50 protein-coding genes, 6 tRNA genes and 3 pseudogenes (1 of these 59 running past the window's edge) are annotated in these 57,671 nt (G+C 40.1%); 31 read left to right on the top strand and 28 right to left on the bottom strand.

Annotated features, from left to right (window positions below; genetic code table 11):
• The 10 genes from rsxG to I6E78_RS15795 all read right to left on the bottom strand — a co-directional run.
• On the bottom strand, positions 1–576 hold the 5' portion of the coding sequence (gene rsxG / locus I6E78_RS15840) for an electron transport complex subunit RsxG (RefSeq protein ID WP_011327787.1). 66 nt of this gene lie to the left of the window's left edge; only the first 576 of its 642 coding nucleotides appear in the window; it begins with the start codon at positions 574–576; the stop codon falls past the left edge of the window.
• Positions 573–1,631: an electron transport complex subunit RsxD gene (rsxD, locus tag I6E78_RS15835; RefSeq protein ID WP_041454387.1), complete on the bottom strand. Its 1,059-nt coding sequence runs from the start codon at positions 1,629–1,631 to the stop codon at positions 573–575. The genes rsxG and rsxD overlap by 4 nt, the downstream gene beginning before the upstream one ends.
• Entirely contained in the window at positions 1,628–4,171 is a 2,544-nt protein-coding gene (rsxC, locus tag I6E78_RS15830) for an electron transport complex subunit RsxC (RefSeq protein ID WP_197182867.1), read from the bottom strand. The genes rsxD and rsxC overlap by 4 nt, the downstream gene beginning before the upstream one ends.
• A gap of 8 nt (positions 4,172–4,179) precedes the next feature.
• Positions 4,180–4,734: an electron transport complex subunit RsxB gene (gene rsxB, locus I6E78_RS15825; protein ID WP_011327790.1), complete on the bottom strand. Its 555-nt coding sequence runs from the start codon at positions 4,732–4,734 to the stop codon at positions 4,180–4,182.
• A 1-nt stretch (position 4,735) separates the two neighbouring features.
• The gene (gene rsxA, locus I6E78_RS15820) at positions 4,736–5,317 is read right to left on the bottom strand and encodes an electron transport complex subunit RsxA (protein ID WP_197182866.1); all 582 of its coding nucleotides are present in this window, start codon (positions 5,315–5,317) and stop codon (positions 4,736–4,738) included.
• 263 nt (positions 5,318–5,580) lie between these two features.
• On the bottom strand, positions 5,581–7,524 hold the full coding sequence (locus I6E78_RS15815; protein ID WP_197182865.1) for an EAL domain-containing protein: 1,944 nt from the start codon (positions 7,522–7,524) through the stop codon (positions 5,581–5,583).
• A gap of 150 nt (positions 7,525–7,674) precedes the next feature.
• Positions 7,675–7,751: transfer RNA gene (locus I6E78_RS15810), tRNA-Asn, on the bottom strand.
• Between the two features lie 25 nt (positions 7,752–7,776).
• Positions 7,777–7,853 (bottom strand) — tRNA-Asn (locus I6E78_RS15805).
• A 22-nt stretch (positions 7,854–7,875) separates the two neighbouring features.
• Positions 7,876–7,952: transfer RNA gene (locus I6E78_RS15800), tRNA-Asn, on the bottom strand.
• A 21-nt stretch (positions 7,953–7,973) separates the two neighbouring features.
• Positions 7,974–8,050, bottom strand: a tRNA-Asn gene (locus tag I6E78_RS15795).
• 1,049 nt (positions 8,051–9,099) lie between these two features.
• Between I6E78_RS15795 and I6E78_RS15790 the strand changes: the two genes are divergently transcribed.
• From I6E78_RS15790 to I6E78_RS15775, 4 genes are all read left to right on the top strand, one after another.
• A complete protein-coding gene (locus I6E78_RS15790; protein WP_011327795.1) occupies positions 9,100–10,476 on the top strand; it encodes an MATE family efflux transporter in 1,377 nt (458 codons plus the stop codon).
• Complete coding sequence (gene uvrB / locus I6E78_RS15785) at positions 10,473–12,467, top strand: excinuclease ABC subunit UvrB (protein WP_197182864.1); 1,995 nt, start codon at positions 10,473–10,475, stop codon at positions 12,465–12,467. The genes I6E78_RS15790 and uvrB overlap by 4 nt, the downstream gene beginning before the upstream one ends.
• Positions 12,468–12,469: 2 nt before the next feature.
• Positions 12,470–13,408, top strand: a complete 939-nt coding sequence (locus I6E78_RS15780) for a class I SAM-dependent methyltransferase (RefSeq protein ID WP_011327797.1) — start codon at positions 12,470–12,472, stop codon at positions 13,406–13,408.
• Between the two features lie 309 nt (positions 13,409–13,717).
• Positions 13,718–14,764 carry a hypothetical protein gene (locus I6E78_RS15775; protein ID WP_182676861.1) on the top strand — a complete coding sequence of 349 codons (1,047 nt, stop codon included), beginning with the start codon at positions 13,718–13,720 and terminating at the stop codon, positions 14,762–14,764.
• Here I6E78_RS15775 and I6E78_RS15770 read toward each other — a convergent pair.
• Positions 14,759–15,001, bottom strand: a complete 243-nt coding sequence (locus I6E78_RS15770; RefSeq protein ID WP_011327800.1) for a hypothetical protein — start codon at positions 14,999–15,001, stop codon at positions 14,759–14,761. The two genes, I6E78_RS15775 and I6E78_RS15770, sit on opposite strands and share 6 nt — an antisense overlap.
• A 185-nt stretch (positions 15,002–15,186) precedes the next feature.
• Between I6E78_RS15770 and I6E78_RS15765 the strand changes: the two genes are divergently transcribed.
• Positions 15,187–15,636 (top strand): methyltransferase family protein, encoded by a 450-nt coding sequence (locus tag I6E78_RS15765; RefSeq protein ID WP_011327801.1) that lies wholly within the window; start codon positions 15,187–15,189, stop codon positions 15,634–15,636.
• Positions 15,637–15,683: 47 nt separating this feature from the next.
• Here I6E78_RS15765 and queC read toward each other — a convergent pair whose 3' ends face one another.
• A complete protein-coding gene (gene queC, locus I6E78_RS15760) occupies positions 15,684–16,340 on the bottom strand; it encodes a 7-cyano-7-deazaguanine synthase QueC (RefSeq protein ID WP_011327802.1) in 657 nt (218 codons plus the stop codon).
• A 146-nt stretch (positions 16,341–16,486) separates the two neighbouring features.
• Between queC and queE the strand changes: the two genes are divergently transcribed.
• The 5 genes and pseudogenes from queE to I6E78_RS15740 all read left to right on the top strand — a co-directional run bounded on the left by queE (position 16,487) and on the right by I6E78_RS15740 (position 19,706).
• Positions 16,487–17,152, top strand: coding sequence for a 7-carboxy-7-deazaguanine synthase QueE (gene queE, locus I6E78_RS15755; protein ID WP_041454388.1), 666 nt, complete (start codon positions 16,487–16,489; stop codon positions 17,150–17,152).
• 195 nt (positions 17,153–17,347) lie between these two features.
• A complete protein-coding gene (locus I6E78_RS15750; protein WP_197182863.1) occupies positions 17,348–18,091 on the top strand; it encodes a class I SAM-dependent DNA methyltransferase in 744 nt (247 codons plus the stop codon).
• A gap of 227 nt (positions 18,092–18,318) precedes the next feature.
• Positions 18,319–18,447: pseudogene (locus I6E78_RS18715) on the top strand (SAM-dependent methyltransferase); the annotation flags it as partial.
• Between the two features lie 451 nt (positions 18,448–18,898).
• On the top strand, positions 18,899–19,360 hold the full coding sequence (locus I6E78_RS15745; protein ID WP_197182862.1) for a flavodoxin family protein: 462 nt from the start codon (positions 18,899–18,901) through the stop codon (positions 19,358–19,360).
• A 103-nt stretch (positions 19,361–19,463) separates the two neighbouring features.
• A complete protein-coding gene (locus tag I6E78_RS15740; protein ID WP_011327807.1) occupies positions 19,464–19,706 on the top strand; it encodes a DUF2789 domain-containing protein in 243 nt (80 codons plus the stop codon).
• A gap of 254 nt (positions 19,707–19,960) precedes the next feature.
• Here I6E78_RS15740 and bcp (I6E78_RS15735) read toward each other — a convergent pair.
• The 3 genes and pseudogenes from bcp (I6E78_RS15735) to I6E78_RS15725 form a co-directional block, all read right to left on the bottom strand.
• Positions 19,961–20,272, bottom strand: a pseudogene (bcp, locus tag I6E78_RS15735) (thioredoxin-dependent thiol peroxidase); the annotation flags it as partial.
• Between the two features lie 181 nt (positions 20,273–20,453).
• Positions 20,454–20,933, bottom strand: a complete 480-nt coding sequence (bcp, locus tag I6E78_RS15730) for a thioredoxin-dependent thiol peroxidase (RefSeq protein WP_058373011.1) — start codon at positions 20,931–20,933, stop codon at positions 20,454–20,456.
• Positions 20,934–20,947: 14 nt separating this feature from the next.
• Positions 20,948–21,484 (bottom strand): glycine cleavage system protein R, encoded by a 537-nt coding sequence (locus I6E78_RS15725; RefSeq protein WP_011327809.1) that lies wholly within the window; start codon positions 21,482–21,484, stop codon positions 20,948–20,950.
• 353 nt (positions 21,485–21,837) lie between these two features.
• On the opposite strand from I6E78_RS15725, the gene bamC reads away from it, so the two are divergent.
• Both bamC and I6E78_RS15715 read left to right on the top strand, forming a co-directional pair.
• Complete coding sequence (bamC, locus tag I6E78_RS15720) at positions 21,838–22,896, top strand: outer membrane protein assembly factor BamC (protein WP_197182861.1); 1,059 nt, start codon at positions 21,838–21,840, stop codon at positions 22,894–22,896.
• Positions 22,897–22,961: 65 nt separating this feature from the next.
• Positions 22,962–24,377, top strand: a complete 1,416-nt coding sequence (locus I6E78_RS15715; RefSeq protein ID WP_011327812.1) for a YjiH family protein — start codon at positions 22,962–22,964, stop codon at positions 24,375–24,377.
• Between the two features lie 37 nt (positions 24,378–24,414).
• On the opposite strand, the gene I6E78_RS15710 is transcribed toward I6E78_RS15715, so the two are convergent.
• Together I6E78_RS15710 and I6E78_RS15705 are read right to left on the bottom strand one after the other, a co-directional pair.
• Positions 24,415–24,561 (bottom strand): DUF2897 family protein, encoded by a 147-nt coding sequence (locus I6E78_RS15710; protein ID WP_011327813.1) that lies wholly within the window; start codon positions 24,559–24,561, stop codon positions 24,415–24,417.
• A gap of 94 nt (positions 24,562–24,655) precedes the next feature.
• Positions 24,656–25,183, bottom strand: coding sequence for an acyloxyacyl hydrolase (locus tag I6E78_RS15705; protein WP_011327814.1), 528 nt, complete (start codon positions 25,181–25,183; stop codon positions 24,656–24,658).
• A gap of 245 nt (positions 25,184–25,428) precedes the next feature.
• Between I6E78_RS15705 and I6E78_RS15700 the strand changes: the two genes are divergently transcribed.
• Together I6E78_RS15700 and I6E78_RS15695 are read left to right on the top strand one after the other, a co-directional pair.
• Positions 25,429–26,022, top strand: a complete 594-nt coding sequence (locus I6E78_RS15700) for an MlaC/ttg2D family ABC transporter substrate-binding protein (protein WP_011327815.1) — start codon at positions 25,429–25,431, stop codon at positions 26,020–26,022.
• A gap of 221 nt (positions 26,023–26,243) precedes the next feature.
• Positions 26,244–27,581 carry an ankyrin repeat domain-containing protein gene (locus tag I6E78_RS15695; RefSeq protein WP_089368009.1) on the top strand — a complete coding sequence of 446 codons (1,338 nt, stop codon included), beginning with the start codon at positions 26,244–26,246 and terminating at the stop codon, positions 27,579–27,581.
• Positions 27,582–27,745: 164 nt separating this feature from the next.
• On the opposite strand, the gene I6E78_RS15690 is transcribed toward I6E78_RS15695, so the two are convergent.
• The 5 genes from I6E78_RS15690 to I6E78_RS15670 are packed head-to-tail and all read right to left on the bottom strand — an operon-like array spanning position 27,746 to position 31,271.
• The gene (locus tag I6E78_RS15690; RefSeq protein ID WP_011327817.1) at positions 27,746–28,195 is read right to left on the bottom strand and encodes a DUF2069 domain-containing protein; all 450 of its coding nucleotides are present in this window, start codon (positions 28,193–28,195) and stop codon (positions 27,746–27,748) included.
• Positions 28,192–28,746: an NAD(P)H:quinone oxidoreductase gene (wrbA, locus tag I6E78_RS15685; RefSeq protein WP_011327818.1), complete on the bottom strand. Its 555-nt coding sequence runs from the start codon at positions 28,744–28,746 to the stop codon at positions 28,192–28,194. The genes I6E78_RS15690 and wrbA overlap by 4 nt, the downstream gene beginning before the upstream one ends.
• Positions 28,746–29,093, bottom strand: a complete 348-nt coding sequence (gene arsC / locus I6E78_RS15680; RefSeq protein ID WP_011327819.1) for an arsenate reductase (glutaredoxin) — start codon at positions 29,091–29,093, stop codon at positions 28,746–28,748. Before arsC ends, wrbA begins: the two co-directional genes overlap by 1 nt.
• A 53-nt stretch (positions 29,094–29,146) precedes the next feature.
• Positions 29,147–30,604: a M48 family metalloprotease gene (locus I6E78_RS15675; protein WP_011327820.1), complete on the bottom strand. Its 1,458-nt coding sequence runs from the start codon at positions 30,602–30,604 to the stop codon at positions 29,147–29,149.
• A 1-nt stretch (position 30,605) separates the two neighbouring features.
• Complete coding sequence (locus I6E78_RS15670) at positions 30,606–31,271, bottom strand: hypothetical protein (RefSeq protein ID WP_089368010.1); 666 nt, start codon at positions 31,269–31,271, stop codon at positions 30,606–30,608.
• A 146-nt stretch (positions 31,272–31,417) separates the two neighbouring features.
• Here I6E78_RS15670 and I6E78_RS15665 point away from each other — a divergent pair, with 146 nt between their 5' ends.
• The 11 genes from I6E78_RS15665 (at position 31,418) to I6E78_RS15615 (ending at position 46,478) form a co-directional block, all read left to right on the top strand.
• Positions 31,418–31,636 (top strand): hypothetical protein, encoded by a 219-nt coding sequence (locus I6E78_RS15665; RefSeq protein ID WP_011327822.1) that lies wholly within the window; start codon positions 31,418–31,420, stop codon positions 31,634–31,636.
• The gene (locus tag I6E78_RS15660; RefSeq protein ID WP_011327823.1) at positions 31,629–32,702 is read left to right on the top strand and encodes an AI-2E family transporter; all 1,074 of its coding nucleotides are present in this window, start codon (positions 31,629–31,631) and stop codon (positions 32,700–32,702) included. The genes I6E78_RS15665 and I6E78_RS15660 overlap by 8 nt, the downstream gene beginning before the upstream one ends.
• A gap of 133 nt (positions 32,703–32,835) precedes the next feature.
• Positions 32,836–35,094, top strand: coding sequence for an aminotransferase class V-fold PLP-dependent enzyme (locus I6E78_RS15655; RefSeq protein ID WP_197182860.1), 2,259 nt, complete (start codon positions 32,836–32,838; stop codon positions 35,092–35,094).
• A gap of 272 nt (positions 35,095–35,366) precedes the next feature.
• Positions 35,367–37,013: a glucose-6-phosphate isomerase gene (pgi, locus tag I6E78_RS15650; RefSeq protein WP_197182859.1), complete on the top strand. Its 1,647-nt coding sequence runs from the start codon at positions 35,367–35,369 to the stop codon at positions 37,011–37,013.
• A 299-nt stretch (positions 37,014–37,312) separates the two neighbouring features.
• Positions 37,313–38,788, top strand: a complete 1,476-nt coding sequence (gene zwf / locus I6E78_RS15645; RefSeq protein WP_011327826.1) for a glucose-6-phosphate dehydrogenase — start codon at positions 37,313–37,315, stop codon at positions 38,786–38,788.
• Entirely contained in the window at positions 38,788–39,498 is a 711-nt protein-coding gene (pgl, locus tag I6E78_RS15640; protein WP_197182858.1) for a 6-phosphogluconolactonase, read from the top strand. Before zwf ends, pgl begins: the two co-directional genes overlap by 1 nt.
• A gap of 341 nt (positions 39,499–39,839) precedes the next feature.
• Positions 39,840–40,544, top strand: coding sequence for a SapC family protein (locus I6E78_RS15635; RefSeq protein WP_011327828.1), 705 nt, complete (start codon positions 39,840–39,842; stop codon positions 40,542–40,544).
• Between the two features lie 122 nt (positions 40,545–40,666).
• A complete protein-coding gene (locus tag I6E78_RS15630) occupies positions 40,667–41,701 on the top strand; it encodes an isoaspartyl peptidase/L-asparaginase family protein (protein ID WP_197182857.1) in 1,035 nt (344 codons plus the stop codon).
• Positions 41,702–41,828: 127 nt separating this feature from the next.
• A complete protein-coding gene (hrpA, locus tag I6E78_RS15625; RefSeq protein ID WP_197182856.1) occupies positions 41,829–45,716 on the top strand; it encodes an ATP-dependent RNA helicase HrpA in 3,888 nt (1,295 codons plus the stop codon).
• Between the two features lie 76 nt (positions 45,717–45,792).
• Positions 45,793–46,173: a response regulator gene (locus I6E78_RS15620; RefSeq protein ID WP_058373030.1), complete on the top strand. Its 381-nt coding sequence runs from the start codon at positions 45,793–45,795 to the stop codon at positions 46,171–46,173.
• A gap of 8 nt (positions 46,174–46,181) precedes the next feature.
• Positions 46,182–46,478: a PilZ domain-containing protein gene (locus I6E78_RS15615; protein ID WP_086998101.1), complete on the top strand. Its 297-nt coding sequence runs from the start codon at positions 46,182–46,184 to the stop codon at positions 46,476–46,478.
• A gap of 336 nt (positions 46,479–46,814) precedes the next feature.
• Here I6E78_RS15615 and I6E78_RS15610 read toward each other — a convergent pair whose 3' ends face one another.
• The gene (locus I6E78_RS15610; protein WP_011327833.1) at positions 46,815–48,005 is read right to left on the bottom strand and encodes a class I SAM-dependent methyltransferase; all 1,191 of its coding nucleotides are present in this window, start codon (positions 48,003–48,005) and stop codon (positions 46,815–46,817) included.
• 152 nt (positions 48,006–48,157) lie between these two features.
• On the opposite strand from I6E78_RS15610, the gene I6E78_RS15605 reads away from it, so the two are divergent.
• The gene (locus I6E78_RS15605) at positions 48,158–48,817 is read left to right on the top strand and encodes an HD domain-containing protein (protein ID WP_011327834.1); all 660 of its coding nucleotides are present in this window, start codon (positions 48,158–48,160) and stop codon (positions 48,815–48,817) included.
• Complete coding sequence (locus tag I6E78_RS15600) at positions 48,804–49,235, top strand: VOC family protein (RefSeq protein ID WP_086993303.1); 432 nt, start codon at positions 48,804–48,806, stop codon at positions 49,233–49,235. The genes I6E78_RS15605 and I6E78_RS15600 overlap by 14 nt, the downstream gene beginning before the upstream one ends.
• A gap of 1 nt (position 49,236) precedes the next feature.
• Here I6E78_RS15600 and I6E78_RS15595 read toward each other — a convergent pair whose 3' ends face one another.
• Together I6E78_RS15595 and I6E78_RS15590 are read right to left on the bottom strand one after the other, a co-directional pair.
• Positions 49,237–50,232 carry a response regulator gene (locus I6E78_RS15595; protein ID WP_011327836.1) on the bottom strand — a complete coding sequence of 332 codons (996 nt, stop codon included), beginning with the start codon at positions 50,230–50,232 and terminating at the stop codon, positions 49,237–49,239.
• Between the two features lie 3 nt (positions 50,233–50,235).
• Positions 50,236–53,559 (bottom strand): MHYT domain-containing protein, encoded by a 3,324-nt coding sequence (locus I6E78_RS15590; RefSeq protein ID WP_197182855.1) that lies wholly within the window; start codon positions 53,557–53,559, stop codon positions 50,236–50,238.
• Between the two features lie 162 nt (positions 53,560–53,721).
• On the opposite strand from I6E78_RS15590, the gene I6E78_RS15585 reads away from it, so the two are divergent.
• The gene (locus tag I6E78_RS15585) at positions 53,722–54,408 is read left to right on the top strand and encodes a M48 family metallopeptidase (RefSeq protein ID WP_197182854.1); all 687 of its coding nucleotides are present in this window, start codon (positions 53,722–53,724) and stop codon (positions 54,406–54,408) included.
• Between the two features lie 76 nt (positions 54,409–54,484).
• Here I6E78_RS15585 and I6E78_RS15580 read toward each other — a convergent pair.
• Both I6E78_RS15580 and I6E78_RS15575 read right to left on the bottom strand, forming a co-directional pair.
• Positions 54,485–54,569 (bottom strand) — tRNA-Tyr (locus I6E78_RS15580).
• Between the two features lie 49 nt (positions 54,570–54,618).
• Positions 54,619–54,703, bottom strand: a tRNA-Tyr gene (locus I6E78_RS15575).
• A 112-nt stretch (positions 54,704–54,815) separates the two neighbouring features.
• On the opposite strand from I6E78_RS15575, the gene I6E78_RS15570 reads away from it, so the two are divergent.
• From I6E78_RS15570 to I6E78_RS15560, 3 genes are all read left to right on the top strand, one after another.
• The gene (locus I6E78_RS15570) at positions 54,816–55,343 is read left to right on the top strand and encodes a VC2046/SO_2500 family protein (protein ID WP_011327839.1); all 528 of its coding nucleotides are present in this window, start codon (positions 54,816–54,818) and stop codon (positions 55,341–55,343) included.
• 288 nt (positions 55,344–55,631) lie between these two features.
• Entirely contained in the window at positions 55,632–55,934 is a 303-nt protein-coding gene (locus I6E78_RS15565; protein WP_011327840.1) for a DUF6172 family protein, read from the top strand.
• Between the two features lie 306 nt (positions 55,935–56,240).
• Positions 56,241–57,161 (top strand): GGDEF domain-containing response regulator, encoded by a 921-nt coding sequence (locus tag I6E78_RS15560; protein WP_011327842.1) that lies wholly within the window; start codon positions 56,241–56,243, stop codon positions 57,159–57,161.
• 211 nt (positions 57,162–57,372) lie between these two features.
• On the opposite strand, the pseudogene I6E78_RS15555 reads toward I6E78_RS15560, so the two are convergent.
• Positions 57,373–57,552 (bottom strand): annotated as a pseudogene (locus I6E78_RS15555) (SEC-C metal-binding domain-containing protein); the annotation flags it as partial.
• Positions 57,553–57,671 lie beyond the last annotated feature (119 nt).

Below are 57,671 nucleotides of genomic sequence, written 5' to 3'. Positions count from 1 at the left end.
AAATAATACGGCATTTTTTACCGAGCCAACCACAGCGCGAGGTGTAATAGTTGCACCGGTAAATTGATCAAACTGGCCACCGTCTTTTTTAACCGCCCAACGTGCATCGCTACTGCTTTGTACAGTTAACGTTTTAAAGCTAGTGATCCACGGTGATTTTTTAACTTCTACTTTATCGCCTAGGCCTGGAGTTTCTTCGTGCTTAGTGGTACGCACACCGGCAATACTACCATCACTTAAAACCGCGGTTAGTAAGTTAATATCACCACTGTAACCACTTGGCGTTACGTGCCTTACAATAAGGGCTACAGGTTCATTGTTTTTACGGGCACGGTAAACTATTTGATTAGCGTAAGGGCCTAGTCGTTCATCTGAAATAATAACGCAATCTGTTGTTAGCTCGTTGTCGTAAGTACTAGGGTCGAGCACTTCTTGTAATTGTGAAGTAAGGTGCAATAGCTCTTGCTCTGCTATTTTATCGGCGGTAAGCATATTAATAGAGGCAACCAGCCCTGTAGTCACTAATGCAAAAGCAGTTAAAATAGCGCCGTTTTTAGCCATAGAGGATAGTATCATTTTGCTGCTCCGTGGCCATAAGTGCGCGGCTGTGTGTAGTAGTCAATTAAGGGAACAGCAATATTGAGCAGTAATACACTAAAAGCAACAGCATCAGGGAAGCCACCAAAGGTGCGAATTAAATACACTAATAAGCCAATAGCTGCGCCATAAATTAAGCGCCCTTTATTGGTGGTGGCAGCCGACACCGGATCGGTAGCAATAAAAAATGCAGCCATCATAGTGGCACCACTTAATAGATGAAATATTATACCAGGCTCTGTACCGGGCGCTGCTATATAACCTATGCCACTGCACAGTGCTAAGCTTGCAATAAAACTTACTGGGATATGCCAGTTAATTATTTTTTCTTTTAAAAGGTATAAACCACCGGCTAAAAAGCCTAAGTTAACCCACACCCATCCATGTCCAGCCCACTCATTAAATATCGGCTTTTGCATGCTTTCGGTTACGGTTAAACCATGGGCAATATCTGTTTTAATAGTGTCCAGTGGGGTTGCCATAGTAATGCCATCTATACCTGCACGTACTTGATCTAAACTAAAACCGGTGGCAGTAAAGTCGGTAAAAACAACCCTAAGCTGCTCGGTAAAACCAATCGGAGTATTTAATAACTCGGTAATTGGCATCCACGCGGTCATTTGTACCGGAAACGAAATTAATAATAATACATAAGCGGCCATAGCAGGGTTAAATAAATTAAACCCTAAACCACCATAGAGCTGCTTAACTATAACGATGGCAAATAAACAGCCAATAATAACTATCCACCAAGGGGCTAATGGCGGAATGCTCAATGCAAGTAGTACTGCGCTAAGCCACGCGCTGCCATCACTTAACGCAGGCCAAACGGGGCGTTTGCGAAGTAGCATTACTGCAGCTTCAAATACACTTACAGCAATCAGCGCTAATATGAGCTGAATAAGCACACCTGTACCAAAAAAGATGATCTGAGCAATTAGCCCAGGAATACACGCAGCAATAACGCAAAGCATTAATCGGGTTAACGATTTATGGCTATGGCTGTGAGGCGAACTGGCCATGGTTAATTTCACGACTGATCATTTCCTTCTTTTTGAGACTTTTTGGCTTTTGCTCGAGCAATAGCAGCAGCTACTGCGGCTTTTTTCTTGTCATCGTTCGCTTTAGGCTCGTCGGCTTTAGTACTAGATGCGGCGTCGTTATTCTCAACAGCGCTCGTTACTTGCGCATCATCAGTTGTACTTTCAGCATCGGCTAATGCTTTTGCGGCCTTTTTCGCTTTGGCGCGAGCAATGGCTGCGGCTACAGCGGCTTTTTTGTCATCAACGGGTACATCGTTTTGCGGTGTATCGTCAGTTGTACTTTCAGCATCGGCTAATGCTTTTGCGGCCTTTTTCGCTTTGGCGCGAGCAATGGCTGCGGCTACAGCAGCTTTTTTGTCATCAACGGGGGCCTCGTTTTGCAGTGCATCATCAGTTGTACTTTCAGCATCGGCTAACGCTTTAGCGGCTTTTTTCGCTTTAGCGCGAGCTATGGCAGCGGCTACAGCAGCTTTTTTGTCATCAACGGGGGCCTCGTTTTGCAGCGCATCATCAGTTGTACTTTCAGCATCGGCTAACGCTTTAGCGGCTTTTTTCGCTTTGGCGCGAGCAATGGCAGCGGCTACAGCAGCTTTTTTGTCATCAACGGGGGCCTCGTTTTGCAGCGCATCATCAGTTGTACTTTCAGCATCGGCTAACGCTTTAGCGGCTTTTTTCGCTTTGGCGCGAGCAATGGCAGCGGCTACAGCAGCTTTTTTGTCATCAACGGGGGCCTCGTTTTGCGGTGCATCGTCAGTTGTACTTTCAGCGTTTGCTAGTTGTGCGGCCTTTTTAGCTTTAGCGCGAGCTATGGCTGCGGCTACAGCTGATTTTTTATCATCAGGGCTTGCTGGCTCATCACTTTGTGCTTTTTGCTCTTTATATTGTCGAGCTTGTTCTTTACGCAATGCGCGTTCTTTTGCTACTTCGCTATTATCAGGTTCAAGTGCATCGCCTTGTTGCTTTTTAGCTTTAGCACGGGCAATAGCAGCGGCTACGGCTGATTTTTCATCGCTATTAGCTGATTTACTTTTAACTCTTGCTAAAGCATCGGCTACTTTTTGTTTTTCGTCTGGTGTTTTAACTGCAGGCTTACGTTTATGGCGATTTTGTCGCTCAGCTTGTTCGCGATCAAGGCGCTCTTTTCGCGCATCAAAACGCTCTTTAGCACGATCTGCTTTAATTTTTTCTGCCTGCTGCTCTTTTATTTCTACCTTGGCTACCCGGTAGTACTGCACTAGCGGTATTTCACTTGGGCAAACGTAGGCACACGCGCCGCATTCTATGCAGTCAAACAAATTGTGTTCTTGTAGTTTGTCGTATTCTTTTGACTTAGCAAACCATTGTAATTGCTGAGGTAATAAAGAAGCAGGGCAAGCATCCGCACAGGCACTACAGCGTATACAGGCTTTTTCTGGGCCGGGCTCTGCAAGCTCTTTATGATCGGGCGCGAGTATACAGTTAGTGGTTTTTACCACGCCAATACGAATTGTTGGTAGGGTAAAGCCCATCATTGGGCCGCCCATAATTACTTGTTGCTGTGGTACCGGCGAAAAACCTTGGCAATCGAGTAAGTGCTTTATTTCGCTGCCTAATAAAGCCCATACATTTCCGGGTTTATGAATAGTATTACCCGTTACTGTGACTACGCGCTCAATTAAGGGTTTACCTTCATAAACAGCTTGTTGTATAGCAAATAAAGTACCGGTGTTATGTACCAGTATACCAACATCTGCCGGAATGCCATTATTAGGTACTTCGCGATTAGTAAGCAGTTTAATAAGCTGTTTTTCGCCACCAGAGGGATAAATAGTGGGCACTTTTTGCACCAATATTAAGCTATTATGCTCCGCTGCTTGTATCATTGCAGCAATTGCTTCTGGCTTGTTGTCCTCTATACCCACAATGCATAACGTAGGATTGAGCAGTTGTTGCATTAGCTCAATACCTTGCACTATTTGCTTGGCATGCTCGCGCATTAGCATGTCATCAGCTGTTATATAAGGTTCGCACTCAACCGCATTAATAATTAAAAACTCGATAGGTTGCTTAGTATCGGCTTTAACATAAGTTGGAAAACCAGCGCCTCCCATACCACTAATGCCCGCTTGATGAATAATATTAACAAGTTCATCGTGGCTTAGCGTTGCTGGGTTTTTAATTGGGTTAAGCTCGCACCATAAATCTTTACCATCGGGCTCAATTATTACACTAAGTTCAGGTAGGGCCGAAGGGTGCGCCGAAGGCATTAACTTTATGTCGGCTATTGTGCCTGAGGTTGGCGCATGCATAGGCACCGACCAGTTAGCTTTAGGTATGGTTAAAGCTTGGCCTTTTAAAACGTGCTGACCTTTCTCAACAATAAGTTTACCGTTAGCACCTATGTGTTGTTTAAGTGCAACTACGAGTTTGTCGGGTAATGGCAAGCGAGTAATACTGGCACTATTAGAGAGTGATTTTTGTTGTGGTGGGTGAACGCCGCCAGGGAATGGCCAAACGACCCCTTTTTTTATTTGTTCAAGTAACTTATCCACTCAAACCTCTAATCTATTTGTGTAACGGGAATTGCATTTAACTGCCATTTCCAGTTTTGTTTAGTTTCGGCTACAGGGAGCATATCAATGCAATCTACAGGGCAGGGCTCTACGCATAAATCGCAGCCAGTACATTCGTCAATTAATACAGTATGCATTTGTCGAGTTGCACCAACAATGGCGTCAACTGGGCATGCTTGTATACACTTGGTACAGCCAATGCATTCGTCTTCGCGAATATATGCCACAGTTTTAATTGGTTCAGCTTGCTCTCCGCCAGCTAAGGGCTTGGGATCAACGCCCATTAATTCGGCGAGCTTTTTCATAGTAGCTTCGCCGCCAGGTGGGCATTTGTTTATTTCGTCGCCATTGGCAATCGCTTCGGCGTATGGCCTACAGCCAGGGTAGCCACATTGGCCGCATTGAGTTTGCGGTAAAATGGTATCAATTTGCTCAACAATAGGGTTACTTTCTACCCGAAAGCGGATAGCGGCAAATCCTAAAATTAGGCCAAAAACTAATGCCAGTGAGCCTAGTGCTATTAATGCATAAAACAAGGTCATATTAAAACTTCACTAATCCGGTAAACCCCATAAATGCCATCGACATTAAGCCTGCGGTAATTAAGGCAATAGAGGCACCTTTAAAGGGGGTAGGAACATCGGCCGCTGCAAGGCGCTCTCGCAGGGCAGCAAACAATACAAGTACTAACGAAAAACCAACTGCGGCACCAAAGCCATAAACCGCCGACTGTAAAAAGGAGTGATCTTCTTTAATGTTAAGTAATGCAACGCCTAGCACAGCACAGTTTGTGGTTATAAGGGGTAAAAAAATACCCAGCAAGCGATATAAAGTAGGGCTTGTTTTACGTACTACCATTTCGGTAAATTGTACTACTACAGCAATCACTAAAATAAAGCTCATGGTGCGTAAATAGATAATATCCAACGGTATTAAAATATATTGGTTAACTAAGTAGCTGGTTACAGAGGCAAGGGTAAGCACAAAAGTGGTAGCCAAAGACATACCTATAGCCGTGTCTAGTTTACTCGACACGCCCATAAACGGACACAAGCCTAAAAATTGTACTAATACAAAGTTATTAACCAGAACAGTGCCAATCAATAACAATACATATTCTGTCATGTGTGCCTCGCGCTATTAAAATCCAATGCATTATCCTTTTTTCTGCCGAGATAAACAACATGTGGAGTAGTTATCAGTCAAATAAATAAGGTAAAATAATTAACGCATAATGAAGATGTAAAATTACTGTAATTTGTTTGTAGAGTTTATTTAACGTTATGGTTTTAGTATGGGTGACAGTACTGAAAATAAAGCAAAAAAGAGCAACAAGTGCTCTTTTTATTAATTAAATAACCTGAACTTGGGTTAACTACGCCCTTATATCAAATGTCTTTAGGTTTTTCTATGTAGTAACCTTGTACACCATCTAAGCACAGGGTTTCTATAATGTGCTTTTCTTCTTGGCTTTCGACCCCTTCAGCAAAAACACTTACACCAATCCTGTGTGCTAAATCGACCATTAAGCGCATAAAATATTGATTGTTTTTATCATCTTCTAGGCCGCGGGTATAACTGGCATCCATTTTAATAAAGTCTGGTTTTAAATCGCGGAAAAACTTAAACGATGTTAAGCCAACACCAAAACGCTCAACTGTTATGCGAGCACCCACGCGATGAATCATGTCAATAAAGCGTTTACTCGCTTTAATGTTTTGTTGTAGCCCAAATTCACTTACTTCAAAAACAAGTTTTGATGCAATATGGGTATCTTTTAATAATCGGCGTTCTAACCAAATTACAAACTGGTCGTTGTGCGCACTTGAAGGCGTAACATTTAAACCAAAAAACTTTTCTGAAAGATTTCGGCTTTTTATTTTCTCAAGTGATGAGTCAATAATTAGCCTGTCGATTTCTATAGCCATATCAAGTTTTTCGGCCATGGCTAAAAATGAGGCTGTAGGTAGCATTTGATTATCTTCGGTTTTAAATCGCACCTGAATCTCAGCATACGCTTTAATATTTTTGCCCAAAGGCATAATATTTTGCATTACTAAATGCACACGTTTTGCTTCAATTACTTCATTTATAACTTTGCGCCAATTTTGATTACCAAATCCAGCACTTACATTATTAATTAAATCGCTTTCGCGCTGTACATGCCAAGCGTTAGCATGTTTTGATTGCGCCATACTCATGGCGTTATCTACTACCGAAAGTAACTCACCAAGTGGTTTTGCTTTTTCGTAACCCACAATACCAGTATTAGCTACTGAGCTGAGCTCTTGGGTTTGTTGATACTGAGTAAAGCGAGATTGTAAGTTTTCACCAAAACGTTCGGCTTCTTTTAGCGGTATATTAGGTAATACAGCTACAAAATCAGAACTATTAAGTCTAAATACTTGGCTGCCAGTGTAGGTGCCACTAATGTGCTTAATAATATCAGCCACACCTTTAATGTATTCATCACCTTTTTGATAACCGCGGGTTTGGTTAATAGATTGCAGTTCACTACACCTAATTAAAGCGAGTGTACCAAAAGTGCTTTTTTCGCTGTTTTCTATATTTTTTTCATAATACTCAACAAACATATTCCGATTGCCTAAATCGGTTACACCATCTTTATAGGCTTGGTGTTTTATTGTGAGTGCTGCGTTTTGCAGATCTTCATTTTTACTTTTCAAAAAGTGCGATAAACGATTAAAGCTAGGAACTAAGCTCTTTCCTTGGCTTTTGAGCCTGCTTGTATCAAGGCTGACTTCTAGGTCATGATCTAACTGGTTTTGATTTATATAAACATCAATAACATCAGCCACGTCCATACTAATTCTTTTATTTACTCTATGAGAAAGGGTCTTCATTAACGCCACAGGAATAATAATTAAAAAAGTACTAACAAGCACAATAATAAAAAACGCGCTTTGTAATAAGTGTGCAAAACGTTGCACATTAAGTGTAAATTCTACTTTTATATCAGTATTACTACCGCTTACAAACTGGGGACGTACCGAGTTAAAATTTGTTTGTACAAATTCGGCAATAAAAGGCAGTGCAGGGGAGTGCGTTACTTTAAATACTTCAGCTCCTTGATTGTCTCTGAGGATGAAGTTTGCAAAAGTATCGTTATTAGTAATAGCGCGTTTAAAATTGTTTGTTGATATATCAGATAAAGTTAAACCATCTATATAATTTTGGACTGTAGCTTGTGCATTTTTTTGCGCTTCGTTAACTGTGTAATTAAAGCTAATAGCTATAAAATAACTACCAACGGCAACACATGCTAACCAAGAGAGTATTTGTATTAATATGAGTTTTTTAAAGCCTGCCATTTTTTCAATCTTTTAATTGTCAGAAAGGGAAGGAATCAAATCCTTGATTTATAAACTAATCGTAACACGAAAATTGAGTGAATATACTTTAGTTATTAATCAGAAAGGGTAGTAGATATTGAGAGGAATGTCTATGGAATTATTAGCAATTGGCTCCCCCTCCCCGACTCGAACGGGGGACCTGCGGATTAACAGTCCGTCGCTCTAACCAACTGAGCTAAGGGGGAACTAAAGTAGTGCTATTTTATGATTTGGCTCCCCCTCCCCGACTCGAACGGGGGACCTGCGGATTAACAGTCCGTCGCTCTAACCAACTGAGCTAAGGGGGAACTACTATCATAAACATAAACTTGGCTCCCCCTCCCCGACTCGAACGGGGGACCTGCGGATTAACAGTCCGTCGCTCTAACCAACTGAGCTAAGGGGGAATCGTTTATGGTTGAAAAACTTGGCTCCCCCTCCCCGACTCGAACGGGGGACCTGCGGATTAACAGTCCGTCGCTCTAACCAACTGAGCTAAGGGGGAAGCGTCTTGCCTTTCAACGGGGCGAAATATTAATGATCCAGCCGCAAAGTGTCAACACATAAAAGATCATAAATACAAAAAAGAACTCTATTCGTTGTTTTTGTGTTCGATCTGCACGTTTTATAGCACAAATGCCAAAATTAAAGCGCGTCATTTTTATGAAAAAGTACTTTTGTTTTTAAAAATTATTAAATTAAAGGGCGTATTTACTTAATTTAAAATATAAAAAACAGCCATTACACCTAAAAATAGCGCTCAATATTACAAAAACATTGCCGTAAAGAGCTTACACAGGCAGAGTGGTTTTTAAAATTTAACGCTTAAAATCGATTTAATACTTAAATTCCATAAAAAACGAATACGGCAAAAACTAAAAATATCTTTATTTAATTACTTATTAGTTAATAATTAGCCAATCGCAAAGGTTTGTACAAAAACAACACAATCAATAGCTTAAATAATTTTATTTACACCTTTAGGTTGCTCAATAAGGTGGTGATTGCAGCTAACAGCAAGCTTTACATTAAAGCCCAAGAAAGTTTTCATATTGGTAACGTGGATAAGTTTAATACGGCATTTTATTTGATCCGCTGTAACCCCTTTATAAATGCGGCTTTGAATGAGTTATCCACGGTTTCTGTGGATAACTCTGTTTATTAAACTTTATGAACTTCAGTACCCCCAGTATTTTAGGGGGCTGCAACGATTTCAAGTCTTTAAGAATGTTTTTTTAAATCATTAAAAAACAGTGTGTTACGAATTGATGCTGAAAGCGACTCTAACGATAAGTAAAACTTTTCGTGACGATAAAGTAAAAAAATATGTTGTGTGATAATGCACCATTTATGAAGCGTTAAATGTTATAAAAGTAATTTAAATGATCTATATTTGTTTTTTGGCGCTCTCAAGGTGAATTTATACGCTAAGGCTTGAAAACAAAGCTTTACTCCTTAGTTAGGTATTTAGCCCTCTATACTCAATAAAGCATGGCTTGAATTGCCCAGATGCTTTAAAATGTTTAGCTCAGTAAAAAGAGGCCAACTTATTCTATGCGCGTAATTTCAGAAAAACATACTCGCCCTGATTTACTCAATGATCCTATCTCGCCAACACTAAAAAAAATGACCATTCCAATGATATTTGGCTTGGTGTCGTTGATGATGTTTAACATTGTTGATACGTTTTTTATTAGCTTATTAGGAACAGAGCCATTAGCAGCCGTGAGCTTTACATTTCCGGTTACTTTTATGGTAATAAGCTTAGCCATTGGTTTGGGCATAGGCACTTCTGCGGTTATTGCAAAAGCCTTGGGCAGCCACAAAGTAAATGAAGCGCGTTTTGATGCCAGTATTTCTTTATTGGTGGCTGTGATTTTGGTACTTATATTATCTTTTTTTGGTTATGTGTTTATTGACCCTATATTTACTTTACTAGGGGCTGGTGAAAACGTATTACCGCTAATACATCAGTATATGAATGTATGGTTTTTAGGCAGCGTGTGTTTAATAACACCTATGATTGGCAACTCGGTATTACGTGCCAGCGGCGACACCAAAACGCCTAGCTTTGTGATGGGCGGGGCAGGGCTAATAAATGCCATTTGCGATCCTATACTTATTTTTGGCTTTGGACCTATTCCGGCATTAGGTATTGAAGGCGCTGCTATTTCCAGTGTTATTGCCTGGTCAGTAGCGGTAGTGGTTATTTTATATATATTACTAAAAAAACGTTTATTGAGTTTAAAAGCAGGCAAACAAACGGTTATTGGCTCTATTAGTAAAATATTAAAAATTGGTTTGCCTGCGGCAGGGGCAAATATGCTTACGCCAGTTGCAATGGCGGTAATGACCGCATTAGTGGCTCACCATGGACCCGAAGCGGTTGCTGCATTTGGGGTAGGGAGTAAAATAGAATCTATTGCCAGCTTGTTAGTATTAGCGCTTTCGATGACATTACCCCCATTTATAAGCCAAAACTTTGGTGCTAGTAAATTATCAAGAGTGAAAGACGCCTACACCGGCACCTTAAAATTTGTAATGGTTTGGCAGTTTATTATTTATATATTACTAATTGCTAGTGCAGGCGTGTTAAGCCAGTTATTTGGCAAAGAACAAGCCGTTATTGATGTTATAAAACTATTTATTTACACCATTCCATTAAGCTACGGCTTGCAAGGGGTGATCATATTATCAAACTCATCGTTTAATGCTTTACATAAACCGATGAACGCATTGTTTTTAAGTATTATTCGTTTATTTATTTTTTATTTACCCTTTGCGTATATAGGCAACGAACTTGCTGGCTTATTGGGGTTATTTATTGGCGCTGCTGTGGGTAACTTGTTTACCGCTTTGGTGGCCTATAAATGGTTTATGAAAGAGCTTGAAACATTAAGTAACCAATCGTTACAGGAGTGCAGTCATTGAGCGATCATTTTCAACTAAAGTCACACTTTAAGCCTGCGGGAGATCAGCCCACCGCGATTGCGCAGTTATGCGAAGGACTTGAGGCCGGGCTTGCTCATCAAACCTTGCTAGGTGCTACCGGCACAGGTAAAACCTTTACCATGGCTAACATTATTAACGACTTAAACCGTCCAACGATAATAATGGCACATAACAAAACCTTAGCCGCGCAACTTTACGGGGAAATGAAAGAGTTTTTTCCTAAAAACGCAGTTGAATATTTTGTTTCTTATTACGATTATTACCAGCCAGAAGCCTATGTGGTTTCTAGTGATACGTTTATAGAAAAAGACGCATCTATTAACGAACACATTGAGCAAATGCGCTTAAGTGCTACAAAGGCACTGCTTGAGCGCCGCGATACTATAATTGTAGCCTCAGTGTCGGCCATTTATGGTTTGGGCGATCCAAAATCATACATGAAAATGATGCTACTTTTAAAAGTGGGCGAAAAAGTGGATCAGCGCGATATGCTACGCCGCTTAGCCGAAATACAATATACCCGTAATGATGTAGACTTTAGCCGCGGCACGTACCGAGTACGTGGCGAAGTGGTTGATATATTTCCTGCAGAATCAAGCACATTTGCGATACGTGTAGAAATGTTTGATGACGAAATAGAACGCTTAAGTATTTTTGACCCCCTCACAGGCGCAATTGAAAAACACATAGTGCGCACCAGTATTTACCCTAAAACACACTATGTAACCCCGCGTGAAAAAATTCTTGGTGCTATCGAAAAAATACAAGAAGAGCTAAAAGATCGCCGAGCACAGCTATTAAGTGCCAATAAATTGGTAGAAGAGCAGCGCGTAACACAGCGTACGCAGTACGACATTGAAATGATGCGCGAGCTTGGCTATTGCTCGGGCATAGAAAACTACAGCCGTTACTTATCGGGGCGTACACCGGGCGATCCGCCGCCAACTTTACTTGACTATTTACCCGACGATGCATTAATGATTATTGATGAATCGCATGTAACAGTGTCGCAAATTGGCGCTATGTACAAAGGCGACAGAAGCCGCAAAGAAAACCTGGTTGAATATGGTTTTAGAATGCCATCGGCTATGGATAACCGCCCACTGCGCTTTGAAGAATTTGAAGCTATTTCGCCACAAACAATTTATGTATCGGCAACCCCAGGCGATTTTGAATTAGATCGCTGCGTAGGCGCAATTGCAGAGCAAGTAATTCGACCAACAGGACTGCTTGATCCACTTATTGAAGTGCGCCCAGTGGGGGACCAGGTTGACGACTTGCTTTCAGAAATTTATAAAAGTGTTGAGAAAGGTGAGCGGGTACTGGTTACCACGCTAACCAAACGTATGTCGGAGGATTTAACCGACTACTTAAGTGAGCACAATGTAAAAGTGCGCTACCTTCACTCAGATATAGACACCGTAGAGCGAGTCGAAATTATTCGCGATTTACGCGCTGGAGTATTTGATGTGTTAGTAGGCATTAACTTACTGCGTGAAGGCCTCGATATGCCAGAAGTAGCACTGGTGGCAATTCTTGATGCCGATAAAGAAGGCTTTTTACGCTCAGCGCGCTCTATTATTCAAACCGTAGGCCGCGCCGCACGTCATTTAGAAGGGCGCGCAATTTTATACGGTGATCGAATTACAAAATCGATGGCTAAGGCGATGGACGAAACCGCACGTAGGCGCGAAATTCAGCATGCTTATAATATTGAACACGGTATTGAACCACATTCGTTAGCCAAAAAGATTCTAGATTCGATGGACGTAGGCGAAGAAGCAGGGCCAAAAGATAACCTTAGACTCATTCGTAAAGAGTCTAAAAAAGTCCTTAGTGCTAAAGAAATCACAGTGCAAATTAAGCAACTCGACAGTAAAATGCACGCTTACGCCAGTGATCTAGAATTTGAAAAAGCAGCCTCAGTGCGTGATGAAATACACGAACTCCAACAACAGTTGATAAATTAACTATGACCCCTAATTTTACTCCACTTATTGACGCATTAGCCGATGCCCCTTTATTAAAAAATGAGCTGTGCCGCGTGTTTCATGGCCGCGGCCATAGCGTAGAAGCGCTAAGCCATATTAACTTAGACTTTTACCCACCTAGTTTGTTTTTAGTGTCTTATGATGAAATAGATGAGCCAACGCTGAGCGAACTAACCAGTGTGCTGTGGCAATGGGCGCAGCAACATCACCCTGAGCTTATTACTGCGCTTGTGTATCAGCAGCGCGCGGGTGTACAAAGCCAAAATACTCTGGTTTATGGGCAATTGCCTAGCCAACATGTGGTAAAAGAAAACGGTATTGGCTTTTTAGTTGATTTAACCAGCCGCCAAAATACTGGAATATTTCCTGATATGCGCAGCGGCCGTGAGTTTGTGCAAGCAAACAGTAAACAGGCAAAAGTACTTAACTTATTTTCGTATACCTGTGGGTTTTCGCTGGCGGCAATGCAAGGCGGAGCCGATCATGTAATGAACATGGATATGAGCAAAGGCGTGCTTAGGGTGGGTAAACAAAATCATCAGCTCAATGGCTTTAATAAAGGGGTGAGCTTTTTACCGCATGATATTTTAAAGTCGTTTGGTAAATTAAAAAAAGCAGCGCCGTTTGATCTCATTATTGTTGATCCGCCAAGCTTTCAAAAAGGCAGCTTTATTTTAACGAAAGACTATCAAAAAGTACTGCGCAGATTACCTGAGCTATTAAGCGATACAACCCAGTTATTACTTTGCGCTAACAGCCCAGAGCTTAGTGAAGAGGCTTTTAAAGCCTTAATTACAGAGCACACAGAGGGCGCTATTGAGTTTGTTGAACGGTTAGCTGCTACAGAGCGTTTTATTGAAGTAGATCGTGACAGAAGCTTAAAAGCGCTTGTTTATAAAACATCGCAAACAGTAGCCTAATTTAAATTATGACTCTTAATTAATAACCAGTTTTTAGTTATTAGTTACCAGTAAAAAATGAGCCGTGGCGCAATGTTTATAATACATGCGCCATTTTTATTACTAAGGCGCTATTTACCTAAAGTAGTGTTTATGGGGGTAATAGGTAATTTTACTTTTAAGGCAGGCATTCCTGCACCCGATCATCACAAACGCAGAGCTTAATTAATTAATTATTAGCCACTTAGAATTGCACATAAATGTGATCTAATATTGCCGCTAATAACGTAAATAGCTACAGACAATATATTGCCATGTGCGAACTAATTTATGCCAAATAAAAACAGCCACCGTATACCTCTCGTCAATAATAAAAAATGGCAATACAGTTACGAGCAGCCAATTTCGTATGCCCCTTTGGTGCAGTTAAAGAATAATAATTGGGTTGTTCCACAGCATTTTTTACGCTACCAACACACACTTGAAAGTGTTAATACAGTGCTTGAAAATATCGACTTTTCGGCGCACTTTAGAGTGGTTGCTGCCCAGCAAAATGAACAGCTTTACTTACAAGTGGCAGTGCTTAGCCCAGACAACTATTCAAATAATTCAAACTGCGAGAAAAATAGCGCAGCTAACAAAAATCACACTCGCGCAAAAAAATTATTATTTGGCAGGCGCTGGCTAGTAGAAAAAAACCTACCAACCTCAGAGCTTATTCAAACTGCGTTTTTAGCACTTAAAATAGCACGAGAGCACGAAGTGCGAGAGCTGCTGCAATTAACGCATAAAGGGGCAACAAGTACGCCATTTAATAACCATCACGACTTGTCATTAATGGCGCAAAACCCTGAGTTGGTAAGTAATAGCACTGATCAAGCGAGCGCTCAATCGATAGCTAAACGGCTGATATTTGCCGGTATGAGCATAGTGATTAAAAACCATCAAGTAATAACCAGTAAACAGCACTTATATACGCTTGAGCTTAATTGTAGTGATTGCCAATTAAATGAGTTTAATAATAAAACCATGGCATTTTTAATAACCGATACGTCGGCAAATAGCTTTTTACATGGCTTTATTACAGCGCTTGTAGCCATTAGTAACGAGTATGTAAGCGAGCACTTTAAATATAAAAATTTTGCACGCTTTAGCAAACAGGTAATGGCCGAGCAAATAGGGGAGTTAAGTGTAGCTATACGTTCGCCAGACGCGCTAGGCTTGTGCTCTATGGGCAAGCAGCACGCTAATCAATTAAACTTTGAAATAGACAGCACCCGAGCACCACAGGGCTGTGGTCAGGTTATTGGTGGTTTTTTAGCTGCCCACGGTATTGAGCAGCCAGAAAACGCCCATTTATATGAAAATTATTTATAGTTTATTTATTTCTTGTTTTACGTCAAAGCTTGAATCGGTAACTATGGTTTCAAGGGTTTGCACACGCTCTTTTAATGCTTGAACTTGCGCACTTACTTCAGCAAGGTGCTTATTAGCATCGCTATTATTATTTTGCATACGGTGTTTAAATTCTAAATGTTTTTTGTACATATCGTATATAACTCCAGAGCCAACAGATATAAGTACAATTAATACAATCATGGTAGTGCCCGACATAACCGCTTCCTGTTAATTACTTTGGTTAAAGTATAACCGTAATACATTTACGATAAAGCGCCTAATTGTAACTTTATTTTTCTAAATGTTGATTGCCGGTGTGCTGGTAGTTTATACATTGGCTATATTGTGTAATGATTAAGCAAAGAGTTTGCCCCTTTTATTAACTAATTAAGTGAGCTGCTATGTTAAATAATAAAATTCCTCCACTTGTTGTTGTGCTTTTTTTTGCATTAATAATGGCCTTAATTGCACATTATAGTGTGATTGATTTTAGTGCCTTTATTTTATATTTAACGGTGAGTTTAGTAACTATAGGCTGCGTATTTTGTATTGCCGGATTGGTTAGTTTTCGTTTGGCTAACACCACAGTAAACCCAAGTAAACCAGAGCAAGCGACAAATTTAGTTACCAGTGGCGTTTATAGGTTTTCTCGTAACCCTATGTATGTGGGTTTTGTATTTATACTACTAGGGTGGGGTATTTGGTTAAGCTCGTTATGGGCACTTTTGTGTGTGGCGGGTTTTATTGCCTACTTAACACTGTTTCAAATTATTCCTGAAGAGCGGGCGCTTACTCAGCTCTTTGGTGAGGATTACATCCAATACAAAAACAAAGTAAAACGCTGGCTATAAACAAGCACCCATAAAAAAGGCTATCGATGATAGCCTTAATAAATTGTTTATTCGTATTCTAGCGGGTCGGTTAAGTTATTGACCTCAAATGCTTCTAAGCGCTCTTGGCATGCTCCACATTTACCACAGGCTTTTTCACGGCCGTTATAACAGGTCCATGTTTGGCTGTAATCTAAGCCCATTGCAATACCATCGGTTAAAATATCAATTTTTGTATTGTTTAAATACGGGCTAAAAATTTCTACGGCATCGTAGTTAGCAATGCGGCACACATCATCCATTTTTTGCACAAATTCAGGACGACAATCAGGGTAAATCGCATGATCCCCAGAGTGGGCACCATAATAAACCTGGCTCGCTTTAAGCGACACTGCATAACCTACCGCTAAAGACAGTAAAATCATATTACGGTTTGGCACTATTGTGCTTTTCATGCTGTCTTCTTCGTAATGGCCTTCTGGCACGTCAATATCATCAGTTAAAGATGAGCCGCCAATAATTTGATTAATAGCCGAAATATCAACAATTTTGTGTGGCACATTTAATTGCTTACATACCTGGGCTGCCACCTTAAGTTCTTTTACATGACGCTGACCATAGTCAAACGATAAGGCATAAACATCATGTCCTTGTTGCAGGGCCTTATTTAATACGGTAAATGAATCCATACCGCCGGAATAAATAACTACTACTTTTTGCGTCATATCTGGTTTTGCTCTTTAGTTTTAATAGAGGTTTATATCAGGGCACGATATACTACATGCCCACGGCATAAATAACAATTTTTGCGCTGCGCTATTTAGTCCTTAATGGTAGCAATTTTGCTGCTTGATCGTAAGTGAGTTCTCTTTTGTACAAAATAAATGAAGTGTTTGAAACCATCCAAGGTGAAGCTAGTTATACTGGTACACCGTCTATATTTTTGCGTTTGCAAGGTTGCCCAGTAGGGTGCTCTTGGTGCGATACAAAACAAACATGGGATGTTGATAATGTGTACAAAGTGTCGCTTGACGAAACAGTAGAAAAAAAGGCCGATTCAGATCATTGGGCACAAGCCAGCGCAGCAAACATATTAGCGTTATTTCAATCACGTGGTTATACCGCAAAGCATGTGGTGATCACAGGTGGCGAGCCTTGCATGTACGACTTAAACCCAGTGTGTAATTTATTGCACGAAAACGGCTTCAGTACGCAAATAGAAACCAGCGGCACCTTTGAAATACTTGCCCCAGCGCAAACTTGGGTTACTGTATCGCCAAAAATTAATATGCGCGGCGGTTTTGAGGTACTTACAACCGCCATGCAGCGCGCCAACGAAATTAAACACCCCGTTGCCATGCAAAAGCATGTAGAGGAGCTAGAAGAGCTGTTTGTTAAAACGGGTGTTAACCCTAAATTGGTTTATTTACAGCCTATTAGCCAAAAAGAGTCTGCAACTAAACTGGCTATTAAAACCTGTATTGCTAAAAACTGGCGCTTATCAATTCAAGTGCATAAGTATTTAGGGATTAGCTAATAATTAAGCCGGGTTTTAAGTGATTAGCTGTGAGCTAATACCAGCTCGGCGTTAATTTATATTACGTAGGTCAGATAAGCGAAGCGCCATCCGACAACCCTTAATTACATCTACCCTAAAGCTTACTTCGCTAATACTAATAACTAGTTTACTATGCGCCACCCAAATTACTTACCCTTTAATAACTAGGCTAATATGTCCGCAAATGCTTTATACACAGATCTCTCTGGTTACTATGACTTAATGTGCGCTGATATAGATTATCAAGCTCAAAGCCATTTTATTAAACGGTTACACCAAATTTTTGGTAATGGCGCAAATACACACCTAGATTTAGCGTGTGGCACAGGCCCGCATGTACGGCATTTTATTAATATTGGCTATACAAGCAGTGGCCTCGACATTAATCAACCTATGCTAGATAGAGCCGCTATTCGCTGCCCAGAAGCACAATTTACATTGCAAAATATGAGCGAGTTTACCGTAGCGCAGCAGCAAAATTTAATTACCTGTTTTTTGTATTCAATTCACTACTGTGATGGCATTGAAAAATTAAAAGCATGTATCATCAGCGTACATAACGCACTAAAAGCCGGTGGCATGTTGTGTTTTAACGCAGTTGATAAAAATACTATAAATAACGATTCATTTGTAAAACATACAGCAACTAGTGAAAATAGCTTATTTACCTTCAGCTCTGGCTGGCATTACAGTGGCACGGGCGAAAAACAGTCGCTAAAACTGCGTATTGAAAAAACCACAAGCGATGAAACATTCATCTGGAATGATGAACACCCCATGGTGGCGCTTAGCTTCACCGAGCTAAAAGCAGTTTTGCAGCCTTATTTCGAAATCCATATATTTGAGCATAACTATGAGCAAATAACCCCGTGGAATGGTAATTCGGGCAATGCTATTTTTGCTTGCGTAAAAATTTAAGACAAACGACGTAGGTTGGGTAGAGCGTAGCGAAACCCAACGAATACCCACCCCCTAATAAACCCGCATTATATATTTGAAAACGTAGGTCGGATAAGCGAAGCGCCATCCGACACAGCAAAATATCTTGCCAATTATTATCAGCATTTAGCGTTGTCGTACGATTGGAGATCAGTCGTTAATTAATCGTGATGTCTGAAGTCAAGATTTGACCCCTTTGTCTCTTTAGCTTCACCGAGCTAAAAGCAGTTTTGCAGCCTTATTTCGAAATCCATATATTTGAGCATAACTATGAGCAAATAACCCCGTGGAATGGTAATTCAGGCAATGCTATTTTTGCTTGCGTAAAAATTTAAGACAAACGACGTAGGTGGGGTAGAGCGTAGCGAAACCCAACGAATACCCACCCCAAATAAACCCGCATTATATATTTGAAAACGTAGGTCAGATAAGCGAAGCGCCATCCGACACAGCAAAATCCCTTACTAATTATTATCAGCATTTAGCATTGTCGTACGATTGGAGATCAGTCGTTAATTAATCGTGATGTCTGAAGTCAAGATTTGACCCCTTTGTCTTTAGTGTTGTCTGAAGTCAAGATTTGACCCCTTTGTCTCGACCCCTTTGTCTCAGGCAGCATTTTTCACATGGCCCTTGCCGAACGGTGGCAATTTGTGCCGGTATTTTATCTAATGACATAGTATTAACTTATCAATGGCTTTATCTTATAGTATAAAAATTCTACTCTATCGGCAGTAACACAGCTGGCGAAAAACAGTTGCCGCTAAAATAAAAAGCAGGAAAACTATGAAAACACTGTTAATTGTTGCCCATGCGCCCTCTAAAAATACCCAGTTAATGGTTAATGCTGTTTTGACAGGGGCACAGCATCCTGATATTGAGCAAGTACAAGCCCGCTGGGTATCACCATTAAACGCCACACCTGAAGATGTATTAGCTTGCGATGCGATAATTATGGGCACGACGGAAAACCTCGGTTATATGAGTGGCGCATTGAAAGATTTTTTTGACCGTTGTTATTACCCTTGCCTAGATGTAAAACAGGGTTTGCCTTGTGCATTATTTGTTCGTGCTGGTAACGATGGTACTGGTACTTGCCGAGCAGTTGAATCAATTTGTAGTGGCTTGCGTTGGCACTGGGCTCATCCACCATTAGTGTGTCGTGGCGACTGGCAACCAGCGTTTCTTGAGCAATGCGAAGCGTTAGGTATGACCATAGCAGCTGGGCTTGATGTGGGTATTTATTAACGAACCAAAACACAAAGTAAGCTGCGTGGTCTACCCGGGCTGAGTATACTTACCCGGGCCAATATGCTAAGGTTTAAATTGAAATAATTGTAGGAGAAACAAAATGTTAGCAGAATCAGAATATACGATGAATAACTTGTTTGCGCAATTAGGATTAGACAGTTCGGATGACGCCATTAATGAGTTTATCGAAAAAAATCAATTAGCAGCAGGCGAATCATTAAAAGAATCTAAGATTTGGAATGATAGCCAACGCACGTTTCTCCAAGAGGAATGGGATAAAAACAGCATGTGGACTCAAGTCATCGATGATTTAAATTTACTTTTGTCAAACGTCGCTGAGTAAATAAATTTGCAGTAATTATCAGATAATAGATATGTCGATCTTGGGCGTAGCGAATGTAGAACAAAAACCATAGAAAGCCGTAGGGGTCAAATCTTGACTTCAGACATTATCATCATTGAACGTTTGATAGTCGCTGTGAGTTTACCTTTCGATGAAAAGTATAATTTAATCAACACCCACAAAAAAGCGTTGCCCTTGAGCAACGCTTTTTTATGTCTAATTTCTAACAGCGAGTAACTTACTCTGCCGCTAACTTATTCTGCTGCGAGATAATCCAACACTACCTGATGGTGATCTTTGGTTTTAAACTTATCGAACAGGTGTTTAATTTTGCCGTCTTGACCGATTAAAAACGTCAGGCGGTGTATGCCGTCGTATTCTTTGCCCATAAATTTTTTGTAGCCCCAAATTCCAAATGCATCTGCAATGGCATGATCTTCATCTGAGAGTAAATCGAAGTTAAGTTCTTTTTTAGTTTCGAAATTTTTAAGGCGTTTAATTGGATCTGGGCTTATGCCTACTACGCGGGTGTTAAATTTTGCCAGTTCTGCTTGCTGGTCGCGTAGAAAGCCGTAGGGGTCAAATCTTGACTTCAGACATTATCATCATTGAGCGTTTGATAGTCGCTGTGAGTTTACCTTTCGATGAAAAGTATAATTTAATCAACACCCACAAAAAAGCGTTGCCCTTGAGCAACGCTTTTTTATGTCTAATTTCTAACAGCGAGTAACTTACTCTGCCGCTAACTTATTCTGCTGCGAGATAATCCAACACTACCTGATGGTGATCTTTGGTTTTAAACTTATCGAACAGGTGTTTAATTTTGCCGTCTTGACCGATTAAGAACGTCAGGCGGTGTATGCCGTCGTATTCTTTGCCCATAAATTTTTTGTAGCCCCAAATTCCAAATGCATCTGCAATGGCGTGATCTTCATCTGAGAGTAAATCGAAGTTAAGTTCTTTTTTAGTTTCGAAGTTTTTAAGGCGTTTAATTGGATCTGGGCTTATGCCTACTACGCGGGTGTTAAATTTTGCCAGCTCTGCTTGCTGGTCGCGTAGGTTTTCGGCTTGTACGGTACAGCCAGGTGTTGACGCCTTAGGGTAAAAATAAACCAGTACTTGTTGCTGTTTTAACAACTCGCTTAAGGTGATTGTTTCGTCGTTTTGGTTTTGTAAGCTAAAAGCGGGGGCGTTGTCGCCGGCTTGTAATGGGCTGATTTTGTTCATGCTTGCTCCTTAATTTAACGAATACGTCTAAATATATAGTCTACGTTGAGAAGGTGAGAAAGTTTTTCAAAACTAATTTTAAATTGGTCTACATCTACTTCAACAGGAATATTAAACTCTAGTTCACAGCGCATTCTCATTACTGCTTCTTCGTCATCATAAGTGTCTGACTTTAGTGAGCAAATAATAATATTGTTGTCTGCAAAAAAGCGCGTAACTTTACTCAAAGTGCCGGGTGTGTCGGTGCCTGTGTACTCTAGTGTGTAACCGGCGCGAAACGCTCCTTGGTTATGACTTGCTGTGCGCTTCATCATAGTGAGCAAACCCAGTTCCATCGCTTTGGTAGGCAGGGTGTGTTCTATGCGGCTAATGGCCGACATGTCACCGCTAAGTAGCATGATAAATGTAAATTCGTTACCTAAAATAGCAATGCGGCTATCTATTATATTACAGTGGCAATCGCTTACTAGCTGAGTTAACTCACTAACTATGCCAGACCTGTCTTCGCCAATAGCTGTTAAAACAATTTGATGATTTGAGTGTGCAGTCATGGGTTTAAATACCTAAGTTACTTGAATTACAACAGCGCAGTTGGCAACACAAAAAGTAAACACATAAAGTTGCGTGGCGGCGAAGTTTAACACAAAAACGTGTTTAAACTACACAGGCTGCTAATTTAGCAGTTTAAAAGTACAGTGTTTCTTGTTTTTACAAGCATGGGAAAGTACCATAGCCCAAATGTGTCTATTTGTTGCTTACTTTTGTTAACAGAGGTGAGTATTAAGCAACCAGGCAACCAAATTATAACTGTAAAGTTAATATTGATTTTACACTGAACCAAATCGGCATTACCCACTCATATACTTGTTAAAACAATTAAAGGGTATGCTAAGGAGAAATATCTGTGCAGTATTGGATCCCAAAAGCACTAACAGTAAGTGTATTGGTAAGTTTATCAGGATGTAGTGTATTTACTAATGATGCACATGACGAGCGTAATTATCGCGCTCATGAAGTAGTAAAAGTGCCTGCATCGTTATCACAACCCGCTCAAGATCCAACATATAAAATGGATGTAGGCCAATATAGTAATAATCCAGATGCTACAAATTACCGTCCGCCTGCTCAAGTACTTACAGTAGCAAAGGGTAGTTGGGTTGAAGAAACAGATAAAAACGCCCGTGTTTATTTTGATAAAAACGATGGTATTGATGACCTAGATGAGTTTATTTGGGAGTCTATTAATGCGGTTTTAGCCGACAATAACACGCAAGCGACTAAAGCAGACAAGCTACTAGGCATTATAGAAACAGATTGGTACGCTATTATTAAGCCAGAAGAAAGCTGGTTATGGAATAGCGACGAAAGTGTTGATTTAGAACGCTTTAAATTTACAATTGAAGAAAAGTCGCATCAGCGTACGGCTTCATTAAGTGCTGAACTTATTGACTTTAAAGGTGATGAGCCTTTAAGTGATTTATTTAAGCAACAGTTAGAAGTGCGTGCACTTAACCAAGTTATTAGCGAGTTTGATTATCGTTATCGTCAACTTGAAGTTGATATGCGCAAACGCCAAGGTATTATTTCTTTAGAAATGGGCTTTGATAACAAAGGTAATGCAGCACTTGTAACTGAGCAGTCGTATGAAGCTGTATTTGACCGTTTTTCAGGGTTTTTAGAGCGCTTGTCGTTCACTATTGTTGAAATTAACCCAGATACAGGCTTAATTACGGCAGATTATAAAAAACCAGAGTCAAGTGTATGGGATTCTATTTGGGGTGACGAAGTAACCCAATTACCTATTGATGAAGGTCAATATCAAATATTAGTAAGTAAAACCAAACAAGGCGGCACTAGTCTGACCTGGATGGATGAACAAGGCGATACGCTTGAGCCAGGTACTATGAATGGTTTACAGCAAGCATTAGTGGCTGCACTCATTCAGCGCGGTATTAATATTTAATAATAATAAGTTTTTACCACAAAAAGAGCACTTTGCTCTTTTTGTGGTTTTTATAGGTTAAAAATATGTCTCAGTTACCCACTTCGTCGCAATATAATATGCGCACTTGGCTTACCTTTTTAGTTCCTTCGCTAATTGGTTTGTTTTTATTTATGACACCAATCCCTATTGCTGATGGTATGACCATTCCCATTGCATTAATGGCTAAAGCAATTAAAGAGGGAATTAGCTCTGTTATGATTGAGCTGCTTACATTCATTATTTGTGTAACGGGTGTGCTTTCGCTATTAGCTAAAGTTGTTAAGCCTAGCTTTATTAAAAAGTCTTTTATACTAAAACACTTATTTGATGTTAACTGGCTTTGGCTAGGTATTCGCTTACTGGGTATGCTGTTTATTGTTTTGACCTTTATTAGTCAAACCGGCGCAGACGTGAGCTCGGCGCTTCCTGCGTTTTTATTACCGGTATTTAATGCTATTACCTCGGCAGATACGGGCGGCTTGGTTTTAAACGATTTATTGCCTATTTTGTTTTCGGTATTTGTTTTAGCGGGGTTATTACTGCCGCTGTTATTAAATTTTGGTTTGTTAGAGCTAGTGGGCACCTTGTTTACTAAACTTATGCGTCCGTTATTTGGTGTGCCGGGGCGCAGTGCTGTTGACTGTGCGGCGTCGTGGTTAGGTGATGGCAGCGTAGGTATTTTAATGACTGCGCGTCAGTACGAAGAAAAACATTACACTGAGCGTGAAGCGGCCATAATTGGTACTACGTTTTCGGCAGTTTCGATTACCTTTAGCTTAGTGGTTATTGAACAAGTGGGCTTAGAGAGTCACTTTGCACCGTTTTATTTAACTGTGTGTTTAGCCGGTGTGGTTGCTGCGATTATTGTGCCGCGCTTACCGCCGTTACGCTTCAAAAAAGATAGCTTTATAGATGGCAGTAAACGCGATGAGCATGCTGAGTCTGTACCAAGTGGTAAAACCTTGTTTGGGCATTCTTTAGATGTTGCGTTAGCTAAAGCGCATAGATCGCCAGGGTTTAAAGGCACGTTAAAAGAAGGCTTACACAATGCATTTGATATGGTGTTTGCTGTATTACCTGTCGTAATGGCGGTAGGTACATTTGCGTTAATTATTGCCACATATACCCCTGTTTTTCAGTATTTAGGTATGCCGTTTATTCCATTTTTAGAGCTGCTACGAATACCAGAAGCAGAGCTTGCTTCACAAACGATTATGGTTGGTTTTGCTGATATGTTTATTCCTTCAATATTAGCAGCGGGCACAATTGAGAGCGACGTAACCCGTTTTATTATTGCGGCAATGAGTGTAACGCAACTTATTTATATGTCGGAAGTGGGTGCACTTTTACTAGGCAGTAAAATACCGGTTAATATTTTTGAATTGTTTATTATTTTTATTCTTAGAACCTTAATCACTTTACCAGTTATTGCCTTAATGGCGCACTGGTTAGTTGGTTAGTTGGTTATAAAGATTAAGCAGTAAAAAGCCCTGATATTCAGGGCTTTTTTGTATCTGTAGAGTTAGTTTTATCGGGCTTTGTTTTTTTAAAGGGTAAATTTGCCGAGTGCTTTAGCAGTGCAAGATTACCAATAATAATAGCAAATACAATGATAACAATAACAACCATGTGCCAAGTTTGCATAGCAACGTCCGTTAATTATAAGCAAAGTATAAGTGTGAGCGTTTTAGTTTAAAACAGCAATAAAGTGACTTAAAAAATGGTGCTAATGCAGTATTTAAAAGCGTTTTGCTACCGATAGAGTTAAAAAATTTAGCCCGGGGTTGGGATCTTTAAAGCCCGCATTAGAGTAATGAATAATTCTTAGCGCCACGTTGGTTTCGCCAAAATCAGCAACTAAGCCAATTCTGTCTTCAAACTGATAGTGAGTGCTAATGTTTTTACCCGCAAAATAGGTTTCATCAACCAATGAAATACCAATACCCGCTTCTACATATATGGGGGTATTGTTAATGCTAAATGCTGGGAACAACAGCACAGGCGACATGGCAAGCACTACATTAGACTGTGTTTTATCGCCATGGTTATATTGCCAAAGGTTTACACTGGTTTCGAAATAAAAGCGCGTATCGCCAAGTAAAGACTGCAACCCTGTAGGATAATATTGATGGGCTAGTTTAAAGCCATTTACGCCACCTTCTCCCTTGAGCAGATCAATTGCGTAGCCGTGCTGCGATTGTGCGAATGCGTGTTGACTCGTGAATAATAAAACAAATATAAATAATGATAAAAATGACGTTTTCATAGGTGTCAGTGCTGTGCCTGAGTTAAATAGTGACTAAATAGTAAGGGCGCAACATGGGTGTTTTCAATGGGACAAAAATACGTTTGTATATAGGGTGTTAACCGAGGTTGATTAACTAATTGAATTTATTTACTTTGTTTTATTGGTGCTAAATGGGCATTAATAAGTTGCTTATTTAAGTCTATTTAAAGGTGTAATTATCGCGTAAATTAGCGTCATCTTAATCACACAGACAATAATTTATTATGAAGTTTTTAAAACTGTTTCTCGTTGTAGCTGTATTCTTTAGCGGCTCACTTTTTGCTCAAACGCAACAATCTCCACAACAACTCCTTAAAAGCGTAGCCGATACTTTATTTGCCGATATAGCCCAAGTTAATGCCAAAGGCGATGCAAGTAAAGAAGACATGTTTAACATTGTTGAGCAGCGCTTAATGCCGCATATTGATATAAAATTTGTAGCATTTAAATTATTAGGCAAACATATAAAGGGCATTGAGCGCGAGCAAGCAGTTAATTTTATTGATGCAGTAGAGCATTATTTAACAGGCACTTATGCCGGTGCTTTAATGAAGTACACTGGTCAAAAAGTAGTTTTTGAGCAAGATAACGCTTTGAGCGACTCACAGTACGCTACGGTTAAAACCCAGATAATACAAGCAAATGCGCCTACTATAGATTTACATTTTAAATTGCGCTTAGGGAAAGATGAACAATGGAAAGTATACGACATAGTTGCAGAAGGCATTTCATTGCTCAGCGCCAAGCAAAAAGAAATTATACAACGTATTTCTGATGTAGGTATAGAGAGCGTTATTAGCGAATTAAAAAGCAACTAATAGTAGATTATGTGACCCTGATTAAGTCCAGCTCCAACCAAATAAGCAGCCAACTAGTTATGTAGTTGGCTGCTTTTTTATTTTATAAGTATTGCGTTACTTTGCGCTAGCGTGGCGATCAAGGTGTGCTAGAATATCGGCTCGTCGATTAAGCGTGGTGTCAGCTAAAAGCTGCTATAACTGACCACTGTCCCAAGCTACACTGGAGTTGTGTTGTTTTAATGGAAAATGTACTGATTTGGCCAAAGGAATACCCATTACTTATCAAAGGACTTGTAGAACAAAATGGTGCCTTTATTTTAGATGCTTTAGAAGCTTGGCCTGCCTGTCGTTCTACCCATGAAGATGATGGAGTATGTACTACTGTTTTACCGCCCATATTTTATTTAGCGTGGTTTACTCCGCTGGAGCCTTTTGAAGAGTGTTATTTTCAACATATTTGCGAGTATGACGAAAGTGCACAAACGTATATAAGCGCGGTAAAAGAACATTATTTTGATAACGAATATACCCCCGAAAGCTTAGTACTTATGCTTTGCCAACGGCTCGAAAAATACGCGAATGTATCGGCGCAAAATGAGATTGATACACCGCAGTCGTTATTTAGTTTATTTTTTGCTAAACGCTATTTTACTCTAATTGAGCATGCGTTAAATAATCGCAGTAAATTATCGGCGGTTGACACGCTAGCTCTGTGGCAAGAAGTTGATTTTAGAGAACGTTTGAGTGCTTATATTCCAGGTTCAATTGCCGATCTTGAGCATTTAACTGAACTGGCAAGTGAAAAAGTGGCTAAAGGCAAAGACTACTTTACTTTACTCACTCAAGTATCGCCGGATGTAGATTCTGTGGTACTACTTGAAAAAGCTTTGCTTGCTCATTTAAATAAAAAAACCGCTAAGCAAATGATGGCCATGCGCTTTATTGAGCAAGGCGCAACAGGTACGCTTGCCGATGAGCACAATAAAACGGCCTTTATGTGGGCTGCTGAAAAAGGCTACGTAAATGTAGTTGAAACCCTGCTGAGCCAACAAGATAAAAAAGCAGTTGATGATAAGGGGAATACTGCCTTGCATTATGCTGTGCTCTCTAAAAACGAATCGCTTATGGTATTGCTGCTAAAGGCGGGGTATGACTTTAGAGTGCGTAATAACGAAGGGCTTAGCTGTTATCGCTTAGCAGTGAGCATAAAAGCGAGTAACTTAGTAAAGTGCCTTGAGCGCGACTTTGGTATTAAAGAGTTGTCGCCTGAAGGGCAGTTTGATCGCATTAAAAAAGTGCATGCGCTGCATGCTCTGGTTACTTTATTATTGCCGGTGCAATTGTTTTTCTTTTTTGATGAAACAATAACCATAAAAAGCGAATTAACATTAACTCTAACTATGATTGCGGCGGTGTGTTTCTTTTTTGCGGCTACTTTAAAGCGCTGCGCGCTGTACCCGCACATTAAACACCCGTGGGGATTATTTGTATTAAGAGGCTTTTCTTTAGTTAGCCTAGTAGGGCAGTTAGGTTTAGCCGCTATTGTAACCCTTGCCGCATTAAGTTCTTTAGTTTAAAAATTTATGGCAAGTTTATCTTTCGAGGTTAAATTTGCAGCAATGTGTTTGGCCGTTAGGCAAGGCGGAGCCTATGTAGTGTGGCTGTTCCCCATAAATAGGCGATAACGATGCATAAATAAAAAACGCGCTAATTAGCGCGTTTTTTGTGTTTAAATTATAATTTAATCTGTTTTTTCGTGCTCGTGCGCTGCTTTTTCTTCGGCGAGATCGTCTTTCAATTTACGAATTTTTAAGCCAAGTTCTTGCCCACGATGCCTAGCATAGTAGGTACAGCCAATAAACATAGCAGAGGCAAATAGTAGCTCTAACAATACCCATACCAGCTCATCTTGCGCTACCCAAAGCAATGTAAGGCCATGAATAAAGTAAAGCATAACAATAAAGTTTGCCCATGCATACGTATACGCTTTGTCTTGAATTATGCCTTTAAGAGGAAATAATAATGGCAGTATGTACACGGCAAAAATAAAGCCATTGCTGTGGCCTTCTCTCGGTGCAAATACAAACATCCATAACGGCATTAAAATTAATAAACCGACATAACCAAAAATCGCGGTACGTTGAAATTTAATAGTAATTGGCTTTTTAGCTGGAATTTCAGCTGTTTTCATTGAAGTTTTCTCGCAATTTGAGTGAGGCGTTTGCCAACACTTTGGCATATTTTAATTTCGTCTTTACTTAATTCAGTACTATTACTACTACCAGCAACATGTGTTGCACCATAGGGCGTGCCACCGGTTTGTGTTGCCAGCAATTCGGGTACATCGTAAGGTACACCGAGTAACATCATGCCATGGTGCAGTAACGGTAGCGATAAGTTCAGTAATGTGGCTTCGTTGCCGCCATGCATACTGCTTGACGACGAAAAAACACAGGCTGGCTTGTCAATTAATTGCCCTTTTAACCATAATTCGCTGGTGGTTTCCCAAAACATTTTTGCTTGAGAGGCCATCATACCAAAGCGAGTAGGTGTGCCAAAGGCAAGGCCATCACAGTTTATTAAATCGTCTTTAGTGATAATAATGTCGTGTGGGTTTTTAGCAACAAAAGTGCGCAGCAAAGCGCTGGCCCCTTGTTGCTCTATAGACTCGGCAATTTCATGGGCCATAGCTTCAACTGAGCCATGGCTTGAATGGTAAAGTACCACTATGGTCGTGCTCATTATAAAACGCTTAATACGTTTTCTGGAGGGCGACCAACAGCAGCTTTATCATTGTTAACCACAATAGGGCGCTCAATTAGTTTTGGATTTTGTACCATAGCATTAATAAGTGCAGCTTCACTGGTTTCATCTTTTAAGTTTAGCGTTTTGTAAATGTCTTCTTTGGTGCGCATTAACTCGCGTGCAGATGTAAAACCCAGCTGCTTAACTAATGTAGTTAGCTGCTCGCTACTTAAAGGCGTATTTAAGTATTCAACTATACTTGGCTCAATAGCTTTGCTTTGTAATAAAGCTAGGGTCTCGCGCGATTTAGAGCAGCGCGGATTATGATAAATAGTTACAGACATAAAATGCTTCCAATAAATGAGTTGCGGCCATTTTAGGCCAAGCGCTTGTAGACTTAAAGCCTAGCAAGCTCTTTTTGTAAAAGTCGGTATTGTGTAAGTAGCGCTTTTAACCTTTGTTGTTTAACTAGCTCGTTTGGCTCAATAAAGTTGAGTGCTTTTTGTATTTCGTCGGCAGCTTTTAAATAAGCGCCGTATTGCGATAATACATCGGCATTGGCTTCGTGATAGGCGGCGAGTTTTTCTTGCTTTTTATAGGCGTCGGTTAATAGTTGCTTACCTAAACTGTGATCTGGTTTTTCTAGTAAAAAGCTTTTTAAGATGTTTTCGGCAAGCTCGTATTGCTTTGCTTCTAGGGCTGCGTTGGCATAGTTTAGCGTAATTACCTGATTGTTAGGGCGGTAATTGTTTAATTCTGCTAAATAGGTAACGGCTTCAGCGGCCTTTTTTTGCGCTATTAATAAATCGGTATAGGTATCTATATAAAATAAGTTTTTAGGATCGCTTTTTAGTAGTTCATCTAAAATAGGCTGCGCTTCATCAAGCTTTTTTTGATCCAGCAAACTAATGCCTAAGCCATATTTTAGGGCGGCATTATTGTAGCTATTTTCGCGAATTAATTTTCTAAACAGCGATTCTGCTGCTTCTGGTTTATTGTCGTATCTTGCCAGCACGCGACTTTTTGCTAAGTTAAACTCAAGGCTCGGGTTTACTTGGCGTTTAGGGTATTGCTGCGCACGCAATCTTACATCAGACACACGGCTCTCAGGAAGCGGGTGAGTAAGTAAAAACGCAGGTGGCTTATATTTATAACGAATTTGCGCAGCGAGTTTAGTTAAAAATTCACTTGATGCACGAGGATCAAAGCCTGCATTATTAAGCGTTTGCATACCAATACGGTCGGCTTCTTGCTCTGCTGAGCGGCTATGCGTTAGTTGGCTAAATGCCGATTGTGTTTGGCTTGCTGAAATAATAGCAATACCAGCATCGGGCACGACTACAGCGGCTAAAATACCGGCAATCATTCCGGCTATAGTCATTGCGCTGTTGTCTTGTTGCTGCTGTAGGCGCCGTGCTAAATGGCGCTGGGTAACGTGGGCAATTTCATGGCCAAGTACCGATGCAAATTGACTTTCATCATCAGCTTGCGCAATTAATCCGGTGTGTACGCCAACATGGCCGCCATAAAATGCAAAGGCGTTTATTTCAGAGTTATTTAACCAAAAAAATGAAAACGGAAACCGCACATCATTGGCGCTAGCCACAAGTTTACGGCCCACTGTGGTTAAGTACTCATCAAGCACAGGGTCGTTAATTATTGGCGACGAGCCTCTAATTTGCATCATCATTACTTCGCCAATCGCTTGTTCTTTTTCGAGCGGCAGCACTTGTAAGGCTGAGGTACCTAAATCTGGCAATTTAAAGTTTGTTTGCGCCTTTAAAGGCTCACTTACTAATAGGCTAAATGTAAGCGCGGCACTACATAAAGTGATAAAGGCTGATTTTAGCTGCATTTTATTCCCTGTTAATTGGTTCACCAAGAGCAATTTTGGCAATGTTTATTTCGTCACTGCATGCACGGCTGTCTTTTTCACATAATTGATAAAGCGCTTTTATTGTGACCCCATCTAGCTTTACTACGTTCAATTGTATTTGTAAAAAAGTAATAATTTTATGCACTACCTTGTGTGCGTGTAAAATAATAGCTTTATCGGCTTTGTCTCCACGTTCAAAATAAAAGCCAATAAATGTATGTAATTGATTTATTCTAATTAAGCACTTCATGGAAAGTGGATCCCATACTTTAAATTCCATAAAACGATTATTTTTAACGTATTGATCAATAATAACATCTTTAGCGTACGGTTGAGCCCAAAGCTCAAAACCACGATCGGTAAATACTTGATGCAGTGCAATGCGTGGCTTTTTATTACATTGAATTTCGCCTAGCTCGGTTTCGTAGCCGTCAAGTAGATCAAGGTTCCAATTACGTTTGTCTAAAAGGCTTTTTACTGCATTATCAAACCCATGTTCTAAAATACCTTCAGCTTCGCTGACCGATGAGGCAACAAGGTGATAAAAAGGTGGTAATTCGCCCCAATTTATTTGTTTTTTATACCAATTAATCTCTTTGAGTGTTGGATTACTGGGTAATTGCGCTTTATTATGCGTGCCAGGCATTAACCTATCCTTACTGCTAATTATGCCCTAAGGATAAACTATTGCCGAGGTTGTTTTAAGGAAAAGTTATGCATGTTCACACTTAATACATTTTTAGGTGGTGACTATGGGACTTATTATTGATGTGAACTCAAGGTGAAACGAGTATGCTAGAGCAAAATTTATCAGCTTATAAATGCCCACAGCAGTTTATTCAATTTAAACTTGGGCTGCGTAAAGCCGTGTCGTTACAACAAAGTATTACTTTTAGTTTTAATAATGCAGAAAATATAAACGACATTGAACGATTTTTACAAAAGCATGCATATTGTTATACCTTAAATAAGCGCCAAGGAATGTTATTAGTGGAGCCATTACGTGTTTGAATATATAAAAGCGTGGTACGAAAAAAAGTTTTCTGATCCTCATTCAGTTACTTTATTATTTTTATTATTGGCGTTAGTAGCCTTATTATATTTTATTGGATCTTTGATAGTGCCGGTATTAGTGGCACTTATTATTGCCTATTTACTCGATTGGCCGGTACTGCACTTAGAGCGTTTTGGGTTAAGGCGTTTTACCGCTACAGTAATTGTTATGCTTATATTTACAGGTATTATGCTGACACTTATTTTAGTTATTGGCCCTGTGCTGTGGCAGCAAACCAGTAATTTATTTCAAGAAACACCCCATATGGTAGAGCAAGGGAAATCGTTTTTATTGGCCTTGCCTGCGCAGTACCCTAGTTTAATTACTGCAGAACAAGTACAAACAATTGTATTAACAGTAGAGACTAAAGTAATTGAATTTGGTCAAGTAGTGCTGTCGGTGTCGCTCACGTCTTTAAAAGATGCGGTTGCGTGGTTAATTTACTTAATTTTAGTGCCCTTGTTAGTGTTTTTTATGCTTAAAGACAAACTAGAGCTTAGCCACAGTATTGCTAAACTTATTCCGCAACAACGACGCTTAATAATGCAGGTGTGGAATGAAATGAATCAGCAAATAATGAACTACATTCGCGGTAAAGTGTTTGAAATACTGATTGTTGGCTCGGTGTCGTTTATTGCCTTTACGGTACTTGATTTACGCTATGCTGCGTTATTGGGAGTATTAGTGGGCTTTTCGGTGTTGATCCCTTTTGTGGGTGCGGCATTGGTAACCATTCCGGTGGCGGCAGTGGCGTTGTTTCAGTTTGGAATTGAAACCCAATTTTGGACCATTTTAATTATTTACGGTATTATTCAAGCGCTTGATGGCAATGTACTAGTGCCTTTATTGTTCTCTGAAGCGGTTGATTTAAATCCGGTATTTATTATTGTAGCGGTATTGTTTTTTGGAGGCTTGTGGGGTTTTTGGGGCGTATTTTTTGCCATTCCACTGGCGTCATTAGTCAAAGCGCTGATCAATGCGTGGTCATCTACTCAAGAAGAAATCATTAAAGAGCTGAGCTAAAAGTTAACACCGCTTTAAGTATAAAAAAGCATAGAAAACGCATCTTTAAAACTAATTGATTATTATCTATTGCAGCCAAAACTATGTAATATTGGTATAAGATATATTTATTAGTAATAAGGTGCGTTTTTTAATGTCTGAGTATTTATTACCCGATGAGCCAGTAAAACAAGTTTACCTTGATGCAAATGCAACGACCCCTGTGTTGCCATGCATAGTTGATGTGGTGTGCCATGCAATGCAAACCTGTTTTGGTAATCCTTCTAGCCCACACATAACGGGTATTCAAGCTAAGCACTTATTGGAGCAAACTCGACAAAAAGCACGCGCGGTAATTGGCGCTAATAATGGTGATATTTTATTTACCTCTGGGGCAACCGAAGGTATTCAAACGGCTGTAGTGTCTACGCTGATAAATGCTAAAACCCATAATAAAAAAAATCCGGTGTTACTTTATGGCGCTACAGAGCACAAAGCAGTACCAAATACCCTAAAACATTGGAATCAAGTGCTAGAGATTAACGCTCAAGTACTTGCTATTCCGGTTGATAGTAACGGTATTTTAGACTTAGATTTTATTGCTCAGCATATTGATGATGCGCTGATGATTTGCACTATGGCGGTTAATAATGAAACCGGTGTATACCAAGATCTAGCGGCAATAGAGCAGGTTATTCGTAATCGCAATAGCAGCGTGTCTTGGATGGTCGATTGCGTTCAAGCATTAGGTAAGCAGCAGCTTATGTTGAGCGAAACAACAATAGATTACGCACCGTTTTCGGGCCATAAACTCTACGCTCCCAAAGGCATTGGCTTATTATATATTCGTCAAGGCAGTGCTTATACGGCATTTATAGCCGGTGGCGGGCAAGAAAGTGGTATGCGCTCAGGTACTGAAAATCTCCCTGGTATTGCAGGACTTAATAAGTTATTTAGTTTGTTATTAGATAAAACCGATGACACGTTTAAATCAAGTGCTGTGCTTGCGCAATATCGCAGCCAATTACACAATGCAATAAGCGATACATTTGGTGCCATTACCTTTAACCATGATTTTGCATACTCAGTGCCCACCACGCTTAATTTTGCGGTTAACGACTTAACCAGTAAAGAAGTTATTGATTTATTTGATGCTGCCGGCATACGCGTGAGCGGCGGCTCTGCGTGTAGTACTGGTGCTTCACAAAGTTTTGTACTAGATGCAATGGGTGCAAGCCAGTGGCAAAGTGAAAACGCCATACGTTTATCGTTTGGACCTGCCGCCACGCAACAAGATATTGACCATGCCTGTGAGCGAATTCGCGCCCTTAAACAAGTATTACAAGCAAATTGCCTGGTAGTATCTGACAGCGCTACACCTACGCAGGAATTATGTGCACTAGGCTTAACCCAATTTAGGCACCAAGGCGCGTGCAGCTGGTTATATGTTAATAGCAACAACCAAGCGGTGATCATCGACCCTATTATAGAGTTAATACCGCGCTTTGAAAAAATAGCCAATACGCAAAATTTAACCATAACCGCTATTTTAGACACCCATGCTCACCAAGAGCGTAATAGTGCAATTACCCTATTACGCAGTGTGTTAGCAGCACGTTTAGTAGCAGGAGAGGTTGATCAATTGGGTTGGCCAGTTAACCAAACGGTGATTAATTTAAATGGGCAACGCCTAGAAAAACTTGCCACACCTGGGCATAGCCAAGACAGTGTGAGTTACTTATTAAAAGAAGCCTCGGGTGAGGTTCGCTATTGTTTTTGTGGTGATCTCATTTTACCAGCGGGGCTGGGTAATACTCATTTGCTTGGTGGTAGTGCAGAGCAAATGGCTGACTCGTTAATATTATTAGCGCAGCAGTTAACCCCAGAGGCGGTTATTTGCTCAGGACACGATTACCAACAGTGTTTTGCTATGAACTGGGCGGTGCAACAACAGCAAACTCCTTTATTGAGCGCATTATTATCTAAGCAAATAACGAAAGATGAATTTGCTGCTAAAAAGCAGCAGCACGATGAGCAAAAACAAACAGATAATAACAACCAGCTTTGTGGTTATGTAAATGCGCAACCAGATACAAATACACAGCAATTGAGTTATTCACAGGCAAAAGAAATGCTCAGCCACGGCAATGTATATTTAATTGATACGCGCGAACCCTATGAGCATGGCGCTAATAATATTTCATCACTGTTAAATGTTGCTACAGCTAAAACCTTAAATATTCCGCTTAGCCGTATGGCAAACGCAATAGTAGAGCAGCAGCTAGATAAAAATAATCAATATATTTTAGTGTGCCGCAGTGGTAACCGCTCAAAGTTGGCAGCAGCTAATTTAATTGAGCTAGGTTATACCTCGGTTTATAATTTAAATGGCGGTTTGGCACTGGGAAGTTAAAATTAGTTAGCAAATAAATATAATTAAGGCCGGCATTTGTCGGCCTTTTTATTTATTTGCCAAATTAAGCTAACTGAGTCGCCTCTGAATGGGTTGTTAAATTAATATATTAATTTTATGATACCGGTGTCAAAAGCAAAAAATTACGTTATCATTCACAGCATAAAATATAAAAACAGCTCATTTTTAACTTTGCTATATATGTTAATTAACTAAGTTTTATATAATAAATACATTTAAATCAATAGATTAATATTTTAGGGGATGTTTACATGACTAACCGTTCGCAATTAGCAAGTTGGCAAGCGCTTGAAAAAAGTGCAACCAAGATGAAACAAAGCCATCTTAGGGATTTATTTGCTAAAGATGACGCGCGTTTTTCTCAGTTTTCTACGCAAATCCCTGGATTATTATTTGATTACTCAAAACAACGTATTGATAAAGATGTTTTTACGCAGTTAATTGCATTAGCTAAAGAGTGTGACATTAGCGCTTGGCGTGAAAAAATGTTTAATGGTGAAAAAATTAATATCACCGAAAACCGAGCAGTGTTACACACAGCATTACGTAACCGCGCTCATACGCCACTTATTGTTGATGGTGAAAATGTAACTGAGTTGGTTGATAACGAACTTGCTAAAATTAAACTGTTTGTTGAAAAAGTACGCAGTGGTAAGTGGTTAGGCTACAGCGGTAAGCCAGTAAAAGATGTAGTAAGTATAGGTGTAGGTGGTTCAAACCTTGGCCCGCAAATGGCAACCGAAGCATTAAAAGCATTAAGTGACGATACCTTAAATGTACATTATGTGTCGAATGCTGACGGGGTACAAATTGCCTCGGTATTAAAAAATATTGATGCTGAAACAACCTTGTTTGTTATTGCATCAAAAACGTTTACTACGTCAGAGACAATGACTAACGCTAAAACAGCGGTTGATTGGTTTTTACAAACAGCTAAAGATAACGCCGCTATTGCTAAGCATTTTGTTGCGGTGAGCACTAATTTAGAAAAAACAGCCGAGTTTGGCATTAGTAACGACAACGTATTTACGATGTGGGATTGGGTTGGTGGTCGCTTTTCATTATGGAGCGCTATTGGTTTACCGATTGCATTATATGCAGGATATTACGCTTTTGAAGCAATTTTAGAGGGTGCGTACGAAGTTGATGAGCACTTTAAAAACGCACCACTAGAGCAAAATATTCCGCTTATTATGGCATTATTAAGTGTGTGGAATACCAGCTTTTTAGGTTATACCTCGCAAGCTATTTTACCTTATGACCAAGCGCTGCACATGTTGCCTGCGTACTTACAACAAGGCGAAATGGAAAGTAACGGCAAGCATGTTAACTTTGCGGGTGAAACTGTGCCTTATACAACAGTGCCAATTATTTGGGGTATGACCGGGATTAACGGGCAACACGCATTTTACCAATGTTTGCATCAAGGTAATGTTATTGTACCGGCTGATTTTATTGCCTCAATTAAGCCGCAAGTAAACGTTGATAAACATCACGATATTTTATTATCGAACTTTTTTGCGCAAACAGAAGCACTAATGAATGGCGTAGATGAGCAAGAGATCACCGCAGATTTAACTGCTAAGGGTAAATCTCAGGCACAAATAGATGAGTTACTAAAGCACAAAATTCATCAAGGCAACCGCCCAACTACCTCTATGTTACTAGATAGCGTAGACGCTAAAACGGTAGGGCGCTTAATTGCGTTGTATGAGCATAAGATTTTTTGCCAAGGCATTATTTTAGAAATTTGCTCATTTGATCAATGGGGTGTTGAGCTAGGTAAAGGATTAGCATCAAAAATAGAAGCCGAGTTAGTTGATGAGCGCGTTAAATATGCTCATGATAGTTCAACTAATGGCTTAATGGCGTATTATAAGCAACATCGTACGCAGTAAAAATTTAGCTTAGTAACATAAGCAACCAAATACCTTTGAACGGGTAGCGCTGGTGTACTTAGGGACTGTATTTTTGTGAGAGGAATTACAGTTCCCTAAGGCCCATTTTTAAGCGCAGATGATAAAATTAATAATAAATAGCCAGCAGTGTGGTTAAATAAAAAACATCATCATCACAGCATAATAAAGCAGGTTTTTGTGCAAATATATTTATAAAAACCGACATCATTCAAGCAATAAACCGCTATATCTGATTACCTAACGGGTAGTGCCAGGTAGCACAAACGTAGAGAGTAACTATGCTTAATCCTTTTGATATTATAATTTTTGGGGGCGGTGGTGACCTTGCGTTACGCAAATTACTACCTGCAATGTATCGAGCATATCAAGAAGGTAATTTACCTGAAGGCTCACGTATTTTGCCAACGGTACGCGAAGAAACCCAACGTGCTGAGTACATAGAAACAGCACACAAAGCCTTAAAAGAGTTTTTAGCAAAGGATGAGTTTAATGCTAAAGATTGGAAAGCCTTTGCTACTTTTTTAGTACCTGTTGTTAGCAATGTAACAGCCCCTGACGATAACTGGGATGTGCTAAAAGGTATTTTAGATGAGCACGACAGCACTAAATCTCGCGTATTTTATTTATCACTACCACCTGCTGTGTACGGCACTTGCTGTGAAATATTATCTGTTAAAAACTTAATAACGCCTACTTCACGTGTAGTGGTTGAAAAGCCTATTGGTTATTGTGGTGAATCTGCTGAGGCTATCAATGGAAAAATCGCAGAGTATTTTAGCGAAGAGCAAATTTTCCGAATTGATCATTACTTAGGTAAAGAAACTGTTCAAAACTTAATGGCACTGCGTTTTTCAAACTCGTTGTTTGAAAACATGTGGGATGCTAAATCAATCGATAATATTCAAATTAGCATTTCAGAAACTGTGGGCCTTGAAACCCGTGCAGGCTTTTACGACAAAGCCGGTGCGCTGCGTGATATGGTTCAAAACCACTTGTTACAACTGTTATGTTTAGTAGCAATGGAATCACCCCATAAACTTAATGCCAATAGTATTCGCAACGAAAAGCTCAAAGTATTAGAAGCGCTGCGTCCACTTATTGGCAGCGACGTAGATAAAAATATTATTCGTGGCCAATATGTACCAGGTGATCTAAACGGTAAAATTGTACCAGGTTACTTAGAAGAGCTTAATGAAGGTTCAAGTAAAACCGAAACCTTTGTAGGTATTCGAGCGCATATTGATAACTGGCGTTGGGCAGGTGTGCCATTTTATTTGCGCACTGGTAAACGCATGGCTAAACGCTGTGCTGAAATAGTAGTGCAATATAAAAAAGTATCACACAATGTATACGAAGACAGCGTAGGCGAAATAGAGCCAAACCGCTTGGTGATTCGCCTACAACCAGAGGAAACTATTCAGCTAACATTGATGTCTAAACGCTTAGATAACCTTGAAATGCAGCTTGAGCCAGTAACGATGAATATTGAGCTTTCACAAGCCTATAGCAATGGTTTTCACTCAGATGCCTACAAGCGCTTAATGCTAGATGCAGCCGCTAATAATCCTTCGTTATTTATCCATCGTGATGAAGTACGCCAAGCATGGAAGTGGATTGATCCAATCATCGACCGCTGGCAAGAAAAAGGCAAACCGGCGCTTTATCGTGCAGGTAGCTGGGGCCCAGAAGATGCTGACGAATTATTAGCAGAGAACAACCATGTATGGTTTAACACCGGTGATAAGGGAGCATAATGGCAACAATAATTGAAAAGTTTTTTGATAGTAAAGAGGCGCTTACAGCAGAGCTGTCAGCAACACTTGAACAATCATTACGTGATGGCATAAGCAATGATGGCCGTGCAGTATTAATGGTATCGGGCGGTTCATCCCCTGCTGCGGCGTATAAGCATTTATCAACCCTTGATTTAAATTGGCAGCATGTTGATGTTGCTATGGTTGACGAGCGTTGGGTAGATGCTAGCCACGAAAAAAGTAACGAAGCATTTATTAACAGCACGTTATTACAAAACTATGGTGCTGCGGCTAACTTTGTCACGATGAAAAATAGCGCCGAGACAGCGCAGCAAGGCACTGCAGTGTGTGAAGCTGCTTATGCTGCGTTAAAACGCCCGTATGATGTGACTATTTTAGGTATGGGGCCAGATGGTCATACTGCGTCATTATTCCCACATGCAGAGGGTTTAGAAATAGGCTTAAACTCGGAGCAACTGGTATGTGCAATCAATGCCATTGAAAGTGATGTAACTGGCAGTATAACTGAGCGTATGACACTTACATTAAACGCGATAGCGCAATCTAAAGTGGTTAAGCTACTTATTAGCGGTGATGAAAAACTCGCTGTGTATAAGCAAGCCAAAGCGGGTGGGGATGTAAACGACATGCCACTGCGCGCAGTGCTAAATCACCCAAGTATTAATATTGAGGTTTATTGGGCGCCGTAATTTAAAATGAGTGCGAATGAACAAATAAAAAGGCAGCTATAACTAGCTGCCTTTTTATTTGTGCAATTATCATCCAAAATAACGTGGTTAGTAACGTGATTTTGTTAAAACAGGTTAACATTAAAAACAAGCCTGTATGTTAAACAGCCTTGCTGTGTATGCTTTTTAAGCAGATTTAACCCTTGTTATGTGTACGTTTTTTGGCAAGGTGCAGATTTATTTAAATTTTATTTTATCAAAACGGTTGTCATAAAAGTTTCCCTTCCTTTTTTTGCTCAAAAGCATTAGCCTAAAGGTATTAACAAAGAAACATACAAATTAAAAATAAACGGAGCAGTAACATGGCGGAGCAACAAGTACAGCCTTTACACAACGAAAAACATGCCAATACTAAAATTAAAAACGGCATCAATGTAGAATTTATGAAAACGCAACATTTAGTGCCAGTAGTTGCACATGAATTTGCGCGTATAGCGAATGAATTTCCAATGTCTTTCGTTAAAAATAACGAAACAGGCACTTTTCAAGCAGTTGCTATGTTTGGCCTTGAGCCAGGCGAAAACTTGTTTGTTGAAGGCGATAAGTGGACGGCAGCATTTGCACCAATGGCTACGACGCGCTACCCACTAGGTTTAGTAAAACACCCAGATCAAGATCAATACGGTATTGTTATTGACGAAGCGAGCCCATTAGTTGGCGAAGAAGAAGGTAATGCGTTGTTTGAAAACGGCGAAGAAACTGACTACTTAAAGCGTCGTAAAGAAGCATTAGTATCGTTTATTGAGTTTTCACAGATCACAGATGCTTTTACGAAGTTTTTAGCCGATAAAGAGCTTTTAGTAGCGCAAACGCTAACAGTTGATATTAAAGGCGAGAAAAAAGACATCAACGGTATTTACCTTATCGATGAGAAAAAACTTAATGAATTAAGTGATGCTGACTTTTTAGAGCTACGTAAACGTGGTTATTTAGCACCAATTTATTCTTTTTTAACGTCTACGCATCAAGTAGCACGTTTAGCTCGTTTAAAAGCGCAACAAGCGTAATAATTTAAACCAGCAAAAAAAAGCGCCTTTGGGCGCTTTTTTTATGTGTTTAAACTTACTTTACTTGATAAATAGTTAGCGACCATCCACATTGGTTTCACTGAAGTTTATAAGAGCTCATTATGAAAAAATCACTTTTAATGGCGCTTATCGCCACTAGTTTTATTAGCGTAAGCAATAACGCTTTAAGCGGAGAAGTACCTTTTGCTATTGCCATTCATGGCGGTGCGGGCACGATTGAAAAAAGTAAATTTACGCCAAAAGAAGAGCAAGCTTATCGTGCTAAATTAACCCAAGCGGTAGAGGCCGGTTATAAAGTACTTGAGCAAGGCGGCGAAAGCTTAGATGCCATAACGGCAGCGATTCAAGTGATGGAGCAGTCTACTTATTTTAATGCAGGGCGTGGCGCGGTTTATACTTACGATGGCAGCCATGAGCTCGATGCATCAATTATGGATGGTCGTAATCGTCAGGCGGGCGCAGTTGCAGGTGTTAAGCATGTAGAGAGCCCAATTAATTTAGCACGTTTGGTTATGGATAATTCAGTACACGTCATGCTCAGTGGGCAAGGCGCTGAAGAATTTGCTAAAGAGCAAGGTATTCCCTTAATCGAAAATAACTTATTTGATACCGAGCACCGCTATAAAGCATTATTAAAAGCAAAGCAAAAATTAGATAAAGCCAAAGCAACCAGTAAAGACTATCAAGCGGCGCATAAAGCCTTGCCAAATAACTATAAAATGGGCACGGTTGGTGCGGTAGCACTGGATAAAAATGGCAATTTAGCAGCTGGTACATCAACCGGCGGTATGACCGCCAAACGCTATGGCCGTATTGGTGATGCGCCGGTAATTGGTGCAGGAACGTTTGCGGAAAATGAATCGTGTGCGGTATCGGCTACCGGCCATGGTGAGTATTTTATTCGTTACAATGTAGCCAGCGATATTTGTGCGCGCGTTAAATACCAAGGTAAAACCATAACGCAAGCAGGGGACGAAGTGATTAATGGGGTACTTGCACCAATAGGCGGTACGGGCGGTGTTATTATAGTGGATACTAAAGGTAATATTAGTTTGCCGTTTAATACCTCAGGTATGTACAGAGCCAGTAAATCAAATACCCAAGCCACTTATGTAGGCATTTTTAAAGGCGAATAAGCGCTTTATTTGTTTGGCTGGTGGCTTATATAACAAACTACTAAGCGTTATGCACTTTGTAGGATTAACCCCAGCCATTTAATTTGCTACAATTGCGGCTCTTTTACTAATTTTATAAGGTATGCGGGTGGTAAACCTAGGTCAGTTGTTTGGCGAGCTAAAGACGTGCTTGAAAAAAGATCAATTCATTTTTAAAAAACGCTTACATGGCGTAAAAAAAATAACCGATGAGAATAAGCATGCCAACGCGCTTGAAAAAATAGCGGCCGACATTACCCGTAGCCAAGCACTGCGCGCGCAGCGTTTAGCGGCTCTGCCTAAAGTGACTTACCCAGAGCAATTACCGGTGAGTCAAAAAAAGGATGTGATTAAAAACGCCATTGCTAATAACCAAGTGGTTATTATTGCAGGTGAAACCGGTTCAGGTAAAACCACGCAAATTCCTAAAATGTGTTTAGAGCTAGGGCGTGGGGTTGATGGCTTAATTGGCCACACCCAACCAAGGCGACTAGCAGCACGAACGGTGGCTAATCGTATTGCAGAAGAAATGCAGTGTGAACTTGGCCAACAAGTTGGTTTTAAAATACGCTTTAGTGATCAGGTCTCGAATAATACCTATATTAAACTAATGACCGACGGGATTTTACTTGCCGAAATTCAACAAGATCGATTTTTAAATCAATACGACACCATTATTATTGATGAAGCGCACGAACGTAGCTTAAACATTGATTTTATTTTAGGTTATTTAAAAAATTTACTCCCTAAGCGCCCCGATTTAAAAATAATAATTACCTCAGCAACGATCGATCCAGAGCGTTTTTCAAAGCACTTTGATGATGCGCCAATTATAGAAGTATCAGGGCGAACCTTCCCGGTTGATGTACGTTACAACCCAGTTACTGAGATAAATAAAGAGGATATGGAAGCCGAAGGCGACCAACTGCAAGGTATTTTTGATGCTGTAGATGAACTGTGTGCAGAAGGCCCTGGCGACATTTTAATATTTTTAAATGGTGAGCGTGAAATACGCGATACCGCCGATGCTCTCAGTAAACGTAATTTAAAACACACTGACATATTACCGCTTTATTCGCGACTATCAAACGCCGAGCAAAACCGCATATTTGCACCGCACTCGCGCCGCCATATTATTTTATCGACCAACGTGGCCGAAACATCGTTAACCGTACCGGGGATTCGTTATGTAATTGATCCGGGTACGGCGCGTATTAGCCGTTATAGTTACCGCACCAAGGTACAGCGCCTGCCTATAGAGCCAATATCGCAAGCCAGTGCAAATCAGCGAATGGGACGTTGTGGCCGCGTAGAGGCGGGTATTTGTATTCGTTTATACGCTGAGGATGACTTTTTATCACGCCCAGAGTTTACCGATCCTGAAATACTACGTACTAACTTAGCTTCGGTTATTTTACAAATGCTAGCGCTGGGTTTAGGCGACATGGCGCAGTTTCCGTTTGTGCAAGCCCCAGATAGTCGTAATATTAGCGATGGTTTAACCTTGCTTGAGGAACTCCAAGCAGTACATCCCACTAAACGTAACGACAAAACAGCGCTTACCCAGTCAGGCCGAGAATTAAGCCGTTTACCGGTCGATCCGCGTTTAGCTAAAATGGTGTTAACCGCACATAAGCTCGGTGCGCTACGTGAAGTAATTATTATAGTGGCGGCACTGTCTATTCAAGACCCCCGTGAGCGCCCGCAAGAAAAACGTGCTGCGGCAAACGAAAAACACGGCCGTTTTGATGATCCTGATTCAGACTTTATTGCATTTTTAAACTTGTGGAATTATTTAGAAGAGCAACAAAGCGAGCTGACTAATAGCCAGTTTAGAAAACTCTGCCAAAAAGACTTCCTCGCTTATATGCGCCTTCGTGAATGGCAAGATATTGTTTATCAAATAAGTACCGTATGCAACGAAATGGGTATGAAAGCCACATCGAATGCTGCCGACGGTGAGCAAGTTCACAAAGCATTACTGAGCGGTATGCTTAGCCATATTGGCTTTAAAGATGAAAAACAAATTTATAAAGGCGCGCGTAATAGCCAGTTTCATATTTTTCCGGGGTCGGGGTTATTTAAAAAGAACCCCAAATGGCTAATGTCGGCAGAGCTGGTAGAAACCAGTAAATTATATGCCCGCACTAACGCCAAAATAGACATTAACTGGGTTGAGCCACTGGCGCAGCATTTGGTTAAGCGCAGTTATACAGAGCCACATTGGGAGAAAAAACCCGGTGCGGTAATCGCCTTTGAGCAACAAACCTTATATGGCCTGCTAATCGTCAATAAGCGCCGCTGCGTGTATAGCAATATTGATCCTAAAGTGAGCCGTGAGCTGTTTATTCGCACCGCATTAGTTGAGCAAGAACTGGGTTTAAACGAAAGCTTTTTAGAGTTTAACCGCGAGCTGATTGAAGATATTCAAGTGCTTGAAAACAAGTCACGCAGGCGCGATATTTTAGTTGATGAGCAAACTTTATTTGAGTTTTACGATAAAAAAATTCCAAAAGAAATTAATAATCGTGCAGCATTTTTAAAATGGTATAAAACGCAAAAACAACAAAATAAACACTATTTGCAAATGAGCCGCGATGACTTAATGCAGCATGGTGCAAGCAGTATTACCGAGTTTGACTACCCAGATACTTGGCAGCAAGATAATTTAATTTTACCTTTAGCGTATCATTTCGATCCCGGTCAAGCGGTTGATGGTGTGTCGGTACAAATACCGGTTGCGCTATTAAACCAAGTGCAAGAAAGCGGCTTTGACTGGCATATACCTGCGTTTCGACATGAGTTAATAAGTGGTTTAATTAAATCATTGCCTAAGTCACTGCGCCGTAATTTTGTACCTGCGCCTAACTATGCCGATGCTGTTTTGGCGGCTATTGAGCCATTGCAGGGGAGTTTAATTGACGCACTTAGTAATCGACTATTAAAAATGACAGGGGTGCGAGTTGACCCTGATGCCTGGGATTTAAGTGCCTTGGCAGCGCATTTACGTTTGCAGTTTGAAGTACGTGGCGATAACGATAAGTTACTCGCGCGTGGCCTAGATTTAGCCAAACTTAAAGCGCAGCTACAAGGCGAAGTAACGCAAACATTATCCAAAGTAGCCGATAAAGGCATAGAAAAAGCAGACTTAACGCAGTGGGATTTTGGCGAGCTACCTAACTCATATGTAAAAAAACAAGGGCAATACGAAATTAAAGCGTATCCGGCGCTGGTGGATAAAAAATCAACTGCTGCTATTGAGCTTTTCGATAACGAAGTAAAAGCACAGGTTGCCCATCAACAAGGGCTGCGCCGATTAGTATTATTAAATGTGCCTTCACCAATAAAGTATTTGCAGCAAAACTTACCAAATAAGGCTAAGCTTGGATTGTATTTTAATCCTTTTGGTAAAATAGCCGATTTAATTGATGACTGCATTGCCGCCGGTGTTGATAGCTTATTATTAAAGTACGGTGACATTCGCACCAGCGACGCGTTTGAAAATGTAAAAGAGCATATACGTGGTGAGCTTGGTGACGCTGTAGTTGAAATTGCCACGCAAGTAGAGCAAGTGTTAAGTATAGCCCATGCCTTACATAAAAAAATGAAAGGACGGGTAGATTTAACCATGATCACTGCGCATGGAGATATTAAATCGCAATTAGAGTCTCTTGTTTTTAAAGGCTTTGTAAGCCAACATGGGGCAACTAAGCTAAGTGACTTAATCCGTTATTTAAAAGCGATTCAAAAACGTTTAGAAAAGTTACCCATAGATCCAAATCGCGATAGATTATGTGTACTTGAGCTTGATAAAGTGGCTCAAGAGTATAAAAAGCAAGCAAACAAAACCCCTGAAGGGATGCCAATTCCAAAAGAGGTAGAAGCTATCTTTTGGATGCAGCAAGAGCTGAGAGTGTCTTTATTTGCACAGACCTTGGGTACTCCGTATCCAATTTCGGCAAAACGTGTGTTAAATGCAATAAAAGAAATAGAGTAAAAGGTGTATCTACTATTAAGCTTAAGTGCTTAATAGTAGAACTTATTTTTTGTTTTGAGAAGGAAACGACATAGCCATGTCCTCATCAATAGAACATAAAGTACAACAACTACTAGTGGTAGATGACGAGTATTTTAATTATGAAATACTCAAAGCAGCACTTAGCGCAAAGTTTGATGTTAATTATGCCGATTCTGGAACAAGCTGTTTAGCCTCTGCTATTGCTAATCCGCCCGATATTATTTTACTTGATGTATGTATGCCAGGGCTGGATGGTTACGATACGTGTAGAATGCTTAAACATACACCTGAGACAAAAAACATCCCTATTGTTATGGTGTCAGGGCTGGAGTCACCGCTTGAAAAGCAAGCTGGGTTTGACGCGGGCTGTGATGCTTATGTGGTTAAGCCGTTTTCTGTACCACTGTTGTTAGAGCAAATTAATAAAATAGTATAGGAAAAATTATGTTTACAGATGATAAGCGAAATTTTCGACGTATGCAGATCAATACACCAGCAAAGCTAACCACAATAGAGCCGATTGCTGGCTTAAATTATAATGCAGAATGTGTAGATTTGAGTGCAACTGGGTTGTCGTTGCATTTAGATGAGTTACTTGAGCCAAACACTATTTTATTGGTACATATAGACTCAACTCATCCGAGTATTGCGCCTTTAGACGCAACGGCTAAGGTGATACGCGCCAGCAAAGAAGATGACGGTACAATAACTGCCGGACTTGAGATAATACAGTTTAATTAGCTTAGGTAGCGTGGTTATTGCCCATATAAATAGGTAATAACTACGTATAAATACTAGGGTCTGTTGACCTTTGCGGATTGAAATTTGTTCAAACTAGGGGCGATTTAATCACGGCGCGAGGTTTGTAACCTAGTGGGCTAAGTAAAAACCGAGCAACAAAGAGTCAATCGCCCCTAGGCAGAACCCTTCGGGCAGTGCCTGTTTGGCATTGATGCTACGTTATCGCCTATTTATGGGGAATAACCACACCACATAGGCTCTGCCTTGCCTAAATACCAAACACACTGCTGCAAATTCAACCTTGAAAGATCAACAGACCCTAATCAAGCCTAGGCGTTAGTAAACCTTACAAATTAAGCCTTTTAAGTAAAAACCTTCAGGGTAACTACCCGCAATAGGGTGATCGGCGGCTTGGTTTAAACGCTCCATAATAAGTAAGTCTTTACCAGCATCAAGGGCTGCATCAGCCACCACTTTTTGAAACAAGTTTTGCTCCATTAAGCCCGAACACGAGAAGGTTAATAAGGTGCCACCTGGTTTTAATATTTGCATAGCAATCATGTTTATATCTTTATAGCCACGACACGCACCAGTAAGTTGTGCTTTGTTGTCGGCAAACTTTGGCGGATCCATTACTATAGTGTCAAACAATACACCGTCTTCGCGGTATTGACGCAGTAACTTAAATACATCTTGTTTGACAAAATCAACCTTATCTAAATCAAGGTTGTTATGCTCAACATTGCGCTTAGCTGTATCGAGGGCTGGCTGCGATACATCCACATTAGTTACGTGTTTACAGCCGCCACGTAGGGCATACAACGAAAATGTACCCGTGTAGCTAAAGCAGTTTAATACGGTTTTGTCTTTAGAAAAGCGTTCAAGTGCAGCGCGGCTATCGCGTTGATCTAAATAAAAGCCGGTTTTATGGCCATCAATAATATCAACTTCAATTTTAAAGCCATTTTCTGCAATGAGTACTGGGGCAGTTGGTTCATTGCCCCATAATGCCCCTTTAATTGGCTCAAGGCCTTCTTTGGTACGCACTTCTACATCTGAGCGCTCGTAAATGCTCATACCAGGGAATATAGCCATTAACGCGCCAACAATTTCACCTTTATGACGCTCAGCACCCGCGCTAAGTAATTGACACACTAATACGTTGTCAAACTTATCTATGGTAACGCCGGGTAAAAAATCTGATTCTGCGGCGCAGAGTCTAAAGCCAGTTAAACCACCTTCTTCGATTACTTGGCTACGGGCTTCTAGTGCACGACGTAGGCGGCGTTCAAAAAAGTGTTGATCAATAACTTCTTTTTCGTCAAAGCTCCAAACACGGGCACGAATTTGTGAATGTGGGCTATAAGCTGCTGTTGCTAAAAATTTACCTTCACTGTCGTGAATAGTAACTGTGTCACCTAGGCCTGGTTTACCTTTAATTTTTTTGATGGCTTTGGAAAATAACCAAGGGTGTTTTCTTTTTAATGATTTATCGCGGCCAGCTTGCAGGTAAACGGCAGATGTCATAAAGCTTCTCAGTAGTAATAAATAAGCGCTGTATTTTAGTCAAGGCAAGGGCAACATACAATGAATGTTTTGCATGGAGCCCATAAATCGCGGTAAAGTATGGCTAATTCAATATGTTAATTAGGTATTTGGAACACGTTGTGACAGACATAATGTTAAGCCCTGAGCTGCAGCAGCTCAATTTACAGTGCAGAGCCTTTATTACCACACTAATTCATGCCGATGTGGCGCATGATATAACCCATATTGAACGCGTAGTTCGGGTTGCTATTAAATTGTGCGATGCAGAGCAAGCTAATATGAAGGTAGTGCTCCCGGCTGCATGGTTACACGACTGTGTAGCCGTGGCTAAAAACCACCCAGATAGGGCTAAAGCCTCTACTATGGCCGCCGATAAAGCGATTGCTTTTTTAGCTTCTATTAATTACGACGCGCAATTATTTACTCAAATTCATCATGCAATAGCGGCGCATAGCTTTAGCGCCAATATTAAAGTGAACTCAGTAGAAGCACAAATAGTGCAAGACGCAGACAGAATGGATGCACTAGGCGCGATTGGTATAAGCCGCTGCATGAAAGTAGGTGGCTCAATAAGTCGATTACTATATAACCCGGATGACCCATTTTGCCTACAACGCGAAGCAGATGATAAAAAATACACGCTTGATCATTTTTTTATTAAGTTATTACACATAGCTCAAAGCATGAATACTCCCTCGGCTAAGGCCGAAGCACTAAGACGTACTGAGTATATGCATGACTTTTTAGAGCAACTAAAGTCTGAAATAGGAGAGCAGCGTGAGTATACCTAAGCTAGCTGGGATTGATCATTGTCATTTAAATGTGGATGATTTAGCGCAAGCGGTTAAATGGTATGAGCGTGTTTTAGGTTTTAGTGTGGTTGAAGCGCTCGCCTTTTGGAATGAAGATGGCAAAGGGCCATTAACCCTTGAAGATGCAAATGCTACCACGCGTTTAGCGTTATTTACTGCACAGGGACGTAGTAAAGGCATTGCTTTTTTAGCCACTGGGGAGCAATTTATTGCATGGCTTGAGCATTTTGAACACCTAAATATTAAAACAGTATTAGCTGATCACGGCGTTACGTTTTCAATTTATTTTAAAGATAACAGTGGAAATAGCCATGAAATTACCTCTCATGACTATACGCAGATTAAAACTGTGTATCCGCAGGTATTATTAGGCTCGCATACAGCCAAAAAGAGCTAAATTAAAATCGCTCCTGATGAGCATTTTTTATGGCAATAATATCGTCAATTTTGCCAATAAATAGCTCAACCAATTGCGGGTCGAAGTGTTTACCGGCTTGTTGTTGCATATGTTCTAGAGTTTGCTCTATGCTCCAAGGCTCTTTATAGGGGCGTTTTGAGGTAAGTGCATCAAATACATCGGCAATGGCAACAATACGCCCTTCCAGCGATATGGCTTCTCCTTTTAGGCCATTGGGGTAGCCAGTACCATCCCACTTTTCATGATGTTCAATTGCCAGCACATGCGCCAGTTGTAATAGTGGCGATGATGAATTTGCTAAAATTTGTGCACCAATTAAAGCGTGCTCTTTCATGTGGGTAAACTCATCGGCAGTTAACTTTCCGGGTTTTAGCAAAATGGCATCCGGAATACCTATTTTACCTACATCGTGCATAGGGGCTGCTTGGCGTAATAATTCGGCGTGTTGCTCATCCATACCCAGCGCCAATGCAAGTACTTTGCTGTATTGACTCATACGTATAATATGCTCACCGGTATCGGTGTCTTTATATTCTGCAGCACGACCTAAACGCTGTACTAAATCGACATGAGCTTGTTTTAGCTGCTCAGCTTGCACTAACGACAGGTGAGTTTTAACACGTGCCCGTACAATAGCAGGGCTAATGGGTTTGGTTATATAGTCTACAGCGCCTAGTTCAAAACCTTTAAATTCATCACTTTCATCACTTAGCGCAGTAACAAAAATAATAGGGATATGCGATGTTGCAGGGTTAGCTTTAACAATTTGGCATACTTCAAAGCCATTCATATCAGGCATCATAATATCGAGTAAAATTAGCTTTGGTAGTTCTTTTTCAAGTAATGCTATAGCGGCAGCGCCCGATTTAGCAAACGACATTCTATATTGATTACCAAGCACCTCGCGCATTACTTTTAAGTTTGCAGGCTCGTCGTCAACAATTAATATGCGGGGCTTATCTAGAATAAAATCCATTAATTAATTCTCCTTTAGGGTTAACTTTTTAAGTAAATTTGCTAATTTAACTTGCGCGTTATCAAAGTCGAATTCATCAAAGGCACTGGCTATTTCATCTATATCTACTTGTACTGATGCTATACATTTACGTTGTAACTGATCGAGAAGATCATCATTAAGTTCGGCATTTTGTGCATCAGCATAGAGTTCTTGGCAAATTTCTATTAGCTCAGCTGTTGATAACGGCTCAGCATTGTCGATAAGTTTGGCGGGCTCTTTACATATAGTGCTTGCTAATAATTGGCCGATAAGCGCCAATTCAGTTTTTATATCTGCCAAAACGCTGGTTAGCGCAGCTTCATCGTCAGCGTTCTCTAAACGCGTTAACAGTGTCATTAAGGTTAATAACCCTAAATTACCAGCCACGCCTTTTAAAGTGTGAATAAGCGTATAAACACTTTTAATATCGCTTAGTTGCAGCTTAAATAAGCTTATAAATTGCTTTTCGTTGGTATTAACAAATTTAGTAATTTCGGTAAGCTGTTTACATTTAGAGCCCCACAAAGCTAACCCTTTTTCAAAATCTATGTGCTTGGCATCGGGGTCGGTTTGCGCAATTAATGTTTCTTTTGCTAAGCCAAGTCCAAGCACCAGTGCTATTTCTTGATTCAGTTGGTTGATATCAACCGGCTTATTAGCAAACCCATTCATGCCTGCATTTTTAGCGGTTAGTTTATCTTGCTGTAACACGCTGGCTGTTAAGGCAATAATAGGCGTAAATTTTATTTGTTTTAGTTGCTCCAATGCACGAATTTTAATGGTGGCCTCAATACCGTCACATTCAGGCATGTGAATGTCCATTAAAATGACATCAAAGTCTTGTTGATTAAACGCCTCAATGGCTTTTAAGCCATTACTTGCAGTGGTTACTGTGTGTTGATCTCGCGAAAGTAATATAGAAAGTAGCTCTGTATTTTGTTCTATATCATCAACCACTAATATTCTAAGCGGAGGTAGTTCGGTATGTAGGCCTTCAAAATAATCTATTTTATTTTCATCACCAACAGTAAAAGGTAATGAGAAGTAAAAGCAGCTGCCTTTATCAACTTCACTCACTAAATCAATTGAGCCATGCATAAGCTCTACTAATTGTTTACTTATTGTTGTGCCTAAACCTGTGCCACCAAATCGACGTGTGGTCGTGCCATCGGCTTGCACAAAAGGCTGAAAAACCGCTTTAATACGATCTTTAGCAATACCAATGCCTGTATCTTGTACTTCAAAAAATAGGTGATTATTTTGTGTGGTACTTACGGTAACAGTAACAGCGCCTTGCTCAGTAAATTTAATAGCGTTACCAATAAGGTTTGTAAGTATTTGCCTAAGGCGGTCGGGATCACCGTAGTATGCGGTGCTAACTGATTTATTAATATTAAGCGTTAAATTAAGGTTTTTCTTTTTAGCTTCTAACCAAAAAGTTGAAATAATACTGTCGATAACGGGCTTTAAATTAAAATGCACAGGCTCAATGGTTAGCTTTCCTCGTTCTAACTTTGCAGAGTCGAGAATCTCATTAAGCAGCCGCAGCAAAGAGCGTGCTGCGCTATTAACCGTAACAAGGTGCTTTTGCTGCTCTTTACTTAGCGGTGTATCCATTAGCAGATCGCTAAAGCCAATAATTGCATTCATAGGGGTGCGTATTTCATGGCTCATATTTGCCATAAAAGATTGCTTAGCATTGGCAGCTTCTTCTGCTTGCAGTTTAGCGTGCTCTAATTTTGCTTCATACTCTTTGCGCTCAGTAATATCAACAAGTACACCATCAATCCACTGTGCAACATCGGTATTATTAAAGTCAAAACTACCTTTCTCTAATACCCATACAGTTGCGCCGTTGCGATGGCGAATTCTATATTCAACAGAGTATTGACGCTTTTCGGTAACGGCATTAGTGAGCGTGGTAATAATCATTTGTTGATCAGACTTTAAAATCAGGTCTGTAAACTCAATGTGTTGCTCAATAAATTCATCTGGTGTATAGCCAGTTAAATCCAATATACTTGGGCTAACAAATAGCATGGTGTAGTTAGTATCGAATTTACATCTAAAGGCAACGCCTGGCATATTTTGCATTAATGAGCGATATTTTTGCTCATTTTCAACAACCGTTTTTTGTAGCGCTCGTTGCTGCGTTAAGTCAGTAATAAAGCCAACATACAAAGGCGGTTGCCCAGTTTGCGTCACTTGTCCAATACCAAGGCGCACAGGGATCAAATGGTTATCTTTATGTTTAGCAAAAGTATCGCGGTTTATGCCTATAATAGCGCTTAGATCAAGAGTCATATCACCAGATGATGACGCATTGTTTAGAGCGTTATTATCATTTAAAAGAATCTGTACACTTTTACCTTGTAATTCATGTTCTCGCCAACCTAAAATCTTACTCGCAGCATCATTAAAGCTTAAAATAATACCTTGATGATCAATAGTCACAATGCCATCTATTGCTGTTTCTAATATGGCGTTTAACCGCGACTCGTCGGCTGACTTTTCTTCAAGTAGCAGTTTATAGCGTACCATGCCATTAATTACAGCAACCACGCTGGTTATTGCAACAGTTGCAGTGGCAACCGCAATTGCAACAAATGTAAGCCCAGCAGACGCATTTTCGTCTGCGTAAATAAGAGGAGAAGTTGCTACAAAACGGGTTGCTGCCATACCCATATAATGCATACCAGTAACAGCAAAGCCTAATATAACGGCGCTGGTTGAACGAATTTGTAACTGTGATAACCGAGGGAAAATTCTTTCAAGATTAAAGCGGCTATATAAAGCTATAAACGATAGGGCAACGGCCATTAAAATAGACAACCCAAACATAACTGGGTCATACCGTAGCATAGGCGCAAGCTCCATCGCCGCCATACCACTGTAATGCATAGTGCCAATACCCGAGCCTAATAATACTGAGCAAATAGCTAATACTTTAAAGTTACCATTACTTTTTACCAGTATAGATACAGCATATTGGCATGCCAAAAATGCCGGTATAAAAGAGAGTAAGGTAATAGTTGGGTTATATTTAATGTTAGTACACAAAGAAAAAGCTAACATACCAATAAAATGCATGCTCCAAATACCCGCAGAAAAAACAGCTGCAGCGGTTACAGTAGCTAAACGTTGATAGCTTGGGAAAGTAGTTTTTTTAGCTAAATCAATGAGCTTTGTAGTAAAAAAAGCGGCAAATATCACTATTAAAACTGAAAGAGAAACCAAGAGAGGATCGTAAACCCCGTTTATAATTAAACTAGGATCTTGGTCAGTAATAAAGAAAGCTGATAACATGGCGGCTCTAAATAGGCATTTTAATCGTGTAGTTTAATAGAATTAATTAATTAATAAACCGTTAATTTTATGATTGCTTATTAAGCTATAAATAAACAACACGGCATTAACTAACCATTAGACGAAAAGTAGCCCCTAGCTAGTATAGTGTGAGAGATTAATTTGTTTGCCTACCAACTAAAAAAAAGTACCCGACGAAAGACCGTTGCTATTAAAGTGCATAATCAAAATGTGACGGTATATGCCCCCCATCACGTACAAAAAAAAGTGCTCGATAACTGGTTATTAGAAAAAAAATCATGGGTTGAGGCGCAGCTGCAAAAACAGCTTACTTTGGTTGATACAAAACAGTATCCACTTAAGGACAAAAAGATCTGGGTTTTTTCAGAAGCAATTAATTTAACGTTTCAGCAAGGCAATACCTCTACAGTGGAGCGCCAACAAGATGGCCTGCTTATTACCGTTTCTGCTCGTGTTAAGCATCAGCAGCAAAAGTACCAATTACTTTTAGAGGCGTATTTAAAAGAGCAGTTAACCGCATACATTGAAATGCGACTTAATGACTTTTGCACGCAGATGCAAGAAGCGCTGCCTAACGATTTAAATATTGCAGTTTATAAACGCAAATGGGGAAGTTGTAATAGTAAAAGGGCGTTAACATTTAACTTATTATTGATTGGTGCACCGCATAGCATTATTGATTATGTAATAGTGCATGAGCTGGCGCATTTACGACATTTAAATCATAGCAAAGCATTTTGGCAGCGCGTAGCACAATTTTGTCCCGACTATAAAGCAAGTACGTTATGGCTAAAACAATATGGTATGAGTTTACAATGGGTATTTTAATGTTTAACTAAGAAAAAACACGGAGATTACTAACAAGGAATGTAGTAACTATATAAGTAGAAAATAAGTAGAAAAGTGGTGGAGGGAGCTGGATTCGAACCAGCGAAGGCTGAGCCGTCAGATTTACAGTCTGATCCCTTTGGCCGCTCGGGAACCCCTCCACACTAATTTTGTTACATTTGGCCCCACTTAACTTAGCGGTAAGAAAAGTGGTGGAGGGAGCTGGATTCGAACCAGCGAAGGCTGAGCCGTCAGATTTACAGTCTGATCCCTTTGGCCGCTCGGGAACCCCTCCAATGCAACGGCGCTGATAATAGCAAACATCGTATTTAAGTAAAGAAAAAAGCTAAAGAAAAATGAAATAAAGCCGATAAATAGGTATTACTTACTTCAATCGGCTAAAGTCTATGCAAATCGGTGATTTGTTAATCACAGAGAGTCAGCTCAACACTCGACTCAATAAAAGTGTGCATGAAAAGCGCCGAGGAGAGTTTGCGCTTTTACTCGCTATGCTATCTCATGATGCACTCGATTTTAGCCAATTCCATTTACCAAAAACAGAAATTGAAGATTCAACTGTTGGCGAAGATACCCTTCGCAAACAAATAGGAGCAGGTCCAAAGCAACTTTTAGCGCCAGATAAGTTTGATATCTTGATAGGGCAGTTTAACGCCTCACTATTAATGCAAGCAGGGGAACGCGCTGGAATGAGCGATATTAAATTAAATCACTGTTTAAACCCTGAACCATTGTTTATAAGAGATGATGTAAGCCATATTCCGCTTCAGGTGCGTGATAATTGTGAATTAGCAGTGCGCAGGCGTATAAATAACACACAAACGCAACTATCTAACCCGCAACTCGATGCTGCTGCCTTTTACGAAAGCCTAAATAATGATGCGCTTCACCACCCATTGCATTTAGTAAGCGCTTAATTATAAAGCGTACGCTGTAACTGCTTTGATATTGCAATAACCAATCATATTAATAGAACTTGGCAAACGATTGCGCCATCACTCTAACTATTAAGTTACTTGTCTGTAATATAAAGCCGCTAACTCTCTACACTTAAGCGCATTTTAGCGATACTTTATTTTATTAATGGATTAATAATTGATTTAATATAAAAAAAGCATCCAAAAATTAAATGCAATTGCTATAATAGGCTCAAATGGTATGACATTAAATGCCGTTATCATTAAACCAAGGTAATTAGGAACGTAATGAAGAAAATATTCACGCTAAATCACGAGAAAATCAAATATCCTCGTATGGTTGACGCCGCAAAGCATGAAGTGAAAAAATATTTGAAAAGAGAGCGTAACAAAACTCTACCACTCGATGCTGATTACTGGGCGTTTGATTGTAAGTTTGGTAATACCGCTGAAGATGCACAAGTAGTGCACGTTGCAGAGCTTAGTAATCATATAAGCGAAATAGAAAAGCAAAGCTTAACTTCTTTTTATGTAGAAATATTAGCGCGCCCAGCTCAACGTCAACAACCAGATTTGGATGACGACGAATAAGACGCTTATAAAGTAATTTGCGTAATTTTTAAAATGGGCCTATTGGCCCATTTTTTGTTTGTACGTTTATACAAACGCGATTTAAACCTTGAGCATTCAAGTACAAGCAGCTTATAAGCAGTGCTTACTTTCAGTATTACCCTGAAAATTATGGCCGTGATTCTCTAAAACAATTAACAACAACTCTGTATCGCCATTTTTATATTTGGTTGTAAGTTTGATTAAAACCCCAACTTTAATACATTTGCATAACATAAGACTGTATTATACTGTGTTAGTTGATAATTATAGAAAACAGTAGTATTTATGCCATTAAATTATGCCGATAGCGATTTAAAACTTAGCCTTAAAACCTCAAAAGTTCTCATTGTTGATGATCAGTTACTTAGCATAATTGTACTGAAAAAAATATTATCAAAGCACTTTATTGTTAACACCGCCAACAGCGGTGAAGAAGCAGTTGAAATATGTAAATCTAATACTCCCGATATCGTACTGCTGGATATTTCAATGGATGGCATATGCGGTATAGAAACCTGTTTAAAACTTAAAACGACGACACAAACCCAAGACATTCCCGTTATATTTGTTACCTCCTTTGAAAACCAAGAAGAGGACTGCTGGGAAGCGGGTGCGGTAGACTTTATTCAAAAACCGATTAACCCAGAAACCTTATACAGAAGAGTAAGAGCGCACTTAACTATTAAGCTGCAACATGACTTATTAAGTCAAAAAGTGTTTCTTGATGACTTAACTAAAGTATTTAACCGTCGTTATTTTGATACTCATATTAATAAAATACAATTGAGTGCATTAAGAGAGAATACAGAATATGCTTTATTACTTATGGATATTGATTACTTTAAGCAATACAACGATATTTATGGACACGTAGAAGGCGACGTTGTTTTACACTTAGTTGCTCAAACAATTGCCAACAGCCTGCAAAGGCCAAGCGATTTTGTTGCCCGCTATGGCGGCGAAGAATTTGTGGTTGTGCTACCCCATACCAACGAGGAAGGCGCTCGCTGTGTTGCTGAAAAAATTAAAAATAACATATATGGCTTAGGTGTTTTACATAAGTACTCAGAGTTTGAGTTTGTCACTATAAGTATAGGTGGAGCTACGTTATTGCAATCAGACGAAGGCAACATGGATATTTTGCAACGCGCAGATAAAAAAATGTACGCCGCTAAAGCACAAGGGCGAAATACAGTGTGCTTTTAAAGCGCAGCGAACCCAATACCAAAATATACGGTAGAGCAGTTATTAACACAGGCCTATAGGTATGTAAATTGCCAATAGTTGCTCAAAAGTAAAATTTTATTTTAGCCATACACATCGCCTGTAACAGCCAACCCTAGGCATGGCTATTGGATGTATTTAAGGTTCAGTTGCCTGTAATTACCTACTTTACTTACCGCACAGCTGCAGTTTGTTATACGCTATGACACTTTTTATATTTTTTGCCACTTTGGCAAGGGCAGTTGTCATTTCTGCTTATTTTAATATCGGCTACCGGAAATAGTGTGCCTTCAAGGTAGCGCCACTGCCCATCTTGTTTAATAAACAACGACTTTTCGTGCAACTCGCAATATAGGTTTTGGTAAAAGTAATTGTAACTATTCAGCCTCATCTGAAATGAATATATCAGGCAGCTGATTTTTGAATAATAACTCAAGGGCTAGGCTTGCAGATACATATTGTTTTCTGCAAGTCGATAAATAGCTTCTCAGC

Origin of the sequence: Pseudoalteromonas sp. NZS127, assembly GCF_015864805.1 — a bacterium.
GTDB classification, from domain to species: domain Bacteria; phylum Pseudomonadota; class Gammaproteobacteria; order Enterobacterales; family Alteromonadaceae; genus Pseudoalteromonas; species Pseudoalteromonas nigrifaciens.
The sequence above is the reverse complement of the archived record's forward strand: the minus strand, read 5'-3'. Positions and strand labels throughout refer to the sequence as shown.

Bases quoted from the DNA above. Each gene is read 5' to 3' on its own strand.
- I6E78_RS15700 (WP_011327815.1), top strand. From the start codon at position 25,429: ATGAAGTTTTTAAAACTGTTTCTCGTTGTAGCTGTATTCTTTAGCGGC.
- I6E78_RS15570 (WP_011327839.1), top strand. From the start codon at position 54,816: ATGCAAATCGGTGATTTGTTAATCACAGAGAGTCAGCTCAACACTCGA.
- I6E78_RS15590 (WP_197182855.1), bottom strand. From the start codon at position 53,559: ATGTTATCAGCTTTCTTTATTACTGACCAAGATCCTAGTTTAATTATA.
- I6E78_RS15615 (WP_086998101.1), top strand. From the start codon at position 46,182: ATGTTTACAGATGATAAGCGAAATTTTCGACGTATGCAGATCAATACA.
- zwf (WP_011327826.1), top strand. From the start codon at position 37,313: ATGCTTAATCCTTTTGATATTATAATTTTTGGGGGCGGTGGTGACCTT.
- I6E78_RS15635 (WP_011327828.1), top strand. From the start codon at position 39,840: ATGGCGGAGCAACAAGTACAGCCTTTACACAACGAAAAACATGCCAAT.
- I6E78_RS15670 (WP_089368010.1), bottom strand. From the start codon at position 31,271: ATGCCTGGCACGCATAATAAAGCGCAATTACCCAGTAATCCAACACTC.
- I6E78_RS15655 (WP_197182860.1), top strand. From the start codon at position 32,836: ATGTCTGAGTATTTATTACCCGATGAGCCAGTAAAACAAGTTTACCTT.
- I6E78_RS15565 (WP_011327840.1), top strand. From the start codon at position 55,632: ATGAAGAAAATATTCACGCTAAATCACGAGAAAATCAAATATCCTCGT.
- I6E78_RS15725 (WP_011327809.1), bottom strand. From the start codon at position 21,484: ATGACTGCACACTCAAATCATCAAATTGTTTTAACAGCTATTGGCGAA.
- pgi (WP_197182859.1), top strand. From the start codon at position 35,367: ATGACTAACCGTTCGCAATTAGCAAGTTGGCAAGCGCTTGAAAAAAGT.
- I6E78_RS15610 (WP_011327833.1), bottom strand. From the start codon at position 48,005: ATGACATCTGCCGTTTACCTGCAAGCTGGCCGCGATAAATCATTAAAA.
- I6E78_RS15605 (WP_011327834.1), top strand. From the start codon at position 48,158: ATGTTAAGCCCTGAGCTGCAGCAGCTCAATTTACAGTGCAGAGCCTTT.
- I6E78_RS15775 (WP_182676861.1), top strand. From the start codon at position 13,718: ATGCCAAATAAAAACAGCCACCGTATACCTCTCGTCAATAATAAAAAA.
- I6E78_RS15770 (WP_011327800.1), bottom strand. From the start codon at position 15,001: ATGTCGGGCACTACCATGATTGTATTAATTGTACTTATATCTGTTGGC.
- I6E78_RS15750 (WP_197182863.1), top strand. From the start codon at position 17,348: ATGTCCGCAAATGCTTTATACACAGATCTCTCTGGTTACTATGACTTA.
- pgl (WP_197182858.1), top strand. From the start codon at position 38,788: ATGGCAACAATAATTGAAAAGTTTTTTGATAGTAAAGAGGCGCTTACA.
- I6E78_RS15595 (WP_011327836.1), bottom strand. From the start codon at position 50,232: ATGGATTTTATTCTAGATAAGCCCCGCATATTAATTGTTGACGACGAG.
- I6E78_RS15740 (WP_011327807.1), top strand. From the start codon at position 19,464: ATGTTAGCAGAATCAGAATATACGATGAATAACTTGTTTGCGCAATTA.
- queC (WP_011327802.1), bottom strand. From the start codon at position 16,340: ATGACGCAAAAAGTAGTAGTTATTTATTCCGGCGGTATGGATTCATTT.
- wrbA (WP_011327818.1), bottom strand. From the start codon at position 28,746: ATGAGCACGACCATAGTGGTACTTTACCATTCAAGCCATGGCTCAGTT.
- I6E78_RS15745 (WP_197182862.1), top strand. From the start codon at position 18,899: ATGAAAACACTGTTAATTGTTGCCCATGCGCCCTCTAAAAATACCCAG.
- arsC (WP_011327819.1), bottom strand. From the start codon at position 29,093: ATGTCTGTAACTATTTATCATAATCCGCGCTGCTCTAAATCGCGCGAG.
- I6E78_RS15695 (WP_089368009.1), top strand. From the start codon at position 26,244: ATGGAAAATGTACTGATTTGGCCAAAGGAATACCCATTACTTATCAAA.
- I6E78_RS15560 (WP_011327842.1), top strand. From the start codon at position 56,241: ATGCCATTAAATTATGCCGATAGCGATTTAAAACTTAGCCTTAAAACC.
- I6E78_RS15780 (WP_011327797.1), top strand. From the start codon at position 12,470: ATGACCCCTAATTTTACTCCACTTATTGACGCATTAGCCGATGCCCCT.
- I6E78_RS15665 (WP_011327822.1), top strand. From the start codon at position 31,418: ATGCTAGAGCAAAATTTATCAGCTTATAAATGCCCACAGCAGTTTATT.
- I6E78_RS15765 (WP_011327801.1), top strand. From the start codon at position 15,187: ATGTTAAATAATAAAATTCCTCCACTTGTTGTTGTGCTTTTTTTTGCA.
- I6E78_RS15815 (WP_197182865.1), bottom strand. From the start codon at position 7,524: ATGGCAGGCTTTAAAAAACTCATATTAATACAAATACTCTCTTGGTTA.
- I6E78_RS15675 (WP_011327820.1), bottom strand. From the start codon at position 30,604: ATGCAGCTAAAATCAGCCTTTATCACTTTATGTAGTGCCGCGCTTACA.
- I6E78_RS15715 (WP_011327812.1), top strand. From the start codon at position 22,962: ATGTCTCAGTTACCCACTTCGTCGCAATATAATATGCGCACTTGGCTT.
- bcp (WP_058373011.1), bottom strand. From the start codon at position 20,933: ATGAACAAAATCAGCCCATTACAAGCCGGCGACAACGCCCCCGCTTTT.
- I6E78_RS15790 (WP_011327795.1), top strand. From the start codon at position 9,100: ATGCGCGTAATTTCAGAAAAACATACTCGCCCTGATTTACTCAATGAT.
- rsxB (WP_011327790.1), bottom strand. From the start codon at position 4,734: ATGACCTTGTTTTATGCATTAATAGCACTAGGCTCACTGGCATTAGTT.
- I6E78_RS15620 (WP_058373030.1), top strand. From the start codon at position 45,793: ATGTCCTCATCAATAGAACATAAAGTACAACAACTACTAGTGGTAGAT.
- I6E78_RS15630 (WP_197182857.1), top strand. From the start codon at position 40,667: ATGAAAAAATCACTTTTAATGGCGCTTATCGCCACTAGTTTTATTAGC.
- rsxA (WP_197182866.1), bottom strand. From the start codon at position 5,317: ATGACAGAATATGTATTGTTATTGATTGGCACTGTTCTGGTTAATAAC.
- I6E78_RS15710 (WP_011327813.1), bottom strand. From the start codon at position 24,561: ATGCAAACTTGGCACATGGTTGTTATTGTTATCATTGTATTTGCTATT.
- I6E78_RS15690 (WP_011327817.1), bottom strand. From the start codon at position 28,195: ATGAAAACAGCTGAAATTCCAGCTAAAAAGCCAATTACTATTAAATTT.
- I6E78_RS15705 (WP_011327814.1), bottom strand. From the start codon at position 25,183: ATGAAAACGTCATTTTTATCATTATTTATATTTGTTTTATTATTCACG.